49 protein-coding genes, 3 tRNA genes and 1 riboswitch (1 of these 53 cut by a window edge) are annotated in these 57,187 nt (G+C 68.2%); of the genes, 22 read left to right on the top strand and 30 right to left on the bottom strand.

The features are described from left to right. The 3 genes in view from IEW85_RS07855 to nirB are tightly spaced (each overlapping or abutting the next) and all read right to left on the bottom strand, a layout consistent with a single transcriptional unit that may run on beyond the window. Window positions 1–50 carry the 5' portion of a uroporphyrinogen-III synthase gene (locus IEW85_RS07855; protein WP_188684418.1) on the bottom strand. The gene continues 1,129 nt to the left of window position 1, outside the view, so 50 of the gene's 1,179 nt are visible here — the first part of the coding sequence; it begins with the start codon at window positions 48–50; its stop codon lies beyond the left edge, outside the window. Beyond that, window positions 47–943, bottom strand: a complete 897-nt coding sequence (gene cobA / locus IEW85_RS07850; RefSeq protein WP_229658892.1) for a uroporphyrinogen-III C-methyltransferase — start codon at window positions 941–943, stop codon at window positions 47–49. The genes IEW85_RS07855 and cobA overlap by 4 nt, the downstream gene beginning before the upstream one ends. Further along, window positions 940–3,702, bottom strand: a complete 2,763-nt coding sequence (nirB, locus tag IEW85_RS07845) for a nitrite reductase large subunit NirB (protein ID WP_188684416.1) — start codon at window positions 3,700–3,702, stop codon at window positions 940–942. Before nirB ends, cobA begins: the two co-directional genes overlap by 4 nt. Window positions 3,703–3,862: 160 nt before the next feature. On the opposite strand from nirB, the gene nirD reads away from it, so the two are divergent. The 5 genes from nirD to glpK all read left to right on the top strand — a co-directional run bounded on the left by nirD (window position 3,863) and on the right by glpK (window position 8,696). Then, complete coding sequence (nirD, locus tag IEW85_RS07840) at window positions 3,863–4,210, top strand: nitrite reductase small subunit NirD (RefSeq protein ID WP_229658891.1); 348 nt, start codon at window positions 3,863–3,865, stop codon at window positions 4,208–4,210. After that, the gene (locus IEW85_RS07835; protein ID WP_188684412.1) at window positions 4,207–4,962 is read left to right on the top strand and encodes a sirohydrochlorin chelatase; all 756 of its coding nucleotides are present in this window, start codon (window positions 4,207–4,209) and stop codon (window positions 4,960–4,962) included. Before nirD ends, IEW85_RS07835 begins: the two co-directional genes overlap by 4 nt. A gap of 226 nt (window positions 4,963–5,188) precedes the next feature. Further along, on the top strand, window positions 5,189–6,403 hold the full coding sequence (gene fdhA, locus IEW85_RS07830; protein ID WP_188684410.1) for a formaldehyde dehydrogenase, glutathione-independent: 1,215 nt from the start codon (window positions 5,189–5,191) through the stop codon (window positions 6,401–6,403). Window positions 6,404–6,406: 3 nt separating this feature from the next. After that, window positions 6,407–7,138: an MIP/aquaporin family protein gene (locus IEW85_RS07825; RefSeq protein WP_188684408.1), complete on the top strand. Its 732-nt coding sequence runs from the start codon at window positions 6,407–6,409 to the stop codon at window positions 7,136–7,138. A 13-nt stretch (window positions 7,139–7,151) separates the two neighbouring features. Beyond that, window positions 7,152–8,696 carry a glycerol kinase GlpK gene (glpK, locus tag IEW85_RS07820; protein ID WP_188684406.1) on the top strand — a complete coding sequence of 515 codons (1,545 nt, stop codon included), beginning with the start codon at window positions 7,152–7,154 and terminating at the stop codon, window positions 8,694–8,696. Between the two features lie 248 nt (window positions 8,697–8,944). Here glpK and IEW85_RS07815 read toward each other — a convergent pair whose 3' ends face one another. The 3 genes from IEW85_RS07815 to IEW85_RS07805 are packed head-to-tail and all read right to left on the bottom strand — an operon-like array spanning window position 8,945 to window position 14,370. Then, window positions 8,945–10,585 (bottom strand): FAD-dependent oxidoreductase, encoded by a 1,641-nt coding sequence (locus tag IEW85_RS07815; protein ID WP_188684404.1) that lies wholly within the window; start codon window positions 10,583–10,585, stop codon window positions 8,945–8,947. Beyond that, entirely contained in the window at window positions 10,582–12,966 is a 2,385-nt protein-coding gene (locus tag IEW85_RS07810) for a molybdopterin oxidoreductase family protein (protein ID WP_188684402.1), read from the bottom strand. The genes IEW85_RS07815 and IEW85_RS07810 overlap by 4 nt, the downstream gene beginning before the upstream one ends. A gap of 9 nt (window positions 12,967–12,975) precedes the next feature. Further along, complete coding sequence (locus IEW85_RS07805) at window positions 12,976–14,370, bottom strand: MFS transporter (RefSeq protein WP_188684400.1); 1,395 nt, start codon at window positions 14,368–14,370, stop codon at window positions 12,976–12,978. A 364-nt stretch (window positions 14,371–14,734) separates the two neighbouring features. Between IEW85_RS07805 and IEW85_RS07800 the strand changes: the two genes are divergently transcribed. Further along, on the top strand, window positions 14,735–15,520 hold the full coding sequence (locus tag IEW85_RS07800) for a YwaF family protein (RefSeq protein ID WP_188684398.1): 786 nt from the start codon (window positions 14,735–14,737) through the stop codon (window positions 15,518–15,520). Window positions 15,521–15,548: 28 nt separating this feature from the next. Here IEW85_RS07800 and IEW85_RS07795 read toward each other — a convergent pair. The 6 genes from IEW85_RS07795 to IEW85_RS07770 all read right to left on the bottom strand — a co-directional run bounded on the left by IEW85_RS07795 (window position 15,549) and on the right by IEW85_RS07770 (window position 21,570). After that, a tRNA-Met gene (locus IEW85_RS07795) sits at window positions 15,549–15,622 on the bottom strand. An 89-nt stretch (window positions 15,623–15,711) separates the two neighbouring features. Beyond that, a tRNA-Thr gene (locus IEW85_RS07790) sits at window positions 15,712–15,783 on the bottom strand. A 94-nt stretch (window positions 15,784–15,877) separates the two neighbouring features. Further along, window positions 15,878–17,752 (bottom strand): DEAD/DEAH box helicase, encoded by a 1,875-nt coding sequence (locus IEW85_RS07785; RefSeq protein ID WP_229658890.1) that lies wholly within the window; start codon window positions 17,750–17,752, stop codon window positions 15,878–15,880. A 437-nt stretch (window positions 17,753–18,189) separates the two neighbouring features. Continuing rightward, entirely contained in the window at window positions 18,190–18,801 is a 612-nt protein-coding gene (locus tag IEW85_RS07780) for an MOSC domain-containing protein (protein ID WP_188684396.1), read from the bottom strand. Between the two features lie 52 nt (window positions 18,802–18,853). Beyond that, complete coding sequence (locus IEW85_RS07775; RefSeq protein ID WP_373286555.1) at window positions 18,854–20,017, bottom strand: cystathionine gamma-synthase; 1,164 nt, start codon at window positions 20,015–20,017, stop codon at window positions 18,854–18,856. After that, window positions 20,017–21,570, bottom strand: coding sequence for a pyridoxal-phosphate dependent enzyme (locus tag IEW85_RS07770; protein WP_188684394.1), 1,554 nt, complete (start codon window positions 21,568–21,570; stop codon window positions 20,017–20,019). The genes IEW85_RS07775 and IEW85_RS07770 overlap by 1 nt, the downstream gene beginning before the upstream one ends. Before the next feature lie 167 nt (window positions 21,571–21,737). Here IEW85_RS07770 and IEW85_RS07765 point away from each other — a divergent pair, with 167 nt between their 5' ends. Continuing rightward, complete coding sequence (locus IEW85_RS07765) at window positions 21,738–22,772, top strand: DNA-3-methyladenine glycosylase family protein (protein WP_188684392.1); 1,035 nt, start codon at window positions 21,738–21,740, stop codon at window positions 22,770–22,772. A gap of 30 nt (window positions 22,773–22,802) precedes the next feature. Here the strand turns inward: IEW85_RS07765 and trxA are convergent, their stop codons facing one another. Together trxA and IEW85_RS07755 are read right to left on the bottom strand one after the other, a co-directional pair. Next, entirely contained in the window at window positions 22,803–23,183 is a 381-nt protein-coding gene (trxA, locus tag IEW85_RS07760; RefSeq protein ID WP_188684390.1) for a thioredoxin, read from the bottom strand. A 223-nt stretch (window positions 23,184–23,406) separates the two neighbouring features. Further along, window positions 23,407–23,488: transfer RNA gene (locus IEW85_RS07755), tRNA-Tyr, on the bottom strand. A gap of 143 nt (window positions 23,489–23,631) precedes the next feature. On the opposite strand from IEW85_RS07755, the gene IEW85_RS07750 reads away from it, so the two are divergent. Continuing rightward, window positions 23,632–24,975 (top strand): GntR family transcriptional regulator, encoded by a 1,344-nt coding sequence (locus IEW85_RS07750; protein WP_188684388.1) that lies wholly within the window; start codon window positions 23,632–23,634, stop codon window positions 24,973–24,975. An 8-nt stretch (window positions 24,976–24,983) separates the two neighbouring features. On the opposite strand, the gene IEW85_RS07745 is transcribed toward IEW85_RS07750, so the two are convergent. Beyond that, a complete protein-coding gene (locus tag IEW85_RS07745) occupies window positions 24,984–25,226 on the bottom strand; it encodes a hypothetical protein (protein ID WP_188684386.1) in 243 nt (80 codons plus the stop codon). A 159-nt stretch (window positions 25,227–25,385) separates the two neighbouring features. On the opposite strand from IEW85_RS07745, the gene cysK reads away from it, so the two are divergent. Both cysK and IEW85_RS07735 read left to right on the top strand, forming a co-directional pair. Next, a complete protein-coding gene (cysK, locus tag IEW85_RS07740; protein WP_188684384.1) occupies window positions 25,386–26,348 on the top strand; it encodes a cysteine synthase A in 963 nt (320 codons plus the stop codon). A gap of 63 nt (window positions 26,349–26,411) precedes the next feature. Then, window positions 26,412–26,522: riboswitch (SAM riboswitch) on the top strand. A gap of 15 nt (window positions 26,523–26,537) precedes the next feature. After that, on the top strand, window positions 26,538–26,690 hold the full coding sequence (locus tag IEW85_RS07735) for a hypothetical protein (RefSeq protein WP_188684381.1): 153 nt from the start codon (window positions 26,538–26,540) through the stop codon (window positions 26,688–26,690). Between the two features lie 130 nt (window positions 26,691–26,820). Here the strand turns inward: IEW85_RS07735 and IEW85_RS07730 are convergent, their stop codons facing one another. Together IEW85_RS07730 and IEW85_RS07725 are read right to left on the bottom strand one after the other, a co-directional pair. Next, a complete protein-coding gene (locus tag IEW85_RS07730; protein WP_188684379.1) occupies window positions 26,821–28,047 on the bottom strand; it encodes a cobalamin-independent methionine synthase II family protein in 1,227 nt (408 codons plus the stop codon). Between the two features lie 224 nt (window positions 28,048–28,271). Continuing rightward, window positions 28,272–28,652 carry a hypothetical protein gene (locus tag IEW85_RS07725; protein ID WP_188684377.1) on the bottom strand — a complete coding sequence of 127 codons (381 nt, stop codon included), beginning with the start codon at window positions 28,650–28,652 and terminating at the stop codon, window positions 28,272–28,274. A gap of 274 nt (window positions 28,653–28,926) precedes the next feature. On the opposite strand from IEW85_RS07725, the gene IEW85_RS07720 reads away from it, so the two are divergent. Beyond that, the gene (locus IEW85_RS07720) at window positions 28,927–29,415 is read left to right on the top strand and encodes a YajQ family cyclic di-GMP-binding protein (protein ID WP_188684375.1); all 489 of its coding nucleotides are present in this window, start codon (window positions 28,927–28,929) and stop codon (window positions 29,413–29,415) included. Window positions 29,416–29,546: 131 nt separating this feature from the next. Here IEW85_RS07720 and IEW85_RS07715 read toward each other — a convergent pair whose 3' ends face one another. The 3 genes from IEW85_RS07715 to IEW85_RS07705 all read right to left on the bottom strand — a co-directional run bounded on the left by IEW85_RS07715 (window position 29,547) and on the right by IEW85_RS07705 (window position 32,647). Further along, complete coding sequence (locus IEW85_RS07715) at window positions 29,547–29,912, bottom strand: hypothetical protein (RefSeq protein WP_188684373.1); 366 nt, start codon at window positions 29,910–29,912, stop codon at window positions 29,547–29,549. After that, complete coding sequence (locus IEW85_RS07710) at window positions 29,909–31,216, bottom strand: Na/Pi cotransporter family protein (protein WP_229658889.1); 1,308 nt, start codon at window positions 31,214–31,216, stop codon at window positions 29,909–29,911. Before IEW85_RS07710 ends, IEW85_RS07715 begins: the two co-directional genes overlap by 4 nt. Before the next feature lie 189 nt (window positions 31,217–31,405). Further along, entirely contained in the window at window positions 31,406–32,647 is a 1,242-nt protein-coding gene (locus tag IEW85_RS07705; RefSeq protein ID WP_188684369.1) for a Na/Pi symporter, read from the bottom strand. Window positions 32,648–32,787: 140 nt separating this feature from the next. Here IEW85_RS07705 and IEW85_RS07700 point away from each other — a divergent pair, with 140 nt between their 5' ends. Beyond that, window positions 32,788–33,678 (top strand): M48 family metalloprotease, encoded by an 891-nt coding sequence (locus IEW85_RS07700; RefSeq protein WP_188684367.1) that lies wholly within the window; start codon window positions 32,788–32,790, stop codon window positions 33,676–33,678. A gap of 135 nt (window positions 33,679–33,813) precedes the next feature. Here IEW85_RS07700 and IEW85_RS07695 read toward each other — a convergent pair whose 3' ends face one another. Continuing rightward, the gene (locus IEW85_RS07695) at window positions 33,814–35,238 is read right to left on the bottom strand and encodes an FAD-dependent oxidoreductase (protein ID WP_188684365.1); all 1,425 of its coding nucleotides are present in this window, start codon (window positions 35,236–35,238) and stop codon (window positions 33,814–33,816) included. A gap of 127 nt (window positions 35,239–35,365) precedes the next feature. On the opposite strand from IEW85_RS07695, the gene IEW85_RS07690 reads away from it, so the two are divergent. Together IEW85_RS07690 and IEW85_RS07685 are read left to right on the top strand one after the other, a co-directional pair. After that, on the top strand, window positions 35,366–35,815 hold the full coding sequence (locus IEW85_RS07690) for a hypothetical protein (protein ID WP_188684363.1): 450 nt from the start codon (window positions 35,366–35,368) through the stop codon (window positions 35,813–35,815). Beyond that, entirely contained in the window at window positions 35,812–36,339 is a 528-nt protein-coding gene (locus tag IEW85_RS07685) for an HIT family protein (protein ID WP_188684361.1), read from the top strand. The genes IEW85_RS07690 and IEW85_RS07685 overlap by 4 nt, the downstream gene beginning before the upstream one ends. A 26-nt stretch (window positions 36,340–36,365) precedes the next feature. Here IEW85_RS07685 and IEW85_RS07680 read toward each other — a convergent pair whose 3' ends face one another. Together IEW85_RS07680 and IEW85_RS07675 are read right to left on the bottom strand one after the other, a co-directional pair. Then, a complete protein-coding gene (locus IEW85_RS07680) occupies window positions 36,366–37,421 on the bottom strand; it encodes a polyprenyl synthetase family protein (RefSeq protein WP_188684358.1) in 1,056 nt (351 codons plus the stop codon). A gap of 10 nt (window positions 37,422–37,431) precedes the next feature. Continuing rightward, the gene (locus IEW85_RS07675; RefSeq protein ID WP_188684356.1) at window positions 37,432–38,136 is read right to left on the bottom strand and encodes a demethylmenaquinone methyltransferase; all 705 of its coding nucleotides are present in this window, start codon (window positions 38,134–38,136) and stop codon (window positions 37,432–37,434) included. A gap of 119 nt (window positions 38,137–38,255) precedes the next feature. Here IEW85_RS07675 and IEW85_RS07670 point away from each other — a divergent pair, with 119 nt between their 5' ends. Further along, entirely contained in the window at window positions 38,256–39,596 is a 1,341-nt protein-coding gene (locus tag IEW85_RS07670) for an isochorismate synthase (RefSeq protein WP_188684354.1), read from the top strand. Between the two features lie 134 nt (window positions 39,597–39,730). Here the strand turns inward: IEW85_RS07670 and menD are convergent, their stop codons facing one another. Both menD and IEW85_RS07660 read right to left on the bottom strand, forming a co-directional pair. Further along, window positions 39,731–41,602 carry a 2-succinyl-5-enolpyruvyl-6-hydroxy-3-cyclohexene-1-carboxylic-acid synthase gene (menD, locus tag IEW85_RS07665; protein ID WP_188684352.1) on the bottom strand — a complete coding sequence of 624 codons (1,872 nt, stop codon included), beginning with the start codon at window positions 41,600–41,602 and terminating at the stop codon, window positions 39,731–39,733. Between the two features lie 10 nt (window positions 41,603–41,612). After that, window positions 41,613–42,719, bottom strand: a complete 1,107-nt coding sequence (locus tag IEW85_RS07660; protein ID WP_188684350.1) for an o-succinylbenzoate synthase — start codon at window positions 42,717–42,719, stop codon at window positions 41,613–41,615. Between the two features lie 106 nt (window positions 42,720–42,825). Here IEW85_RS07660 and IEW85_RS07655 point away from each other — a divergent pair, with 106 nt between their 5' ends. Further along, on the top strand, window positions 42,826–43,806 hold the full coding sequence (locus tag IEW85_RS07655) for a phosphatase PAP2 family protein (protein WP_188684348.1): 981 nt from the start codon (window positions 42,826–42,828) through the stop codon (window positions 43,804–43,806). A gap of 56 nt (window positions 43,807–43,862) precedes the next feature. Here the strand turns inward: IEW85_RS07655 and IEW85_RS07650 are convergent, their stop codons facing one another. Further along, a complete protein-coding gene (locus IEW85_RS07650; RefSeq protein ID WP_188684346.1) occupies window positions 43,863–44,636 on the bottom strand; it encodes an MBL fold metallo-hydrolase in 774 nt (257 codons plus the stop codon). Between the two features lie 179 nt (window positions 44,637–44,815). On the opposite strand from IEW85_RS07650, the gene IEW85_RS07645 reads away from it, so the two are divergent. Then, window positions 44,816–46,312, top strand: coding sequence for an alanine/glycine:cation symporter family protein (locus IEW85_RS07645; protein ID WP_188684344.1), 1,497 nt, complete (start codon window positions 44,816–44,818; stop codon window positions 46,310–46,312). 24 nt (window positions 46,313–46,336) lie between these two features. Beyond that, entirely contained in the window at window positions 46,337–47,386 is a 1,050-nt protein-coding gene (locus IEW85_RS07640; protein ID WP_188684342.1) for a phosphatase PAP2 family protein, read from the top strand. Here IEW85_RS07640 and IEW85_RS07635 read toward each other — a convergent pair. The 3 genes from IEW85_RS07635 to IEW85_RS07625 form a co-directional block, all read right to left on the bottom strand. Continuing rightward, window positions 47,351–48,070: a M50 family metallopeptidase gene (locus tag IEW85_RS07635; RefSeq protein ID WP_188684340.1), complete on the bottom strand. Its 720-nt coding sequence runs from the start codon at window positions 48,068–48,070 to the stop codon at window positions 47,351–47,353. The genes IEW85_RS07640 and IEW85_RS07635 overlap by 36 nt on opposite strands. Before the next feature lie 44 nt (window positions 48,071–48,114). Further along, window positions 48,115–49,254 carry a fatty acid desaturase family protein gene (locus IEW85_RS07630; protein ID WP_188684337.1) on the bottom strand — a complete coding sequence of 380 codons (1,140 nt, stop codon included), beginning with the start codon at window positions 49,252–49,254 and terminating at the stop codon, window positions 48,115–48,117. A gap of 170 nt (window positions 49,255–49,424) precedes the next feature. Beyond that, complete coding sequence (locus IEW85_RS07625) at window positions 49,425–51,278, bottom strand: sensor histidine kinase (protein WP_188684335.1); 1,854 nt, start codon at window positions 51,276–51,278, stop codon at window positions 49,425–49,427. Between the two features lie 36 nt (window positions 51,279–51,314). Here IEW85_RS07625 and IEW85_RS07620 point away from each other — a divergent pair, with 36 nt between their 5' ends. Beyond that, the gene (locus IEW85_RS07620) at window positions 51,315–52,013 is read left to right on the top strand and encodes a response regulator (RefSeq protein WP_268234662.1); all 699 of its coding nucleotides are present in this window, start codon (window positions 51,315–51,317) and stop codon (window positions 52,011–52,013) included. 74 nt (window positions 52,014–52,087) lie between these two features. Beyond that, window positions 52,088–54,343 carry a S9 family peptidase gene (locus tag IEW85_RS07615; protein WP_188684333.1) on the top strand — a complete coding sequence of 752 codons (2,256 nt, stop codon included), beginning with the start codon at window positions 52,088–52,090 and terminating at the stop codon, window positions 54,341–54,343. A 7-nt stretch (window positions 54,344–54,350) separates the two neighbouring features. Here the strand turns inward: IEW85_RS07615 and IEW85_RS07610 are convergent, their stop codons facing one another. Next, window positions 54,351–55,355, bottom strand: a complete 1,005-nt coding sequence (locus IEW85_RS07610) for a DUF2332 domain-containing protein (RefSeq protein ID WP_188684330.1) — start codon at window positions 55,353–55,355, stop codon at window positions 54,351–54,353. 46 nt (window positions 55,356–55,401) lie between these two features. Here IEW85_RS07610 and IEW85_RS07605 point away from each other — a divergent pair, with 46 nt between their 5' ends. After that, window positions 55,402–56,355, top strand: coding sequence for a 1,4-dihydroxy-2-naphthoyl-CoA synthase (locus IEW85_RS07605; protein WP_188684328.1), 954 nt, complete (start codon window positions 55,402–55,404; stop codon window positions 56,353–56,355). 468 nt (window positions 56,356–56,823) lie between these two features. Further along, window positions 56,824–57,187: transposase family protein (locus tag IEW85_RS07600; protein WP_188684326.1), on the top strand; the 364-nt coding region annotated here is incomplete at its 3' end.

Here is a 57,187-nt window from a genome sequence, read left to right as displayed (position 1 = left end):
GAGGCGCTGGGGGCGGCGGTGCTGGTGACGGACTGCTCGGCAGCGCTCATACGAGAGCCCCCGCCTGCAGCGCAGCCTCACGCACGACGCCGGCGGCGTCCTCCTCAGTCCGGGCCTCTCCGCGCCCGGGACCGTCGGCGGCCAGACGGACCACCTCGCCGATCACCAGCACGGCCGGGGAGCTGATCCGCTGAGCCGCAGTGGCCGAGAGAATCTCGTCCAACAGCCCCAGGCAGACCCGCTGCTCCGGGCTGTAGCCCTTCTCCACCACACCCACCGGAGTGTCGTCGGAGAGGCCGTGGCGGCGCAGACCCTCCACCGTGTGGCCCAGTGTGCCCACACCCATCAGGACCACCACCGTGCCGCCCAGGCTGGTCAGCCCGGCCAGCTCCTCCTCGGTGAGCGGGTCATGTCCGGAGATCACGGTGAAGGCGCGGTTGATGCCGCGGGCGGTCACCGGAATGCCGGCGGCTGCGGGCACGGCCACCGCAGAGGTCAGCCCGGGGACCACGGTCACTGGGATGCCGGCGTCGCGGCAGGCGGCGACCTCCTCACAGCCACGGCCGAAGACGAAGGGGTCCCCGCCTTTGAACCGGACCACATGCTGTCCGCGGCAGGCGGCGTCAATCATCATCGAGTGGATGTTCTCCTGTGTGACCCGGTGATGTCCAGGCCGCTTCCCCACATCGAAGAGCTGAGCCTGCGGAGCCCAGGCCCGCAGGTCATCGGTGGGGGCCAGCCGGTCATAGAGCACGACGTCGGCGGCCGCCAGCGTGTCCCGGGCGCGGACGGTCATCAGATCCGCGGCACCCGGGCCGCCGCCCACCAGGGTGATCCGGCCGGGCCGGGCTCCCGCAGCAGACTCGGCCGCCTCGCCGACGCCGGCGGCCGGCGTCGGGCTGTGGTTCTGTGCGGAGCTGCTGCGCGGTTCCTCTCGGCTCACGGGGCACCTGCCTTCCAGCCCTCGGCGGGGGCGCCGACCAGCTCGAGGTCCTCATCAATCATGGACTCGTCCTCGCCGTCCGGAGGATCGACGTCAGCGTCGGGGCGGACCGGGATGACCGGGCCCAGCAGCACCGGGCCCTCGCCCGCCTCGGCGGCCTGCTTCTCCTCCTCGAAGGCGGGCCGGACCTGGTCGCGCTCCACCACGTACTTCAGATCGGTGTCCGGGGCCTCCGGGGCGTTGATGAAGGAGCGGAAGCGGCGCAGCTTCTCCGGGTCCTTCAGAGTGGCGGCCCATTCATCCTCATAGCGGTCCACATGCTCGGCCATGGCGGCCTCGAGGTCCTCGGCGATGCCCAGAGTGTCCTTCACGACCACGTCATAGACATGATCCACTCCTCCGGGCAGCTCCTCCATCCAGCGGGCCGTGCGCTGCAGGCGGTCGGCGGTGCGGATGTAGTACATGAGGTAGCGGTCCATGTACTTGATCAGCGTCTCATCATCGAGATCCTTGGCCAGCAGCTGGGCATGGACCGGAGTGGCGCCGCCGTTGCCGCCGACGTAGAGGTTCCAACCCTCCGGGGTGGCGATCACACCGGCGTCCTTGCCGCGCGCCTCCGCGCATTCGCGGGCGCAGCCGGAGACGCCGAACTTCATCTTATGTGGCGAGCGCAGACCCTTATAGCGGTTCTCCAAGCGGATGCCCATAGCCACCGAGTCCTGCAGCCCGTAGCGGCACCAGGTGGTGCCCACACAGGACTTCACGTTGCGCAGCGCCTTGCCGTAGGCCTGACCCGATTCGAAGCCGGCGTCCACCAGACGCATCCAGATCTTGGGCAGCTGCTCCAGCCGGGCGCCGAAGAGGTCGATGCGCTGAGCCGCGGAGATCTTGGTGTAGAGACCGAACTCCTTGGCCACCTCGGCGATGACCGACAGCTTGTCCGGGGTGATCTCACCGGCCGGGATGCGCGGCATCACAGAGTAGGTGCCGTTGCGCTGCATATTGGCCAGCGCACGGTCGTTGGTGTCCTGCAGCGCACCACGGCCGCTGTCCAGGATGTACTCGTCATGCAGGGCCGCCAGCATGGAAGCCACAGCGGGCTTGCAGATGTCGCAGCCGAAGTTGACGCTGGAGTCCGCCGGAGAGCCGAAGCGGTCCACGATCTCGGTGAAGGAGGTCAGCTGGGTCGCCTGGACCACCTCGAAGAGCTCGGCGCGGGAGTGCTCGAAGTGCTCGCACATGGCCTTGGAGACCTCCATGCCCTGCATGAGCATCTCCTTCTCCATGGTCTTCTTGGCCAGCGGCACGCAGGAGCCGCACTGGGTGCCCACCGTGGTGCACTTCTTCAGCCCACCCATATCGGTGATCGGCTCACCCGTGGTCTCACCTTTCACCGCCTCACGGATGTGCCCGGCGCAGACGGCCTTGCAGGAGCAGACCTCAGCGTCGTCGGGCAGGTCCATGTCCACGTCGCCGCCGGAGGCCGAGAGGAAGGCCCCGGGCTCGGCGGGCAGCTCGCGGCCCAGCAGCGGGCGCAGCGAGGAGTACGGGGTGGCATCGCCCACGAAGACCCCGCCCAACAGGGTGGAGGCGTCATCGGTGACCACCAGCTTCTGGTAGATACCCCCGACGGCGTCGGCGTAGACCACTTCCAAGGCACCCTCGGTGTGCCCGAAGGTGTCGCCGAAGCTGGCCACATCCATACCGGCCAGCTTCAGCTTGGCGGCGGTGTCGAAACCGTCGAAGCTGGCCTCGCCGCCGAGCAGCCGGTCGGCCACCACTTCGGCCATAGCATTGGCCGGGGCCACCAGGCCCATGCAGATGCCCTCATAGTTGGCCACCTCGCCGATGGCCCAAACATTGGGCGCCGAGGTGGCACAGGTCTGATCGATGACGATGCCGCCGCGCGGGTCGGTCTCCAGGCCTGCGCTGCGTCCCAGCTCATCGCGGGCGGTGATCCCGATGGCGGCGACGATCAGGTCTGCCGAGACGTCGGAGGTCTCGCTGAAGTTCAGGGTGCAGCGGAAGGAGCCGGCACCGTTGACGGACAGTGCGGAGGGCCGCTCCCCCAGGTGGAGGTCATAGCCCTCCTTGGCCAGCAGCCGGTTCAGCGTGCGTCCGCCGCCCTCGTCCAGCTGGGCGTTCATCAGGTAGTCCCGGGAGTGGACGATGGTCACCGTGGCGCCGCGTCCCTTGAGCCCGCCGGCGGCCTCCAGTCCGAGCAGGCCGCCGCCGATGACGGCGCAGTGTGGGGTACGCCCGAGCTCCTCGCGCAGCTCCTCCACGCGCTGGGTCAGCCAGTCGACGTCGTCGAGGGTGCGGTAGACCGCGATCTCCTCGCTGCCCTCGATGGGCGGTGCAGGGGCGGTGGAGCCGGTGGCCAGCACGACTTCGTCGAAGCTGATCACAGTGGACTCGCCGCTTCCGCCCTGGTCCGCGGCCGGCGTCGTAGTGATGGTCTTGGCCTCAGGATCCAGAGCGGTCACCGGTGTGGCGGTGCGCAGGGTGACCTTGGGGCTCTCCCAAAGGACGGGGTCTCCCAGCAGGAGGTCGTCCTGCGGGTCCTCGAAGCGCTTGGACAGACCCACGCGGTCATAGGGAGGCAGCGCCTCCTCGGTGAAGAGGCTGATGCGGGTGTCAGCGGGTCCGCGGGAGATCAGCGCCTCGACCAACCGGTGCGCAGCAGGCCCTCCGCCGACGACGGCAATATGACGGACCCCTTCGAGGGCGATGGCATCACGGGTCTGGGTGGGAGACATATCCCCACGCTACGGAGAGGCGATTTCCCTGGCGTATCCCATGTGTAAAGCGAGTGTGACATGGTTTTCAGCCGTTCTGAGCCCCTGCCTGAGAGGCATTTTATGCCTGCTTCACACCCGCGCAGGCGGGCTGAAACTGCACTCGCCTACAGTGGGGACGGTGAGCACAGAACACGCGACTGACACTGCACGCTGGCACCACATCTGCCCGCTGGATGAGCTGGAACCGATGTGGGGCGAGGCCGCGCTGGTCGACGGCGCCCAGATCGCTCTGGTCCGGCTGTCCGATGAGCGGCTCTTCGCCCTGGACCACTGGGATCCGGTGGCCAAGGCCAATGTGATGGCCCGCGGGATCGTGGGATCCAAGGGTGAGACACCCACACTGGCCTCCCCTATCCACAAACAGGTCTACAGCCTGGTGACCGGCGAATGCCTCTCCGAGGAGGGTCCGGCGCTGCGCACCTATGAGGTCCGCGTGGAGGACGGCAACCTCGAGGTGAAGGCATGATGCCCCCGAGGCCGGCCGCGCTGGCGGCCATCTCCCACGGCACCTCCTCCCCTGCCGGACAGGCGGTGGTCCAGGCTCTGGCCGATGAGGTCCAGCGGCTGGCCGCCTCCGAGCATGAGGCCGGCCGTCCCGTGGGCACGGTGAAGCTGGGGCATGTGGATGTCCAGCAGCCCGATGTCGCCGCCACTCTGGACGCCCTGCCCGAGGGCGAGCCGGCGGTGCTGGTGCCGCTGCTGCTCTCTGCGGGGTTCCACGTGAATGTGGATATGAAGGAGGCGGTGGATGCCGCCGGGCGCCCCGCCGTGATCGCCGGAGCCCTGGGCCCGGACGAGCGGCTGGCCGCAGTGCTGCAGCGCCGCCTGGAGGAGGCCGGAGCCGAGCTCGGCCAAGACACGGTCATCCTGGCGGCGGCGGGCTCCTCGGACACCTCGGCGGTGCGCGATGTGGGTGAGACGGCGCGGCTGCTGAGCGAGCGCCTGGGCACCCCGGTGCAGGACGCCTACCTCTCCTTCGCGCAGCCTTCGGTCCCCGCCGCCGTCCGCGCCGCCCAGGAGCAGAACCCCTCCGGCCGTGTGGCCGTGGTGAGCTACCTCCTGGCCCCGGGCTACTTCCAGGACCTCCTGGAGTCCCGCGCCACCGAGGCCGGAGCCGCGGTCATCACCCAGCCTCTCCTCCACCTCCACGAGGACACTCCCCGAGTCCCCGCCGAACTCCCCCGCATCGTCCTGGACCGCTACGGCCTCGCCTCCTGAGCAGCGCATAGGGCGTCGGCAGAAGATAGGGCAGGAAGAACCTCCCCGAGCCCACTGCAATCGCCGCTCTGACCCCACACGAACGGCGCGGGCAGTCCCGGCACACCCCACTCGGACCCCATGCGCCACAACCTTCCCCACACAACACTGCTCCGGTATGGTCAAAGAGCGAATGTGACCCAGGCCACCTACCGCCTGGCATTCACCACCGACGAAGGAGTCAGTCATGGGCAGCAACCGCGTCGTCGTCTATAAGGGGCCTGGTGAGGTGGAGGTCGAGAGTATCGACTATCCCCGTTTGGAGGTCCCCAAGGAGGTGGCGGATCACTTCAGGATCACGCAGAAGGCTCCGCATGCTGCGATCCTGAAGGTCACCACTACGAACATCTGTGGTTCGGATCAGCATATGGTCCGCGGCCGCACCACTGCTCCGGTCGGCCAGACGCTCGGCCATGAGATCACCGGCGAGGTGGTGGAGGCCGGTGAGGATGTGCTGTTCGTCCGTGAGGGCGATATCTGCTCGGTCCCCTTCAACATCGCCTGCGGCCGCTGCCGGATGTGCGAGGAGGGCAAGACGGGCATCTGCCTGAATGTGAATCCGGCGCGTGCGGGTGCCGCATACGGCTATGTGGATATGGGCGGCTGGATCGGCGGGCAGGCCGAGTATGTGATGGTCCCCTATGCCGATTTCAACCTGCTGAAGTTCCCGGACCGGGATCAGGCGCTGGAGAAGATCCTGGACCTGACCATGCTCTCGGACATCTTCCCCACGGGGTATCACGGCGCCTATACGGCCGGGGTGACCACAGGCTCCACGGTCTATGTGGCAGGCGCCGGACCGGTGGGCCTGGCCGCCGCGCATTCGGCTCAGCTGCTGGGCGCCTCTGTGGTGATGGTGGGCGATATGAACGCCGACCGGCTGCGCCAGGCGGAGAGCTTCGGCTGTGTGGGCATCGATCTGACCACGGACGGGACCTTGGAGGAGAAGATCGCTGAGGTCACCGGTGATCCTGAGGTGGACGCCGCAGTGGATGCGGTGGGCTTCGAGGCCCGCGGACATGGGGCCGACGCCGATGAGGCACCGGCCACGGTGCTCAACGACTGTATGGGCGTAGCCCGAGCCGGAGCCGGCATCGGGATCCCCGGCCTATATGTGACCGGTGATCCGGGTGCGGTGGACGACGCCGCCAAAGAGGGAACCCTGGGTGTGCGGCTGGGCTTGGGGTGGGCGAAGTCGCATCACTTCATGACCGGTCAGTGCCCGGTGAAGCAGTACAACCGGAAGCTGATGAACCTGATCCTCCATGACAAGGCGGACATCGCGAAGGCGGTGCGCGCCACGAAGATCAGCTTGGATGAGGCGCCGCAGGGCTACCAGCAGTTCGACAGCGGGGCGGCCCAGAAGTTCGTGATCGATCCCCACGGCATGGCTGCGGTCTGATCCATGGAGACGATCCTTCTCTTCGAGATCATGGGCACCGCCACCCTGGTGCTGCTCGGCGTCGGGGTGGTGGCCAATGCCCTGCTTCCCGGGACCAAAGGCCATGGCGGGGGTTGGTTGCTGATCAACTTCGGCTGGGGCCTGGGCGTCTTCGCCGGCGTCTTCGTGGCCTGGGGCTCGGGCGCCCACATCAACCCTGCGATCACGGTCGGGCTCATGGCCTCCGGTGCTGAGGAGTACGCACCGGGGATCGCGGTGAACCTGGCCAATACACTCACCTATTTCGGCGCGCAGATCATCGGCGCCTTCCTGGGTGCGGTGCTGGCCTGGGTAGCCTATAAGAAGCACTACGACGAGGCCGAGGAGCCCGCCGCGATCCTGGGCACCTTCGCCACCGGCCCGGAGCGCCGCAGCTATGGCTGGAACACCGCCACCGAGGTCATCGGAACCTATGTGCTGGTGCTGGTGGTGCTCATGCTGGGCGAGACCCCGGCCGAGCTGGGGCCGCTGGCTGTGGCCATGCTGGTGGTCGGCATCGGCGCCAGCCTGGGCGGTCCCACCGGCTACGCGATCAACCCGGCTCGTGACCTGGGGCCGCGGCTGGCCCACGCCGTGCTGCCCATCCGGCATAAGGGAGACGGCGACTGGGCCTACTCCTGGGTGCCGATCGTGGGCCCGATCGCCGGTGCTGCGCTCGCCGGCCTGACCGTGATGACCTTCCCACTTGTGAGCTGATCTGAGGAGCCTGATGACACACCCCACCCCGGACACCAAACGTCCCACCGAGAAGCAGTACGTGATGGCCATCGACCAGGGCACCACCTCCACCCGCGCCGTGATCTTCGATCACTCCGGGACCCCGGTGGGTGCCGCCCAGCGCGAGCATGAGCAGATCTTCCCGCAGGCCGGCTGGGTGGAGCACGATGCCCTGGAGATCTGGCGCAACACCCGCGACATGATCAGCCTGGCCCTCTCCGAGGCCTCAGTGAACCGGCACTCCCTGGCCGGCGTAGGCATCACCAACCAGCGCGAGACCACGGTGGTCTGGGACCGCCACACCGGAAAACCCATCTATAACGCAGTGGTCTGGCAGGACACCCGCACCCAGGCCATCTGCGATGAGCTCGCCGGCGACGCCGGACCGGAACGGTTCAAGGACCGCACCGGACTCCCGCTGGCCACCTACTTCGCCGGTCCCAAGATCCGCTGGATCCTGGACAACGTCGACGGCGCCCGGGAGCGTGCCGAGAACGGGGACCTGCTCTTCGGGACGATGGACACCTGGGTGGTCTGGAACCTCACCGGAGGTCCCGACGGCGGCGTCCACATCACCGATGTCACCAACGCCTCCCGAACGCTGCTGATGAACATCGACACCCTGGATTGGAACGAGGAGATCTGTGCCGAGGTGGGCGTGCCGGTGAGCATGCTGCCCGAGATCCGAACCTCCTCCGAGATCTACGGCTACGGCAGCCGCGAGTCCCTGCTGATCGACACCCCCCTCTCCGGGGTGTTGGGTGATCAGCATGCCGCCACCTTCGGGCAGGCCTGCTACGAACCCGGACAGGGCAAGAACACCTACGGTACCGGCAACTTCATGCTGATGAACACCGGCGAGGACATCGTCCGCTCGGAGAACGGGCTGCTGACCACTGTGGCCTACCAGCTCGGTGGAAAGAAACCGATCTACGCGTTGGAAGGCTCCATCGCAGTGACCGGATCACTGATCCAATGGTTGCGCGACAACCTCGGGCTGATCTCCTCCGCCCAGGAGGTCGAATCCAAGGCCAAGAAGGTCGAAGACAACGGCGGAGCCTATATCGTCCCGGCCTTCTCCGGACTGTTCGCACCGCATTGGCGCCCTGATGCCCGTGGTGTGATCGTGGGGCTGACCCGGTATGTGAACCAGAACCACCTCTGCCGGGCGGCCCTGGAGTCGGTGGCCTACCAGTCGGCTGAAGTGGTCCAGTCTATGGGCGCTGATGCCTCTGATGAGCTCACAGAGCTCAAGGTCGATGGGGGCATGGTGGTCAATGAGACGCTGATGCAGTTCCAGGCCGATGTGCTCGGCGTGGATGTGGTCCGGCCCAAGGTCATCGAGACCACAGCGCTCGGCGCAGCATATGCGGCCGGGCTGGCGGTGGGCTTCTGGGAGTCCACCGAGGAGGTCGCAGCCAACTGGGCCGAGGACACCCGCTGGAGCCCACAGATCGACGCCGCGGCCCGGGAGCAGCTGTTGCACCAGTGGTCCAAAGCGGTGGAGAAGTCCTTCGACTGGGTTGAAGAGAGCTGAGGGTTCTTCTGTCCCTGGTTGTCCGTGGTGCTGCCGCTGCCGGCGTCGTGGTTGGCGGTCGAGGGCAGGGAGGTGTGATCAGATACGCGCGTTATGACCACCGAAACCGCCGTTATGACGGCCTGATCTGATCACACTGGGCAGGGCTTCAGAAGTTTCCGGTGTCTGACGGGCCGTCTTCGGGCTGTTGGGCACCGGATATCGCTGAAGCCTTGGGCTGAGCGCGGAGGTGGGACGTCTTCGCCCCATCAACTTGTGGTGGCGAGGATCTTTTCGATGGTCTTGTGGCAGGTGCCGCAGCCGGTTCCGGCGCGGGTCTCTGCGCTGATCTCATCCACCGTCCGGCAGCAGCTCTCGGCGGCCTCCTGCACCATCCCGGCCGTCGTGCCGGCACAGCGGCACAGCACATCCTCCGGTTCCAGCTCAGCCTCCTTGGTGGCATGCTCAGCCGCCAAGAGCGCCGTCCGGTCCGCCACCGGGATCGTGCCCCGCGAGGAGTGCATGGCCAGCTCCGCCGCCGAACGCGGCATCCCCACAGAGACGAAGCCCAGCAGCCGCTCCCCCGCGGCGTCGTCGCCTGCGCTCACCGGCTCGGTCACGATCCGCAGATACTGCCCATGTTTGGGATCTGACCAGGTGGACACCGTCGGCGCCACAGGATCCCACGGGTCGATGTCCCAGGGGTCCTGGGAGGTGTCGCCCGCGCAGGCCACGTTCAGCGTCTTCGACTTCATCAGCACCACGTCCAACCCGGCCGGCTCCTGCGCCGAGCCGGCACCGTTGCTGACGGCATCGGCGTGGAACTCCACCGGGGCACCTGAGGCGTCCAGCTCCACCTCCGGGAGCAGGCGCAGATCCTGCCGCAGCGAGGCGGCCGCCGCCTCAGCCTGCAGCCAGCCCGGGGCGATCAGCCCGGAGGGATCACGCCCATCCACGGCCGCGCAGTCCCCGACGGCGAAGACATCGGCATGGCCCGCTTGGGTCCCGGTGCTGCGGGCGTCGCCTCCGGTGACGATGCCCCACTTCACCGGCAGCCCGGCAGCCGAGGCCAGCTCGTCCCGGGGCTTCACACCGGTGCAGGTCACCAGCAGCGAGGCCGGCAGCTTCTCCCCCAGCGAGGTCCGCACCGCCGTGAGCTCACCGTCCTCGGAGACCACTGTCTTCACATCGCAGGCCGACCGGACATCCACGCCGGCGCGTATCAGCTCGCGGCGCAGCAGCATGCCGGCGTCGGTGTCGACCTGGCGTCCCATGGGCACATTGCCGCGGTGCAGCAGGGTCACCGGGATCCCCACCTCCGCCACGGCGAGCGCGGCCTCCACGCCGAGGACGCCGCCGCCGAGCACCACCACAGGTTCGCGCTTCTCCAGGGCACCGCGGATGCGCAGGGCATCCTGCATATCCCGCAGCGCGATGACGCCGTCCGGGCAGCCGGTGGGCTTGAGCTCGGAATCGATGCGGCCGCCGCGGCGCAGCTCCACCGACATGCGCGGCAGGATCGGCTCAGCACCGGTGGCCAACACCAGCTTGGTGTAGGTCAGCGTCCGCTCCGTCAGTGTCACTGTATGCGCAGCGGTGTCCACAGCGGTGACCTCAGCGCCCAGCAGGACCTCCACGCCGAAGGCCTCCAGGGAGGCGACCTCGTCCATCGCCAGATCCTCAGGCTCCACGCGTCCCACGGAGACATCGCCGATGCGGATGCGCTGATACGCCGCCCGGTCCTCCCCGCCGATCACCGACAGCCGCAGCGCCCCGGCCTGGATCTCCGGCATCAGCTCCTCGATCAGCCGGGAGGCCACGGGGCCGAAGCCGATGACCACCACATGCGGGATCCCGCCGGTCAGCGCGCCTGCACCCAGGCCCTCCGGGAGGCTCACACTCTGACTCACGCCTGCGCTCCTTCCTTCTGCCGCCGCTCCGGCGCCTGCTCAACTCGCGCCTCAACACCCGGAACCTCATTCTGAAGCGCCGGTCGGATCACCGCCGGGGTGTTCTTGAACTCGGGCATCGAGCTGTGCGGGTCGGTCAACCCGCGGGTCAGCAGATTCGCCGTCCCGCTGCCCGGATAGTGGAAGGGCGCGAAGATCGTATCGGCCCGGATCCCGTCGTCGAGCTCCACGAGGCCGACCATCGCACCCTGGGCGTTCTCCACCACGGCGTAGCCGCCCTCCTCCAACCCGTGCTGGGCTGCGGTGGCCGGGTGAACCTGCAGCATCACCTCGGGGTGGGTGTCCTGCAGCGCCTGGACCCGGCGAGTCTGAGTGCCCGACTGGTAGTGCTCCATGACGCGGCCGGTGGTGAAGGTCAGCTCACCAGCCTGCGGTGCGGCCTGCCGGCGAGGACGGATCGCGCTGAGCTTGGCCTTCCCATCGGCATGGGCGAAGCGCTCCTGGAACATCCGGGAGGTGCCCACCACCGGCTCGCCGGTCAGCGACTCCTCCACCGAGAGCGTGGAGGAGGGAACCGGCCAATAGGGGGCGTGGCCGGCGTCGATCAGGTCCCAGTCCAGCCCCGAATAGTCGGCGGCCGCCCCGCGGGTAGCCTCGCGGAGCTCCTCGAAGACCTCCCGCGGCTCCACCGGGAAGTTCGCCGGGCTGCCCAGCCGGCGGGCCAGCTCGGACCAGATCCACAGCTCCGAGCGCGGCCCGGTGTCCTCAGCATCAGCCCCGAATTCAGCTTCAGGTCCAGCGTCCACGCCCGACGGCGGCTCCACGGCTTTGCGACGCCGAAGCACCCGCCCCTCCAGGTTGGTCATGGTGCCGTCCTCCTCGGCCCACTGCAGCACCGGCAGCACGACGTCGGCCTCCTCGGCCGTCTCGGAGAGGAAGAAGTCGGCGACCACGAGCAGGTCCAGAGCGCGCAGGTTCTCGATGACCCGGCCGGCGTCGGGGGCTGATATCGCGATGTTCGAGCCGTGGACGAACAGGGCGCTCACGCCCTTGGGAACCCCCTGCTCATCCACGGTGCCCATGGTGTGGAGCAGCTGCGTGGCCGGCTTGCCCGGGCCGGGGATCGAGGATTCCTCCACACCCCAGACCTGCGCCATATGGGCCCGGTCCTCCGGCTTGGCCACCAGCCGCATACCCGGCAGCTGGTCCGACTTCTGCCCCATCTCTCGACCGCCCTGGCCGTTTCCCTGGCCGGTGAGCGTGCCGTAGCCGCCTCGCGGACGGCCCTCGGTGCTGGTCCCGGGAAGGCCCAGCAGCAGGGCCAGGCTGATCGCAGCCCGGGCGGTGTCGGTGCCGTCGCGGTGCTGCTCCACTCCGCGGCCGGTCAGGATGTAGACCGGATCCCCGCCGTGCCGTGCGGTGTGGGCGGCATGGCCAAGCTTCCGGGCCACGCTGCGGATCTGATCAGCCCCGACGCCGGTGGCCGCCTGGGCTCGCTCGGGCCACCAGTGCGAGATCGAACGGCGGAACTCATCCACTCCGGTGACCCGCTGGGCGAGATAGTCCTGATCGGCGAAGCCCTCCTCGAGGACCACATTGGCCACTGCGAGCAGCAGCACCAGGTCCCCTCCCGGGGCCGGGGCCACATGCAGTCCAGCTCCGTCGGCGGTCAGCTCGGCAGTGTTGGAGCGCCGCGGGTCAACCACGATCAGCCCGCCCTTCTCCCGGGCGCCCTCGAGGTGCTGGACGAAGGGCGGCATCGTATCGGCCACATTGGAGCCCAGCAGCAGAATGGTGCAGGCATCGTCCAGGTCGGTCAGCGGGAAGGGCATCCCCCGGTCCAGTCCGAAGGCAAGCGTGGAGGCCTTCGAGGCCGAGGACATGCAGAACCGGCCGTTGTAGTCGATCTGCGAGGTGCCCAGCCCCACGCGGGCGAACTTTCCGATGGCGTAGGTCTTCTCATTGGTCAGCCCGCCGGAGCCGAAGACGCCGACGGCGTCGGGGCCCCGCTCCTGCTGTATCTGCCTGACCCGCCGGGCGATATGGTCCAGTGCCTGGGACCAGGTGGTCTCCTCGAAGGCACGGGTGCGTTGACCGGCGGCATTGCGGCTGCGGATCAGCGGGGCGGTGATCCGGTCCCCGCGGTTCTTCAGCGGCTCGGCGGCCGTGTTGCCCTTGCGGCAGAGCCGGCCCCGGTTGGTGGGGAAGGAAGCCCCCTCCACCTCGAAGCCGGTGCCCTGCCCCGGGATCTTGCGGACCGTCAGGTTCATCGCACACTGCAGCGCGCAGTACGGGCAGTGGGTGGTGACCGTCCTGGTGCTCCCCTGCTGTGCATCGCTCTCCCCCTGTGCGGGGTGACCAGCGGCCGGCGTCGTCGTCATGGAGGTTCCTCAGACCTGCTCGCGGGCGAAGGCGGTTCCCGAGCGCATATAGACCGCCCAAGTCAGGAAGGCCAGTCCCAGGTAGGCCACGGCGAAGCTCCAGAAGGCGGTGTCGAAACTGCCGGTGGCCTCGTTGGAGGCGTTGAGCACCTGAGGGATGGCGAATCCACCGAAGCCGCCGATCGCTCCGATGAAGCCCAGCGCGGCGGAGGCCTTGCGCTCATGGCCCACCCGGCAGTCCGGGGAGACCGAGAGGCGGAAGACCAGCGGGATCATCCGGTAGCTGGCGCCGTTGGCCACACCGGTGAGGGTGAACAGCGCCAGGAACAGCACCAGATAGATCCAGAAGCTGCCCAGCGGCAGCGTCAGCACGACGGCGGCGGTCACGCCTGCCATGGCGATGAAGCTCAGCACAGTGATCCGGGCTCCGCCGCCGCGGTCGGCCAGCTTGCCGCCGTAGGGCCGAGCCAGGGAGCCGACCAGTGGACCCAGGAAGGCAAGTGAGAGGGCGGCGCCGAGGATCTGGAAGTCGGAGAACTCAGGGAACTCGCGGCTGATCAGCGTGGGGAAGACCGAGCCGAAGCCCATGAAGGAGCCGAAGGTGCCGATGTAGATCAGCGCGATGACCCACAGGTGCTTCTCCTTCAGCGCCGAGAGCGAACCCTTCACGTCGTTCTTGGCGTGGGAGAGGTTGTGCATGTACTTCCACGCGCCCCAGGAGGCCAGCAGGATCAGCGGGATCCACATCAGGCCGGCCACCGGCAGATTCGGGCTGAACTGCCCGAAGGCCAGAGCGGTGATCGCGATCGGCACGGTGAATTGGGCGACGGCCACGCCGAGGTTTCCTCCGGCGGCGTTCACGCCCAGGGCCGAACCCTTCTCCCGGGCCGGGTAGAAGAAGGTGATGTTGGCCATCGAGGAGGCGAAGTTGCCTCCGCCGAGGCCGGCCGCCGCGGCGATCAGAAAGAGCACCCACACCGGGGTCTCCGAGGAGGAGAGCGCCACCGTCATCGCGACGGTGGGTATCAGCAGCAGCAGCGCGGAGACCACAGTCCAGTTTCTGCCTCCGAACAGCGCCACGGTGAAACTGTAGGGGATGCGCATGGTGGCCCCGACCAGCGGCGGCAGGGAGACCAGCCAGAACTGCTGGGCGCTGGTCAGGTCGAAGCCGGCTGCGGGCAGGAAGACGACGGTGACCGACCAGACCTGCCAGACGGCGAAGCCGAGGAACTCGCAGAACACCGACCAGATGAGGTTGGTGCGCGCCGTCGGGCGGCCCGGACCCTCCCAGAAATCGCGGTTCTCTGGTTGCCAGTTGGTGATCCAGCGGCCCTTCTCCATGACCAGCCGGTCAGTGGGCGCCTCAGCGCTGCGGACGTCTGACTGCCGTACCTCTGTCTGCATAGCTCCACGGTCCCAACACGATGTTTCCACCACGACGTAGGAATGTTTCTTTCATGAAAAACGGGTCTCATCGGCCGCGTCCTTCTCTGTGATTTGTGGGGTGCTGCGACGCCCTGAAGCGCATCCGCTGGACCCGATCTCCCGACAGACTTCAGGCTCCTCCGCCCCCTCCCCTGATGAGGTGGGACCGGAGGAGCCTTTCTGTCTCCACGAGTTGCTTGGGCGCATATTCGCCGTCTCAGCGAGCTCTGGGCCCTGAGACGGCAGTTCTTCGCCCAAACAACTGGGAGAAGGCCCGACGCCGACGGGGCCATTTGGCCCGAGCTCCCCAGGCCAGCGCCAGACCTCCTTAGACTGGGGAAGTATGGGTTCAGCGTTCGCCGTGGCACATACCGGATGGGTCGAGAGCTCGGGGCCGTTCGGGGGCATCCATCTGTTCCTGCTCGGGCTCACCGCAGTGCTCGGCGTCGCCGTGGTGTGGGGACTGCGCCGGATCCGCGGAACCCGCGCTGAGACCCTCACACTGCAGCTGGCCGGCTGGACACTGCTGGGCGCCTCGATCTTCTACTCGGTCTGGTACAACCTGCCGGAGCGGTTCATCCTCGCCGAATCGCTGCCCCTGCACTACTCGGACCTGCTGCGCTACATCACCGCCATCGCGCTGATCACGCGGCGCTGGTGGGCTGTGGCCATCGTCTATTTCTGGGGGCTGACGCTCAACCTCCAGGCCATGCTCACCCCGCACCACACCATGCTGGACCACGCCTCAGTGGTCACGGTGCTCTACTGGGCGCTGCATATGGCGGTGCTGCTCGCCGCTCTGGGACTCCTCTGGGGATCGGGACACCGAGTGGACTGGCGGGGCTTCACACTGGCCTACGGCGCCGCTCTGGCGTGGGCTGCGGTGCTGCTCCCGGTGAACTCCGCACTGGGAACCAACTACGGCTTTGTCAACGAGCCCCCGCCGGGCACCTCGCTGATCGATCTGCTGGGCCCCTGGCCGATCTACGTGTTCTGGCTGGTGATCCTGGTGGGGACGGTCTGGGCGCTGATGACCTGGCCCTGGGTCCGCGGCGGCCGCTCCCGGAACCCCGACGGCGGCCGGGAGGGCAGGACCCCATCCCAGACGCAGAAGACCCCCGGTGCCTGAGGCATCCGGGGGTCTTCCTGAAAATCTGTAGCGGTGGCGGGGCTCGATCCCGCGACCTCACGATTATGAGTCGTGCGCTCTAACCAGCTGAGCTACACCGCCACGACCTGATGGTCAGAATGAGAACAGCCCGCGCCGCGCGGGGGAGCTTCCTCGTCGGAAGGCCTGCGCTGCGCGGGCTTCTCATTCGGAGCCCCAAGCGGGAATCGATCCCGCGACCTCAGTCTTACCAAGACTGCGCTCTACCACTGAGCTATTGGGGCAACGGCAGATAACTTTAGCACCCTTTCTGAGCGAGGCTCAAATCGTCATCTGCCTGCCTTCGCCACCCGGGTGGGTGACGGGACTGCGGACCGCTCAGCGGTCGCCGTCGAAGGACTTCTTCTTGAAGCCGCCACCCTTGTTGTGGGGCTTGCCGCCGCCGTATCCGCCGCCGCGCTTGCCACGGTCGCCGGCGCGGAATCCTCCGCCGCCGGGTGCGCCGTTGTCGCGCTCGATGCGGATCGCCCGGCCGCCGATCTGGGTCTTGCCCAGGGCGTCCCACTGCTCGCGGGAGAGCTTCTCCGGAAGCTCCACCAGGGAGAAGGACGGGCGGATGTCGATGGTGCCGATCTCACGGGAGGACATGCCTGCCTCGTTGGCGATGGCGCCGACGATGTGGCCCGGGTTCACGCCGTCCTTGCGGCCCACCTGGATCTTGTACATCGCGTTGCCGGCACCGGCCTGGCGAGGAGCGCGCTCCCGGCCGCCGCGGCCGCCGGCGTCGCGCCCACCGCGGTCATCCTTGGAGAAGTCGCGCTGGGACTCGCGGACCAGCTGGTCCTCACCCTTGTCCTCCAGCAGCAGCGGACGGCCCTCGTGGACCATGGCCACCAGTGCGGCGGCCACCTGCAGCGGGTCGGCACCGGGGTGGCCGGCGTCGTGCTTGCCGATGAACTCCTCGATCAGATCGCGGTACTGGCCCAGCTTCTGACCCTCGGAGCCCTCCTCCGCCAGAGTGCGGCTGATCCGCTCCGAGAAGCGGCCCAGACGCGCCTGGTTGACCTGCTCGATGCTCGGCATGGTCATCTTCTCCACCTTCTGGCGGGTGGCGCGCTCGATGTTCTTCAGCATCCGGTTCTCACGCGGCGTGACGAACAGAACTGCCTCTCCGGAACGCCCTGCACGGCCGGTGCGGCCGATGCGGTGGACGTAGGACTCGGTGTCCATGGGGATGTCGTAGTTGTAGACGTGGCTGATGCGTTCCACGTCCAGACCGCGGGCGGCCACATCGGTGGCCACCAGCACGTCGATCCGACCCTCGCGCAGGTTCTCCACGGTCTTCTCACGCAGGTTCTGCGGGATGTCGCCGTTGATCGCCGAGGCGCGCAGCCCCTGCTGGGTCAGCCGGGTGGCGACCTCCTCAGTGGCCGAGCGGGTGCGCACGAAGACGATGGCGGCGTCGTGCGGCTCGGTCTCCATGATGCGGGTCAGCGCCTCCAGCTTCACGGAGTGCTTGACCTGGACGAAGCGCTGGCGGATGTTGTCGCCGGTGCTGGTCTTGGTCTTCACCGAGACCTCAGCCGGGTTGTTCAGGTACTGGGCCGAGATGCGGCGGATGGCGCTGGGCATCGTGGCGGAGAACAGGGCGACCTGCTTCTGCTTGGGGGTCTCGGCGAGGATGCGGTCGACCTCCTCGGCGAAGCCCATGCGCAGCATCTCATCGGCCTCGTCCAGGACCAGGTGCTTGATGCCGGAGAGGTCCAGCGAGCCCTTGGCCATGTGGTCGATGACGCGGCCGGGAGTGCCCACCACCACGTTGGCGCCCTTGCGCAGGCCGTGCAGCTGGGGACCGTAGGGGGAACCTCCGTAGATCGGCAGCACGGAGATCTCGGGGATCTGCTGTGCGTAGGTGCTGAACGCCTCCGCCACCTGGATGGCCAGCTCACGGGTGGGAGCCAGCACCAGAGTCTGCGGAGTCGAACCCAGCTCACCGGCGTCGGCGGAGCGGGCCATGTGGGTGAGCGCGGGCAGGGCGAAGGCCGCGGTCTTGCCGGTGCCGGTCTGGGCGAGGCCGACGACGTCGCGACCCTCGGTCAGCAGGGGGATGGTCTCCGCCTGGATGTCGGAGGGGGTCTTGTACCCCATCTTCTCCACGGCGGCGAGGACACGGTGGTCCAGACCGAGGGTGTCGAACGCCGGGGCGGCGGTCTCGGTGCTCTGGTCTGCGTTCTCAGTGGTGGGTGCAGTCACGGGTGACTCCTTCTGCGGCCGGTGGGCCGCGGTCAGGGCCGAGCGCGGTGAAAGCTCGCAGACAGCGCAGGATGCCTCATCCACCAGGTGCTCGAACCGCACGCCCTCCTCGAGGGCGCCGGCGCATGGGCACGGCAGGATGCATCAGGTGATATCGCTGATCAGGATCAGACACAGGGACTCGGCCACTTTTCGGCTCCGGAGTCGACCCGTGGAAAACACACAAACCTCAACGAGCCACAGCTCGGAGTCAGCAAGAGGATAGACGGGAGTATCCGGAGAATGCTGTTCAAGTCTACGCCATCATCTCCGGATTCGGCGCATCAGGAGACCAAGGTCACGGCCGCCCGGCGTCCTGTTGTCGCGCAGGTGTCGGAATAGCCCGAAGCCGAGCTCTATTCCGACACCTGCGCGACAGGAGAACGGAGGACAGAGGGTCAGCTGTTGACCGCAGCGACCTCACGCATGCTGGGGCCCTCCCCGACGGCGATGATCTCGACGGCGTCGCCTGCCCTGACCTCGCCCGGAGTCACCACCCGAAAGTAGGTGCCCGGCCGGCCCGCCTGAAGGAATCGCTTCACCCAGCGATCCTGCTCCACCCAGCGCCCGAAGGTCGCACAAGGGATGCGCGGCCAGGTGACCTCCAGGACCACACGCTCACCGATGCGCCACCGCTCTCCCGCGGCGGCGCCGTCAACGTCGAAGTCGGCTCCCTGAGCCCCGGAGATCCGCAGGTTCTCCCCGAAATATCCGGGCTGGACATCACGCCCGAGCTGCCGGGCCCACCAGTCGGCGTCGGCGGCTGAGTAGGCATAGACCGCCTTCTCCTCGCCGCCGTGGTTCTTCCGGTCGGCCTGGACGTCTCCGTGCAGCCCGAGGGTTCGGACTCTGACCGGACCCTCCACGGGCCGCTTATCGATCGCCGTCACGCCCACGGTGCCTGGGTCATCCACGAGCTGGTGAACCACACAGACAGAATCGACGATGCCGATCATCCCGAGCCGCTGAGCGGCTGAGGCCATACACGCCGGGGAACTCTGAAGACTCATAGCATCACCCTAGAGCGATCCTGCGATGCCGACCATAGGTGCTGCGAGAGCCTCAGACCGCCCCGAGCGCACGCTCCACGTCATCGATCAGGTCCTCGGCGTCCTCGATGCCCACCGACAGGCGCAACAGGTTCTCCGGGACGGCCAGCTCAGTGCCGCGGACCGAGGCGTGGGTCATCTCATGCGGGTAGTTCATCAGGGACTCGATGCCACCCAGGGACTCGGCCAGGATGAACAGCTGCGTACCCTCGGCCACCTTGCGGGCGGCGGGCTCGCCACCGGCCAGCTGGATGGAGACCATGCCGCCGAAGCCGCTCATCTGGCGCTTGGCCAGGTCGTGGCCGGCGTGGTCCGGAAGCCCAGGGTAGAGCACCTTCTCCACGGCCGAGTGATCGGCGAAGTACTCGGCGATCTTCTGGGCGTTCTCGCAGTGGCGGTCCATCCGCACGCCCAGGGTCTTCAGCCCGCGGGTGGTCAGGTAGGCATCCAGCGGGCCGGAGACCGCACCCACGGCGAACTGCTGGAAGGCGACCTTCTCGGCCAGCTCCTCAGCGCCCTCGCCCAGGACCACGGCACCGCCGACGACGTCGGAGTGGCCGCCGATGTACTTGGTGGTGGAGTGGACCACCACGTCGGCACCCAACTCCAAGGGACGCTGCAGGTACGGGGTGGCGAAGGTGTTGTCCACCACCAGCAGGGCGCCGTTGTCATGGGCGATCGTCGCCAGGGCGGCGATGTCTGTCACAGCCATCAGCGGATTCGAGGGTGTCTCCACCCAGAGCAGCGTGGCGTCGGAAGCGTCCAGCTCGGCGGCCACACGGTCCAGATCGCTCAGGTCCAGCGGCGTGTTGGCGATGCCCCAGTCCCCGTGGATCCGGGAGATCAGCCGGTAGGAGCCGCCATAGGCGTCGTTGCCCATCACGATCCGTTGCCCCGGGCGCATCAGTCCGCGGATCACGGCGTCTTCGGCGGCCAGGCCGGACCCGAAGCTGAAGGCGTGGGCGCCGTCCTCCAGCGCCGCCAGCTGCTCCTGCAGGGCGGTGCGGGTGGGGTTGCCGGCGCGGCCGTAGTCATAGCCGTTGCGCAGGTTGCCGATGCCGTCGGGAGCATAGGTGGTGGAGAGATGGAGGGGCGGGACCACTGCGCCATAGACCTCATCCACCTCCTGGCCGGTGTGGATGGCGTGAGTGGAGAAGCCGTGGTTCTTCTGGGACATCAGTTCTCTTCCTTCTCTGCACCGGACAGGTGGGCCAGCAGGTCGTTGCGGGTCAGCACACCGACGATGTCGCCGTCGCGCGCCACCAGCAGGGTGGGGTTCTTCCGCAGCTTCTCCAGGATCTGCGGCACGGTCTCGGTGATCCCGGCCAGCGGCAGCTCAGCGCTGAGGTGGTCGGAGACCGGCTCCTCCGGGTGGACCTTCCCCACGATGATCGCGTCGGAAAGACCCTCGACGTCGACGATCCCGTAGACCTCGCCGATGCGCGCCACACGGCTGGGCTGGTCGATGACCGGGACGATGTCGATCCCGTAGCGGTTCATGACCGAGACGGCCTCACGCAGTGTGGTGGTGCGCGGGATGGAGATGACCTCGGGCAGCGCGCCGCCGAACTCGGAGTCGTTGAAGAGGTCCTTCTTGGCACCCAGAAGGTCCGCCGCCGTCGTGGTCTCCGGGCTCTGTGGGCCGGTGCCCGGAGCCTGCGGCTGGGCCTCAGCCTCGGCGGCGATGACGCCGTCGCGCACTGCCGAGGAGACCTCGTCGGTGGTCTTCACACTGATCTCGGTGCCGGTGGAGGTGGAGACGACCTCGCCGAAGCCATGGTCGATCATCCACTGGTCGTTGAAGATCTTGGCCAGGTAGCCGCGGCCGGAGTCAGGCAGCACGGCGACGACGACGTCGTCGGGACCCAGCCCCTCGGCCACCTTCAGCGCCGCGGCCACGGCGGTGCCGGAGGAGCCGCCCACCAGCAGGCCCTCCTCAGTGGCCAGGCGGCGGGCCATGGCGAAGGATTCTGCGTCGGTGATGGTGTGGTGCTCATCGGGGACCTTGGGGTCATAGTTCTTGACCCACACGTCCTCGCCCACACCCTCGACGAAGTAGGGGCGGCCCTCGCCGCCGGAGTAGATGGAGCCGTCCGGGTCGGCCACGACCACGCGCACCGGGCCTGACTCGCGCTGCGCGGAGACCTCCTTGAGGTAGCGGCCCGTGCCGGTGACGGTGCCGCCGGTGCCTGCACCGACCACCAGGTGGGTGATCTTCTCTTCGGTGTCCTCCCAGATCTCCGGGCCGGTGGTCTCGTAGTGGGAGGCGGGGGCGCCGGGGTTGGAGAACTGATCGGGCTTGAAGCCGCCCGCGATCTGTTCGGCCAGCTGATCGGAGATCCCGTAGTAGCTCAGGGGCGAGTCCGCGGGCACACCGGTGGGGCCCACGACGACGTCGGCGCCGTAGGCGCGCAGCACGTCTCGCTTCTCCTGGGCCACCTTGGGCACGGTGATGAACACGCTGCGGTAGCCCTTCTGCTGGGCCACCAGGGCCAGGCCCACGCCGGTGTTGCCGGAGGTGGGCTCCACGACCACGCCGCCGGGCTTGAGCTTGCCGGCCTTCTCCGCGTCTTCGATCATCTTCAGCGCGATGCGGTCCTTGATGGAGCCGCCCGGGTTCAGATACTCGAGTTTGACCAGGACAGTGGCTTCGATACCTTCGGTCACCCGGTTCAGCTTCACCAGCGGGGTGCGGCCGATCAGGTCGACGACGGAGTGGGCGTATTTCATGGCCCCCAGGCTACCGCCGCGTGATGAACCCGCCGAGGTTTCGCGTCTTCTGGAGAAACATCATTGCTCTGGTTGTCGCGCAGGTGTCGGAATACGTGTGCGGAAGGCCTCATTCCGACACCTGCGCGACGACTGAACGGGCCGGGGGCCGGAGTAGGGTGGGTTCGATGCATCTGGCGCAGACTGTGGTGGACCTGGGCACGGCCTTCGACCTGCCGCGCAGCCTGGGCATCCTGCAGCGCGGCCACGGAGATCCGGCCATGCGCGTGGACCCCGGCGAGCACCGCGGCGGCCCGGGCGGGACCCCGGGTGCCGGGGCGTGGATGTGCTTCCGGATCTATGACGGCGCCGGACAGCAGAGTTCCGGGCAGATCGGTTCTGTCACGCTGCGCCTGGACCAGCTCAGCGCGAGGCAGGTGCGGGTCCGCGCGCTGGGGCCCTCGGAGCAGGCCGCCTCAGCCGCACTGGACCGGGCGCCACAGCTGCTGGGCACCGAGGATGACTGGTCCGACTTCGAATTCCTGCTGGATGCGCTGGAGGACGATGCCTCGCTCGCGCTGGCGAGGGTTCGGCGTCGCCATCCTGGGCTGCGACTGCCGGCCACCGGGCAGCTCTTCGATCAGCTCATCACAGTGATCCTGGAGCAGAAGGTCACCCATGACCAGGCGCGGCACAGCTGGCGGAACCTGCTGACGAGATACGGGGACCAGCCGCCGTCCTCAGATGATCTGCAGGCGCCCCAGTGGATGCGCCTGCCGCTGACGGCTGAACAGCTGCGTGCCGTGCCATCCTGGGCCTGGCATCAGCTCTGGGTTCAGCCGCCGCTCTCGGCCACCGTCCAACGGGTGGCTGGCCGCGCTTCGGCAGTCCACCGCCTGGCGGAGACGCCGGTGGAGCGGGACGCCGTGGCAGAGCTGGCCGCGCAGCTGACCTCGATCCCGGGGATCGGCGAGTGGACGGCCGCGGAGGCGCTGCAGCGCTCCCACGGCGCGGCGGATCTGCCTGCCGTCGGGGACTGGCATCTGCCCCATCTGGTGGGCGAGGCCCTCTCAGGGCGCAGAACCGACGACGCCGGCATGCTGCGTCTGCTGGAGCCCTACCGTCCGCACCGGCACCGGGTGATCCGGCTGCTGCGGGTCAGCGGATACCGCCAGCAGCGGTTCGGCCCGATGCTGGCCCCGGAGGACCACCGGCGCCGCTGAGGCCGAGCCCCCGGCTGGAGCGTGAGGGGCTCAGGACTCCTGGGAGTCGCCCTGGTCCTGCTCAGCGACCTGCTTATGGACCTCTCCCATGTCCAGGCCCTTCACCGCGGTGATGACCTCGTTGAGCTGGTCGGCGTTGAGTGCACCGGGCTGGGAGAAGACGAGCACTTTCTCGCGGAAGGCCATCAGCGTGGGGATGGAGGAGATGTTCGCCGCAGCGGCCAGCTCCTGCTCTGCCTCAGTGTCCACCTTGGCGAAGGTCACTTCGGGGTGCTGCTCCGAGACCTCTTCGTAGATGGGGGCGAACTGCTTGCAGGGACCGCACCAATCAGCCCAGAAGTCGATGAGCAGAATGTCGTTGTCCTCCAGCGTCTGCTGGAACTCTGCTGTGGTCAGGTCTTTGGTAGCCATGGCCGCCACGATACGCGAGAGAGATTTCGGCGCACTTCACACATCCTGAATACGCCCCCGGCGAAAGGCGGAATAGGCGCGATCAGCGCCCGACGCCGGCCACGGAACCTGAGCGGATCACCCCACGATATTCCGCTGATCAGGCGCTTCTCCCCGATGTATGGGGACAGCCCCAGACAGCAAGAAGGGCGGCCCCATATCGGAGCCGCCCTTCTTCTCTCGGTGGCGGATGAGGGATTCGAACCCCCGTAGGCAATGCCAGCTGATTTACAGTCAGCCCCCTTTGGCCGCTCGGGTAATCCGCCGAGTTCCAGCACCTCACCGCGGCGAGGCACCCCACAACTTTAGCGAAGTCATAGAAAATCGTCGAATCGGCGTGGTTGCGGGAAACCAGTAGGCTGACAGACACTACTGCCATCTTCGCCCGCCCAGATTTTGGAGTCCTCCCGTGGCTGATATCGAGGCCGAAGCGCTCGCCCAGCAGCTCAGCGAGCGCTCCCCCACTGGCATCGCCGACCAGATCCGACGGATGGTCGCCTCAGGTGACCTCACCACAGGTATGCGCCTGCCCACTGTCCGCGACGTCGCTCAGGAGATCGGGGTCAGCGTGGGAACCATCGCCCAGGCCTGGGGCATCCTCCGCGAGGAGAACGTGGTGGAGACCCGCCGCCGCGGCGGCACCCGCATCCTGGATGCGGACCAGCGCAGACTGCGCAGCTTCGGCGGCTGGACCTCGGTGGATCTGCTGATGCACAGCCCCGACGCCGCACTCTTGCCTCCACTGTCCGATGCGGTGGCCAAGGCGCTGAACCATCAGGACTTCAACCGCTGGGGCCGCGAGTACATCACCACCGACCTCCAGACGGTCGCCCAGCAGCACTGGCCCTCTGAGCCGGAGGCATGGACCGCGGCCGGCGGCGGCGCCGAGGGCCTGTGGATGGCAGTTCATGCCGCCGTATCCCCCGGCGACTCCATCGCCGTGGAGGTCCCCGCGGCTCCCGGTGTGGTGGATACGCTGCGCGACGCCGGCCTGACCCCGCTGGGTGTGGGCACCGATGAGTCCGGCCCGCTTCCTGGTGATCTGCAGACCGCACTCGACGCCGGGGCGCGCGCCTTCCTGCACTGGCCCGACGGCGCCTTCGCCGAACGGCACACCCTCACCGATGAGCGCGCGGAGGAGCTGCATGCAGTGCTCTCCCCCACCTCCGCTGTGGTGATCGAGGATGACCCGCTGGGCCCGCTCTCCGCGGTGGAGCCGGCGTCGTTGGCCGCACTGCTGCCGGAGCGCTCGCTGCGGGTGAGCGCCTTCTGCCGCGCCTTCGGCGTGGATATGCGCACTGCGGTGATCGGAGGCGGCCGGGATCTGGTGGAGGCGGCCGAGCACAGCCGCACCGGCGGACTGGGCTCCAACAGCCGCCTGCTGCAGCAGACCATCGTCGCTGCGATGAAGGACTTCCGCACTCCGCGCCGCCTGGAGCTGGCCCGCGAGCACTACACCTTCCGGCGCCAGCTGGCCTTGGACCGCTTCGCCGCGGCCGGGCTGACCGCCCGCAGCGCCGAGGGCAGCTGGTCCCTCTGGGTGGAGGTCCGCGAGGAGCAGACCGCGGCTCTGGCCCTGAGCAGCCGCGGGGTGATCGTCGGCGTCGGGTCCGCCGCCTTCACCGACACTCCGGCCACCGGGCTGCTGCGGCTCTCCACCGCACAGCTGCCCGAGGACGCGAAGAAGCTCGACGAGCTGGCTCAGCTCATCGCTCTGGCCGCGGACGGTTCGCTGCGGACCTCCCCGGTCTAGGACTTCTCTCACGCGCGCAGCCGCTCCCCCTGGAAGCGGACGATCTGCTGCGCCGCGGGGACGCGGCCGGCCTCTGCACCGGCGTCGGGCTCAGCACCGTCGGTCGCCTCAGCCCCTGAGGGAACCTCGCAGACGGCGAAGTCGACGGCCGCGCCGGCGAAGGGCTCCTCGAAGGAAGGGATCCACTCGGGGTTGTCGTGGATGACGCAGGCCGCCGGCCCCTGGGCGACGGGAAGAGTGGCAGCGGACAACGGACTCCTCCTCTGGTGTGCCGCACGGATCGGGACAGGTGCCATTGTTCCGCTCCGGATGCCCCGCGGATCAAGCGATGCGTCACATGAGTTCATCATTGTGACCACCTGTATGACGCAACCCTGGGAAGCTCCGGGCGGATGTAGGAAGATTGGGGCATGGCCCGTATCTACTCAAACCCCACCGAACTGGTCGGCAACACTCCGCTGCTCGACGTCACCGCCGCTGTCCCGGGAGCCCGGGCGACGGTGCTGGCCAAGCTTGAGTTCTACAACCCCGCCTCCAACGTGAAGGACCGCACGGCGCTGTCCATCGTGCAGACGGCGATCGCTGAGGGGAAGCTGCCCCCGGGCGGCACCATCGTGGAGGCATCCAGCGGCAACACCGGCATCGCACTGGCCTGGGTAGGTGCCGCCCTGGGGTACACGGTCATCATCGCCATGCCCGACGACGCCTCCGTGGAGCGCCGCTCCCTGCTCGAGGCCCTGGGTGCGGAAGTGGTGCTCACCCCGGGCAAGGACGCGATGGCCGGAGCCAACCAGCGCGCCGGGCAGATCGTGGAGGAGACTCCCGGAGCCTTCCTGGCCGGACAGGGCGGCAATCCCGCCAACCCGAAGATCCACCGCGAGACCACTGGTCCGGAGATCTGGCGCGACACCGACGGCCAGCTGGACTTCTTCGTGGCCACCACCGGAACCGGCGGCACGATGACCGGTGCCGGCGAGTACCTGAAGTCGCAGAATCCCGAGGTGCAGGTGGTCGCTGTCGAGCCCGCCGAGGCTCCGGTGCTGCGCAACGGGGGCGAGGGCTTCAACCCGCATCTGATCCAGGGGATCATCGGCGGCAACGGCATCCCGCCGGTGCTGGACCTGGAGCTGGCCGACGACGTCCTGGACGTCCCCGGCGCCGAGGCCTACCGCGTGGCCCGCGAGCTCGCCGGCTCCATGGGACTGCTGGTGGGCATCTCCTCCGGTGCTGCGCTGCACGCCGCAGGTCAGCTGGCGGTGCGCCCGGAGAACGAGGGCAAGACCATCGTGACCGTCTTCGCCGACAGCGGTGAGCGCTACCTCTCCACCGGCCTGTACAGCGGGAAGATCCCGGCCGCGGGTGAAGCAGTGTGACGCTGGTGGTTCCGCCGGGCGCCTGCGCGAGGTAGCCTGGAGAGGCGCTGAGATCAGCGCATGCACCCATCCAGAGCGGCTGAGAGATCTGGCTCGACGACGCCGCAGCAACCCGGGGACTCTGTTCTGCCGGGTGCTACCGCCAGAGGGTCCGAGAGGATCCGACGATGGAAAGGACTCCTCATGTCAATGACTGACTCTCTCGCCTCTCAGATCGTCTCTGAGGCTGACACCTTCCTGGCTCTGGCGGCCTCTGCGCTGCCGCCGGTCCCCGGCGCGCGCCTGGAGCGCCGCACCGGGGAGGAGCTGCAGGACGCGGAGTGTCGAATGCTCGCCGCGTGAGCGCTGACTGGTCGCCTAAGAACGGCCTCCCCTCTTTCGAGATTCCGAAGAGGGGAGGCCGTTCTTCTGTGTGGGCGCCGGGCCTGATCAGTCCCCGCCTGTTCAGTCCTGGCAGCTCAGCCCGGTCGGCTCACCCGAGCAGGCGCTCCGAGGCCAGGGCCGCGCCCTTGCCCAGAGACTCCAGCTTGGCGAAGGCGATGTCCGGGTGGAGGCGTCCGCCCAGTCCGCAGTCGGTGCCGGCCTGGACGTTCTCCGCGCCCACGCGCTCGGCGAAGCGGGTCAGGCGCTGAGCGACCAGCTCAGGGTGCTCCACCACGTTGGTGGCGTGAGAGACCACACCGGGGACGATGACCTTGCCCTCGGGCAGCTTCAGGTCGTCCCAGACGGTGTACTCGTGCTCGTGGCGGACGTTGCCGGCCTCGAAGGTGAAGTACTTGGCGTCTGCGCCCAGGCACAGGTCTGCGATGTGTTTGAACTCCAGGTCTGTGGTGTGCGGGCCGTGCCAGGAGCCCCAGCAGATGTGCAGGCGGACCTGCTCGGGGTCGATGTCACGCAGCGCGTAGTTCAGTGCCTCGATCCGCAGCTGGGTGAACTTCCGGTAGTCCTCCACCGAGGGCTCGGGGGTGATCTGGTCCCAGTTCTCGGCCAGGCAGGGGTCGTCGAGCTGCAGGATCAGGCCGGCGTCGGTGATGGCCTTGTACTCGTTGCGCAGCACCTCAGCCCAGGCGTAGAGGTGCTGCTCCTCGCTCGCGTAGTGCGAGTTGGGCACGCGTGCTCCGGAGCCCGGCGCGATGGAGGTCAGGAAGCCCTGCTCCAGGCCAGCCGCCTCCAGGCCCTTCTTGAGGTTGGCGATGTCGGCCTCCACCGCCTCCTGGCCGCGCCAGGTCAGCTCACCGGTGGTGGCCGGGAAGGGGACGGCGTGCTCGCCGGTGGGCGAAGTCTCGGTGTAGAAGTCCTTGAACTTCGCCCAGTCGCGACGGTTGAGCATATTGGTCAGCTTCAGGTCGCCCGGGGAGGACTCCTGGTGGGGCCAGTTGAAGAGGCTCTCACCGGTGACTTCCAGGCCGCCCACCCGCTGGAAGACGTAGGACCACCAGGCGCCGTAGTCCACTGCCGAAGACATGGCCTTGCCGTATTCGCCGTCGCCGGGGAGCGTGACACCCAGCTCGGCCTGGCGCTTGACCAGGTTCACCACAGCTTCGGAGAGCAGGGCGTCGAACTCGGGGGTCTTCTTCAGGGTGAAGCCGTCGTCCTCGAGCTCGCGTGCTGCGTTGGCGGCGATGAGCTCAGGGGTCCGGGGCAGGGAGCCCGCGGTGCTGACGAGGATCTGCTCCTCAGGATTCAGAGACTGCGGCATGCGCACTTCTTCCTTTCAGGTGCACGGCGGAGATCATCCGTGAAGCCTAAGGAGGAGGACGACGCCGACGCCGCCCCGCTCCAGGCCGCGGACAGTCCCCACCGACGAGCGAGGGTCAAAGTCCGCAGCGGTGCCCATGACAGGCGCGAGGCTTCGCATGCTCGCTGCGATTCTGAGACTACGTAATCGGCGTCGATATGTTCAACTGCACAGCTGAGGATCCACTATGTGAACGGTTCAGGATTCGTCTTCGCCTTCGCCGACAGGGAAGGGTACTGTTCCCGGCGCTCCTCACGCTGCTGCTCCCTGCGCTCTTCAAAATCCTCCTGGACTGTCGGGTGATCGGAGCATCGCGTGTGGTACAGAATCCGCATCCCTTCTTCAGCCCCAGTGGCCGTCGCGACGAATTGACGGCCTTCCTCCTGACCCGCCGACCAGATGACATTGGTGCCCTCAGCATCCACACTGTTGCCCTCTGCCGGTGTCAGCGCGAGGTCTTCTGCGAACTCCTCGGAACGCTCAAGGATCTCCTCTTCCTCCAGGTGGTCAGTCACGAAACCGACGCGGTACTGGTACGCGCCCACCGCGCATTCCCGCGGTGCCATCTCTTCTCGGTAACACTCCACCGTCCAGGGTCCCCCATCCCACGTCAGGGCCTGTTCCGCAGCCGGTCATGAGGAGCACCGCGGCGGCCAGACCAGTTGCACGCCCTGACCGGCTTCCCTGCTGGCCTTCCACCAGTTCTCCTCTGTTCGTCCTCACCATGTCTCCGCTCATCCTAGGTCCGCATGATCGGCTCATCACCCCGCCTCCACCCACCGAACCCTCAGAACCTGAACAGAGACGAAGCGCCCTTCCCCACCCCTTTAGACTGAACACATGGCTAAGGAATCAAGCTTCGACATCGTGTCCACAGTGGATAAGCAGGAGGTCTCCAACGCGCTGAACCAGGCGCAGAAGGAGATCTCCCAGCGCTACGACTTCCGCGGCACCGGCGCTGAGGTCGACTACTCCGGGGAGAACATCCTGATCAAGGCGAACTCCGAGGAGCGCGCCAAGGCGGTCAAGGACGTCTTCGGCTCCAAGCTGGTCAAGCGGGGCATCTCCCTGAAGTCCTTCGACGCCGGCGAGCCCTACGCCTCCGGCAAGGAGTACCGGATCGAAGGCGCCATCAAGGAGGGCATCGACCAGCCCACCGCCAAGAAGATCTCCAAGATCATCCGCGATGAGGGCCCCAAGTCGGTGAAGGCTCAGATCCAGGGAGATGAGCTGCGCGTGACCTCCAAGTCCCGCGACGACCTCCAGGAGGCCATCGCCCTGCTCAAGGACTTCGAGGACGCCGCCCTGCAGTTCGTGAACATGCGCTGAGCTCTCAGCCGATCACACAGCTCAGCCGGTCACACAGCGGCACGAGCTCAGGCGGCTTTCACCCGCGCACAGGAAGAAGGGCCGAGGACGGATACTTCCGCCCTCGGCCCTTCTTCGTGTCAGTAGGCCGCTCAGGAGGCGGGGCGTGCTGCTCCCTCGTCCGGGCCCTCTGCGGATCCCTCAGCCGCTCCGTCAGCACCGGAGGCGCCGGCGTCGGAAGCTCCTGCCGCTCCGTTCGCCTCAGCGGCATCCTGCTCCCCCGCAGAGAGCTCACTGCGGACCTCGTCCAACAGGACCCGCATATCGCGCCAGCGAACCTCGGTCTGAGCCAGGTATTCGGGGAGCCGCTCGATCTGCTCGCGCTGACGGCGCAGCTGGCGGTGCTGGGCCAGCTCCTCACGGATCTTGGCGACGGTGACCTCAGCGTCCTGGAGGATGAGCTCGAGCTCGACCTCCATGTCGCGGAGCTCTTCCTGGTCCTTCCGTTCAGCAGTCACAGCATCACGCTCACAGAGATCAGGCTCAGCGGAAGGACGACGAAGACGCCGAGGGTCCACACGGCGGCGTAGATCTTCCGCTCCGCAGAGAGGTCGGCCAGGGTCTGGGCCGCCATCGGCGGCAGGTTGCGCAGGCCCGGAATGCAGAAGATCAGGACCAGTGCACTGAGGCTGAAGAACAGGTGGATCAGTGCCGCCTGCAGGGCCAGCTGACCCTCGGCACCGGTGAAGGCGAAGGCTGCGATCAGGGCGGTCATCGTGGTGCCGATGTTCGCACCCACGGTGAACGGGTAGAGCTGCTTGAGCCCGAAGTGGCCGGATCCTGCCAGCGGGACGGTGAGCGCCGTCGTCGTGGAGGAGGACTGGACCATCACGGTCATCAGCGCGCCGGAGGTCACGCCGGAGACCGGGCCGCGGCCGATGGCGTTGTGCAGGACCTTCTGCGCCTGGCCCACCATCAGCACCTTGAGCATCTTGCCGATGAAGTTGATGACCAGCATGATCAGCGCGATGCCCACCACGATCAGGGCGATGCCCTGCCACAGCTCGGGCAGTAAGCTGGTGCCGAAGACGATGGCATCCGCACCCGGATCCTTCACGAACCCGATGCCGTCGCCCACCGCCTCAAATCCTGAGGCCAGCCAGCTGCCGTCGGCCGAGGCCATCGGAGCGGTGACCGCCTCGGAGGCCCGGCGCAGGAAGCCGGTCATCAGCTCCAGGGGCAGGATGATGAACACGGCCAGCAGGTTGAAGAAGTCGTGGACGGTGGCCACGGCGAAGCCGCGGCGGAAGGCGTCCTTGTCCCGGATCATGCCCAGGCTGACCAGCGTGTTGGTCATGGTGGTGCCGAGGTTGGCACCCATCAGGATCGGGATGGCGATGTGCAGCGGCAGGCCGCCGGCCACCATGCCGACTGTGATGGAGGTGGTGGTGGAGGAGGACTGGGTCAGCGCCGTGCCGGCCAGACCGATCATCAGCGCGATCAGCGGGTTGGAGGCGAAGTCGAAGAGGTTCTCCGCCTCGCCGCCGGTGGCCAGGCCGAATCCGTCGCCGATCACCGAGACCGCGGTGATGAGCACCCAGATGCCGGCCACCACGGAGAGCCAGTTGGCCACGTCCAGCGCCCGGCCGCGCAGACCGACGTCCTCGAAGACGCTGATGAGCCGCTTCCGAGCGTCCTGCTCCGTGACCTCCTCAGCGAGCTGGGAGGCACGCTCCGCCTGGACTGCCGCATCCTGCTGATCCTCGAGGCGGTCGCGCAGCGCCGTGCTGTCCTCAGCACGATCGCGAGCAGACGGGTCCACAGTCATGATTCTTCCCCTCATGGCTTCCAGAGGCAGGGCGCCGCTCAGCACCCTCCTCGACAGTCACCCCCAGTGTGGGGAAGAGACATGGCTCGGAGGGAAACCGAAGGTTAACAGCACGTGGAGTCGGTGAAGAGATTCCCGACGCCGGCATCAGTCCTGGTCAGGCCCGGCCGGTTCAGCAGGAGTTCAGAGGGAGGTCACCAGGATCAGGGCCAGCGGGACGGCCACGAAGACGCCCAGGACCCAGATGGCCGCGTAGATCTTCTTCTCCGCAGCCAGGGCGGCCAGCCAGGTGGCGCCGCGCGGGGGCAGGTTTCGCAGGAACGGCAGCCCGTAGATCAGGGTCACGGCCAGCACGTTGAACAGCAGGTGCACATAGGCTGCGGTCAGGGCGATGGTCGCCTCAGGGCCTGTGAAGGCGAAGGCGGAGATCAGCGCGGTGACCGTGGTGCCGATATTGGTGCCCAGGGTGTAGGGGTAGATCTGCTTCAGGGTGAAGGCGCCGGATCCTGCCAGCGGCACCGCCAGGGCGGTGGAGGTGGAGGAGGACTGCACCATCACGGTGACAGCAGTGCCGGAGGCGATGCCCGTGAGGGGGTTGCGCCCGATGGCGGCGTGGAGGACCTGCTTGGCCCGTCCGACCATCAGCACTTTGAGCAGGCGGCCGATGAAGTTGATGACCATCAGGATCAGCGCCACAGCCACCACGATCATCGCGATGCCCTGCCACATGCCGGGCACCCAGCCCAGGCCGGCCTCGATGCCATCGGCCAGCGGCTCGGTGATCACCTCGACCACAGTGCCGATGCCGCCGAAGATGCTGGCGACGAAGCCGCCGTCGGTGCCGGAGCTGACGCTGGCCAGCGAGGTGGACAGGCGCTCCAGCAGGCCGAAGGCCATCTCCAGGGTCAGGAAGATCGCCACGGCGATCAGGTTGAAGAAGTCGTGGACGGTGGCCGCTGCGAAGCCGCGGCGGAAGGCGTCCTTGTCCTTGACCATGCCCAGGCTGACCAGAGTGTTGGTCAGGGTGGTGCCGATGTTGGCGCCCATGATGATCGGGATCGCCACGGTCAGCGGCAGACCGCCGGCCACCAGGCCCACCGTCACCGAGGTGGTGGTGGAGGAGGACTGGGTCAAGGCGGTGGCCACCACACCGATCATCAGCCCGATGATGGGGTTGGTCGCGAATTCGAAGAGCGTCTCGGCCTGATCGCCTGTCGCGATCTTGAAGCCCGAACCGATGACACCGACAGCGGTGATCAGCACGTAGACAGCGGCCACGACGGCCAGCCAATTGACGATCTGCAGAGCGCGGCCGGTCAATCCGAACCGCTCGAAGGGACTGGAGAGATGCGCCACCTCTTCCGAGGTCGCGTGCTCTTCGCGGGAAGGGCTCTTCCGCTCATCGGCCAGCGGCGATGTGGTCATGTCATGAACAGTGACACCACAAGGTGAACGAAAGGTGAACATGAGGTCGCTCACCGGCGACCCGAAGCTGGGAAGTCTCGCAGATACGATGGTGTTGATCACTATCAGGTCTCTCAACGCCGATTCAGCGGAGGTTCCCTATGCATCACCACCACGGACGGCTGCGCACGGCGGGCCTGCTGGCCTTCCTCTTCGCGCTGCTGCTGGCAGTCGGCGCAGTGGTCGCCTACAGTTCCGGGACCCCTGCGTTCCTGTTCATCTTTGCCGGCATCGGGCTGGTCTCCGTCGCCTATTCCTACTGGAACTCCGACAAGATCGCCCTGCGCGCCATGAAGGCCCGCCCGGTGTCCAAGGAGGAGTCCCCTCAGCTGCATCGGATGGTGGAGGAGCTGGCCCATCGCGCCCAGCAGCCGATGCCGCGCATCTACATCGCACCCACTCCCACGCCGAACGCCTTCGCCACCGGGCGGAACCCGCAGAACGGCGTCGTCTGCTTCACCGAAGGCATCCTGAACCTGCTCAACGAACGTGAGCTGCGCGGGGTCACCGGCCATGAGCTGATGCACGTCTACAACCGAGACATCCTGATCTCCTCGGTGGCGGCCGCCGTCGCCGGCTTCCTGACCACCATCGCGCAGTTCTTCCTGCTCTTCGGCGGCGGACGCGGCAATCAGCAGGGCGGCAACCCGCTCATGCTCATCGGCTCCATCCTGGCGGTCTTCCTGATGCCGGTGGCCGCCAGCCTGATCCAGATGGCGATCAGCAGAACCCGTGAGTTCGACGCCGACGCCGACGGCGCCCAGCTCAGCGGCGACCCGCTCGCCCTGGCCTCCGCACTGGACAAGCTGGACCGCGGCATCTCGCGGTACCCCATGAAGGAGGACCCCAAGCACGACGCGCACGCCCATATGATGATCGCCAACCCGTTCGGGCCGCGCGCCAAGCAGATGTTCTCCACCCACCCGCCGATGGATCAGCGGATCGCCCGGCTGGAGGAGATGGCCGGCCACCGAGGCAGCTCCGGAAGCTGAGGCGCCGGCATCGGCGTCGGGCCCACGTGCATCGACACCCTCGTTTTACCAAGCTGAATTCAGATTACCGGCCCGCATACGCAGGGTAATCCGAGAATCGCTTGGTAAAACGAGGGTGTCGGCGTGAGGAGTGGGTCAGCTCTCGCGGGAGATGCGGACCATCTCCTCGCGCTGGACCACCTTCACCCGTTCACGGAGGGTGCCGTCGGGCAGCTCGCCGTAGGCCTCTCCCAGCCCGGCCTCGTGCTCATCGAGCTTCAACCAGCCCTCCCAGGTGGTGAACTCCACGCCGCGGGACTCCAGCAGGTCGATGACCGCCTGCTCATCCGGGTTCTCCGCCACGGGCAGCTGGTGGACGTCCTCCAACAGGCAGCCGATGGTCTCCAGGGCGTCGCCCTTGGTGTGGCCGATCAGACCCACGGGGCCGCGCTTGATCCAGCCGGTGGCATAGGTGCCGGGGATGTGTTCGCCGGACTCGTCCAGCACACGGCCGGCCTCGTTGAGGATGACACCCTTCTTCTCGTCGAAGGGGATGCCGCTGATCTCGGATCCGAAGTAGCCCACCGCGCGGTAGACGGCTTCCACTTCGTAGTCCACGAATTCGCCGGTGCCCTTGGCGCTGCCGGTGCCGTCGAGCTCCATACGCTCGAAACGGATGCCGGCCACCTTGCCGGTGCCGTTGCCCTCGGCGTCGCGCCCCTCGAGGATCTCCACCGGCTGGTGCAGGAAGTGCATGTGGAACTTCCGGGAGGCCTCCTCGGTGCGCTCCTCCTGCTCCACCAGCCAGTTGGCCAGCGTGTTGACCATGGTCTTGACCTGGTTGTTGGTGCGGATCTCCTCATCGGAGGCCTCGTCGAACTCGAAGTCCTCCTCATAGAGGACGATGTCGACGTCGCGGCTGTGGGAGAGCTCGCGCAGCTCCAGCGGGGTGAACTTCACCTGCGCCGGGCCGCGGCGGCCGAAGACGTGGACGTCGGAGACCGAGGACTTCTGCAGCTCGGTGTAGACGTTCTCCGGGATCTCCGTGCTCAGCAGGTCCTCGGCGTGCTTGGAGAGCACCCGTGCCACGTCCAGGGCCACGTTGCCGTTGCCGATGACCGCGACCTTCTCTGCCCCCAGAGGCCACTCGCGCGGGTAGTCGGGGTGGCCGTCGTACCACGAGACGAAGTCGGCGGCGCCGTAGGATCCCTCCAGCTCGATGCCGGGGATGTTCAGCGCAGCGTCCTTGATGGCACCGGTGGAGAAGATGACGGCGTCGTAGTGGGCGCGCAGATCTTCCAGGGTGAGGTCGGTGCCGATGTCCACATTGCCCAGCAGGCGGATGTCCCCGCGGTCCATGACCTTGTGCAGAGCCTTGATGATGCCCTTGATGCGCGGGTGATCCGGCGCGACGCCGTAGCGGATCAATCCGAAGGGGGCCGGGTAGCGGTCGAAGAGGTCGATGCTGAACTCGACGTCGTTCTTCTTGTGCGCCTTGGCCAGGATGTCCGAGGCGTAGACACCGGCGGGGCCAGCGCCGACGACGGCGACTCGGACAGGGCGATTCTGCGGGTTGGACACGGAGAGGATTCCTTCTGCTCGATTACCTCAGAACAGTATGCCGTAAAGCACGGCATAAGAGGGAACGTACCTGGCCCGCCGCTTCTTCCCGACGCCGACCCGCTACCCCGACCGATAGACTGCCGGCATGGCTTCCACGAGCGCAGAGACGGACATGTTCCTCGAGAAGTTCAAGGCCCTGGTGCCGAAGTACCTCGACGACCAATGGACCGCTGAGGAGGGGTTCACCGCTGAGGAGCTGCAGGAGCTGCTGGCGGACTCCGAGCTTCCGGCCACGCTGCGGCTGCCGCTGGTGCTCGAGGAGTTCTACCGGGCGCTGGGCAGCTGCGAAGAGATCATGGAGGCGTACCACTTCTTCTTCGATCCCGATGAGCTGGTGATCGAGGACGGCTGCCTGATCTTCCTCGAGGACGAGGAGGAGCGCTGGGTCTGGGGCGTAGACACCTCTGATCTCCAGGTGCCGGATCCGCTGATCCTGCGGCGGAACAATGACAAGGACGAGTGGTCCGAGGAGGCCGCCACCGTCAGCGAGTTCGTCTTCGATCTGCTGGAGTTCTCCTTCGAGGAGGAGGAGTGACGCTTCCGGCACCGCTCTGGCAGTCCCATGCCCCGCAGGGGTATGTCTGCCCCTTCTGTGGGCTGGCCGCTGGAGACGTCTCCGATCCGGGGAACCGCTGCGAGCTCAGCGATGTGGTCCACCAGGACGATGAGCTGCTGGTCTTCATGGCCTGCGACGGATTCGGGCCCCATGAGGGCCATGCCATGATCGTCCCAGTCCGGCACTATGAGGCGCTCTACGATCTCAGCGACGACCTGCTGGGGAAGATCGGGGCCATGTCCCGCGATGTGGCCGTGGCGATGAAGCTGGCTTGGAACCCGGAGGGGACCTCAGTGCGTCAGCATAATGAGCCCGCCGGCAACCAGCATGTGTGGCATTACCACCTGCACGTCTTCCCGCGGTACCGCGACGACATGCTCTACCGACAGATCCGCCATCCCGTGGACGTGGAGGTCCGGGCGCAGAAGGCTCAGGAGCTCAGCGCGGCGCTGAAGCAGGTGCTGGCAGACCGTCGACCACCGGGCACAGGCCAGGGGCGCTGACCAGCGGTGCTGACCAGGGGCGCGTATCAGCCGTCGCGCTCGACCACGGCGTCGGCGAAAGAGTTCAGCGCCGTCTTCACCGTGGACTCCGGCAGCGGAGCGATCGCAGCCTTGGCCTTCTCCGCCCAGCCGTGAGCGGCCTGCCAGGCCTCCTCCATCACCGGATGGGCGACGACGGCGGCCACAGCCTCCGCCAGGGCCTCATCGGAGCTGAGGTCACCCTCCACCAGGTCCAGCACGCGCTGGGCCTCAGCGGTCTGATCACCCTGCTGGGCGACCTTCTCGCGCAGCAGCAGCACCGGCAGCGTGGGGACACCCTCGCGCAGATCCGTGCCCGGAGTCTTGCCGGAGGCCTCGCCGTCGGCGCTGAGGTCGATCACGTCATCGGCCAGCTGGAAGGCCACGCCCACAGCCTCGCCGTACTCCTCCAGCCTCCGGGTGACCTCTGGCGAGCAGCCGCCGAAGTGGGCGCCCAGCCAGGAGGCCGAGGCGACCAGCGAGCCGGTCTTATCGGCGATGACGCTCAGGTAGTGCTCCTTGGGATCAGCCCCCTCAGAGACGCCGACCGCCTCATGCAGCTGCCCCATCACCAGGCGCTCGAAGGTCCGCGCCTGGATGCGCGTGCCCTGCTCGCCCAGCTCAGACATCATCTGGGAGGCGCGGGCAAGGATCAGGTCGCCGGCCAGAATGGCTACCGAGTTGCCCCACACCTCATGGGCGGAGGGGGCGCCGCGGCGCACCGGGGCGGAGTCCATGACGTCGTCGTGGTACAGCGTGGCCAGATGTGTCATCTCCATGACCACGGCGGCCTGCAGCACCTCGTGGCCGGCCCCCTCCCCCAGCATGGAGGTCAGCACCGTCAGCAGCGGGCGGACCCGCTTCCCGCCGGCCTCGGCCAGGTACCGAGCTGAGGAGTCGGCGGTCTGGTCCGGGGAGGACAGTGCCTGAAGCAGGCGCTCCTCGACGTCGTTGAGCGCGTGATAGACCTCCACCGCGAGGTCTTCGTCAGCAGTGAGCACCTCAAAGCCGGCGGGCAGCTTCACGGCCTGCTCCGCGGAGGTCTCAGGGGAGGAATCAGTCATCGCGTCCAGCCTACCGAGATTCCGCCGGCTTCACGGCGTGATGGATGGCCACGATCCCGCCGGTCAGGTTCCGGTACAGGACACCGGACCAGCCGGCGTCGGCGATGATGCCGCCGAGCTCGTTCTGATCCGGCCAGGCGCGGATGGACTCGGCCAGGTACACATAGGCCCCCGGGTTGGAGGAGACGGCGCGGGCCACCGGGGGCAGCGCCTTCATCAGGTACTCGTTGTAGACCGTGTTGAACGCCGGATGCGTGGGGTCGGAGAACTCCATGACCGCCAGCCGGCCGCCGGGCTTGGTCACCCGCAGCATCTCGCGCAGGCCGACCTCCGGCTCCACGATGTTGCGCAGCCCGAAGGAGATGGTGACGGCATCGAAGGTGTCATCGGCGAAGGGGAGGTTCATCCCATCCCCAGCCACGAAGGTCATATCAGGACGACGCCGCTTGCCCACCTGGAGCATGCCCAGGGAGAAGTCGCAGGCGATCGCCTCCGCGCCGCCGTCGTGAAAGGGCTCAGTGGAGCTGCCGGTGCCGGCCGCGAGGTCCAGAACCCGCTCGCCGGGCTGAACCGCCAGCGCCTGGACCAGCTTCTTGCGCCAGCGTTTTGTCTGACCGAAGGAGAGCACATCGTTGGTCAGGTCATACCGTGCGGCCACCTCGTCGAACATGGAGGCGACGTCCGAGGGCTTCTTGGCAAGACTGGCGCGATTCACCCCAGCATTCTCGCACAGCCTGGGGTGCTGGGGTGTCCCCGCGGGCGCCCGGTCCGGCGCAGTCGGCCAGATCGCTGGGGCCGCGAGCAGGGCTGAAGGAAAGGATAGAGTGGTGGGTTGTGAGTGATGCGTCCGGTCCTATGCGTTTCTGCTGTGTGGCAGTGGACCGCATCCACGGTGGGCTCGTGGAGCTGCTGGCCGCGGCCCAGCCCAGCGGCGCGTGGATCCGCCAGGAGCAGGGGCGGCTCGGGCTGGGTGTGGCCGCGCAGACCTCCGCCTCCGGTGCGGACCGGTTCGCCGATCTGGCCCACTGGTGGGACAGCCTCAGCTGGCAGGGCCCCAGCCTGGACGGCCTGCCCGCAGGTGCGGGGCCCACGGCCTTCTCCTCCATCACCTACTCCTCCGACTCCTCCTCCGCATCCCGGCTGATCCTGCCCGAGCTGATCCTTGCGGTGACCGAGCAGGGGACCTGGCTGACCGGCGTCGTCGTCTCTGAGCCTGAGAGCGGGTCGGCTGAGAAACCGGCTGCTGAAGGTTTCCCGCTGGATCAGCTGCTGCAGAAGCACGGTCTGCGGCTGGATGACGGAGCCCTCTCTGCACTCTCTGCCTCCCCCGCGGCCGTCCCGCAGGCGCAGCTGCACGCGGGCACGCATCCCGAGCAGCACTATATGGACGCGGTGGAGGCCGGAGTGGCCGCCATCGGCGAGCGCCGGCTGGAGAAGCTGGTGCTGGCCCGCGACGCCGTCGCCGCCGCCGAGGCCCCGCTGCCGCCCGGTCCACTGCTGGCCCGGCTGACCCGCGACTACTCCGACTGCTGGACCTACCGCGCCGGCGACGTCCTGGGCGCCACCCCGGAGATGCTGGTCCAGGTCCGCGGCGAGGAGCTCTTCGCCCGCGTGCTGGCCGGGACAGTGGACCGCTCCCTCGGCGAGCAGGGCGCCCGCGTGCAGCTGGTGGAGAACCCCAAGCAGCGCAATGAGCACACTCTGGCCGTGGAGTCGCTTCTGGAGCAGCTGGCCCCGGTCAGCGCACAGCTGCGCGCCCAGACCCCGCCCGCTGTGCTCGAGCTGCCCAACGTCTACCACCTCTCCACCGATGTGACCGGCCGGCTCAGCACCGCCGAGGAGGGCGCCGAACCCATCTCCCCGCTGCTGGTGGCCGAGCGGGCCCACCCGACGGCGGCGATCTGCGGAACCCCGACGGCGACGGCGGCCGGGCTGATCGGCGCGCTGGAGGACATCGACCGCGGCCCCTTCTCCGGTCCGGTGGGCTGGGTGGACACCCGCGGCAACGCCGATGTGGGCATCGCCCTGCGCGGCGGCGTCCTGGAGAATGAGGACCGGCAGCTGCGGCTCTACGCCGGCTGCGGGATCGTGGCAGGCTCCGAGCCTGCCTCCGAGCTGGCCGAGACCTGGGCGAAGATGCGCCCCATGCTCGGAGCCCTGGGCCTGAAGCGCTGACCCCTCAGCGGAGCGCACCCCCAGCCACTGACCGTTGTGTGGGCAGTTCGAGGTGATCTGACGGCGTCGGGAAGCCTCAGAACGTGTGGAAGTGCCCACACAAGTGGTGGGGCGTGGGCTCAGCCGCAGCGGCCCTAGAGCTCCGCGGCGCGGGCGGTGAGCTCTGCGTGGAAGTCGCGCAGCGGGGCGCGGTCGGTGCGGACCTCGATCACCCGGACCCCCACCCGGTCATCGGGTCCGGCGAGTGCGGCCTCGAGGTCCTGGACTGTCTCAGCCCGCCGGTGCTCATGCCCGAACCCGATGACCAGCTGCTCGATCTCCACCGACTGCGGCGTCCCGAAGAACCGCTCCACCACCTGCTGGTTCCCGCGGCGCCGGCCGACCTCACCATGCTCGAGCTGGTCGAAGATCGCCCCGCCGCCGTCGTTGATCACCACGATGTCCAGGTGCGGCCGCTCCTCGGTGGAGGGGACCAACAGCGTGTTCAGATCGTGCAGGAAGGTCAGGTCCCCCACCAGCGCTGTCACCCGCCGCTGACGGTGCAGCGCGACGCCGGCCGCTGCGGAGAGATTGCCGTCGATCCCGGAGACGCCGCGCAGCGCATAGATCCGGCGATCCTCCGCGCCGCGGTCGGCGGCGGCACCCACAGCACCCCCGACGCCGGTTGCACCTACCCCAGCACCCGGCTCGGCCGCCGGGCGGGTCAGCGCAGCGGCCAGGTCCACGTCGCGGATCACGGAGGAGGAGCCCAGCAGCAGCGGAGTGCGCACAGTCTCGGCCACGAACTGGGCGGCCCGCACTGAGCTCAGCTGTTCCTGCTCTCCCAGGGCGGCGTCGATCATCCGCTGAGCGGCGATGCCCTTCTCCTGCCAGGCCTCCTGCCAGCCCGCCGGGGCTCGGCCGGCGAACTCTGCCAGCTCGTCCAGCTCGCGCAGGCTCCGGCGCGGCAGCCGCTCATCGGACCAGGCCAGCCGCCGCGGGGCGTACTGCACCGCCTGGACGTCCCGGCGCCGGATCAGCTGCTGCACCGGCCGGGTCAGCGTGGGGCGCCCGACCACCACCACCCGCTGCACCTGCTCGCGCAGCTCGGCGGCCGCGGAGCCCTCGGGTGCTTGGAGCAGCAGCCGGTATCCCTGGACGGCACCGGTGTCGGACCAGCGGGCGCCGCTGCTGGGTTCGGCGAGGATCGGGTGGCCCAGCTGCTGGGCCAGGCCCACTGCCACGGCGGGGGCGTCATGGCCGAAGACGAAGGCGGTGCGGAAGGTGCCGAGGTCGGCGTCGTCGATCCTCTGCTGCGGGGCTGCGGTCTCACGGTCCTCTGCGGGGAGGAAGGGTTTGCGGGCCCAGCGCTGCAGCGCCTGCTGGGTGGAGGAGATCCCGGTGGGGACCAGCGGGTCGCGGAAGCCGATGTTCAGGTGCACCGGTCCGGGCACCGAGGTGGCGGAGGAGGCGGTGGCCTGGCGCATGAGCAGCCCCACCTGGGTCTCCACAGCCATGAGGTCGTCGCGGGAGGCGGGTTCCAGGCGCAGGTGGCCCTCGAGGATGTCGGACTGCTCCAGGTGGACCTCGTCGCGGACGCGTCCGGCGAACATCCCCTGCTGCCAGGTGGTCTGGTTGGCGCCGGTGCCGTGCAGCTCTTCGGGACGGTCGGCGGTGATGACCGCCAGCGGGACGCCGGAGAGCTCGGCCTCCATCACGGCGGGCAGCAGGTTGCCCGCGGCGGTGCCGGAGGTGGTGACCACGCCGGTGGGGCGGCCGGTGGCCATGGCCAGGCCCAGGGCTGTGAAGGCGGCGGAGCGCTCATCGATCCGGATGTGGACGGTGATGGCGCCCAGCTCCTCGGCCTCACGCAGCGCATAGGCCAGCGGGGCGGAGCGGGATCCGGGGGCCACCACGATGTGCTGCATGGACATGGTCAGGCCGCGGACCACCCGGCGGGCCATGCGCAGAGACTCGGCGTCGTAGGAGTCGTCGAACTCGCGGAACGGCCGCCGGGAAGAAGTCATGCCCCCAATCCTAGATCCGAGCGGCCCCGGTCAGCGCATGATGGGCCTCACGGAGGCGGGACCTCCACCAGGCCTCGCGGTCAGCCGGGAGCCTGTGGGCCTCCAGCAGAGACGACGACGGCGACGGCGCGGTCATCCGCGCAGCCTCAGCCTGCCCCGCCTCAGCCTCACCAGCCCTGGTCGCCCCCGGCACCGGGAGCACTCCCCCGGCCGGGATCAGCGGCTGCTCCACCACGTCCTGTTCGAAGAGCGCCGCAGTGCCCAGTCCACAGGCGTAGGGCAGCTTCGGCAGTCGGGCGGCGAGAGCCAGCCCGGCGCTCAGCCCCACGGAGGTGTCCAGGGCAGAGGAGGCCACGGCGTCCAGCCCGGACTCCTCCACGATCCGCAGCGCCCTGGTGACTCCGCCCAGCGGCGGGACCTTCACCACGATCAGATCGGCCGCGCCCAGCCGGGCCACCCGCAGCGGGTCCTCCGCCTTGCGCACGGCCTCATCGGCGGCGATCCGCAGCGGGTTGCCCGCTATGCCCACACCGCGACGGGCCAGCTCCTCGCGCAGCTGCGCCAGCGTGTCCACCCCGGCCACCGGCTGCTCCGCGTATTCGAAGCTCTCACCGGCCACCTCGGCCAGGGCGTCCAGCGCGCGCAGAGCCTGCTCCTGGGTCCATCCGCCGTTGGCATCCACGCGCAGCCCGGCCTGGGGCACCAGCCGGCGCACCTCACGCACACGGACCAGGTCCTTTGCCAGGGATTCCTCGAAGCTCCCGACGCCGGGCTCGGCCACTTTGATCTTCACCGCGGGGATGGCCTCCAGCTCGCCGAAGCGGCGCAGCACCTGCTCCACCTGCTCCGGTCCCACGGCCGGCATGGTCGCGTTGACGGGGATCTCGCGGCGCAGCGGCTCTCCCAGTCCGGACCAGGCGGCCTCGAGCCCGGCCTCCAGCCAGGCGGCCGACTCCTCAGCGCCGTACTCGGGGAAGGGGGCGAACTCGCCCCAGCCGGCAGGACCCTGGATGAGCATCGCCTCGCGCAGAGTCACCCCGCGGAACCGGGTGCGCATCGGCAGGCCCACAGTCCATGCCCTCTGGAGGATCTCGTCCGGATCAGCCTGCTGCCACATGCCTTCAGTCTAGGTCTGCGGACCAGCACTCAGCCCAGCTGCGGACCACCCGCCGGCCGCACTGCCCACCCGGCCGCAGCCGCGGTGTGATGCCATACTTGGAGACATGTCCGAAGCACCAGCCTCGCCTCTTCGCCGTCCGGCTCAGCGCACTCACCTCTGGGTGATCGCCGTGGGAGCCTGTGCCCTGCTGGTGCTGGTCATCTTCGAGTTCTTCGTCCGGTCCTATGTGGGCCAGCGGATCGAGCATGCGATGTTCCACGCGGCCGAGCATCAGCGGGCCGCCTTCGAGGAGGGCGGGTTCGTCCCGCATTGGCTGCTGAATCTGAGCATCGCCATCCCGGCGCTGTTCTTCGTGATCATCACGCTGGTGCGTCAGCGCTTCATCGCCGCGGGCATCGCGGTGGCCACCTTCGTGGCGGCGAACATCACCACCCAGCTGCTGAAGAACACCTTCCTGGAGCGCCCGGACCTCTCGTCGGAGAACGGGGTGCCGTGGCTGGTGAACTCCATGCCTTCGGGGCACACCACGCTGGCGGCAGGGGCCGCCGTCGCGGTGTTCCTGGTCAGCGCGCCGCGTCAGCGTCCGCTGCTGGGCTTCCTGGTGGCCTTCTTCGCCACTGCGGTGGGGGCCATCACCTTCATCGAGACCTGGCACCGCCCCTCGGACATCATCTCTGCCTACCTGGTGGTGGGCGCCTGGGGTCTGATCGGCGGCTGGCTGATCATGCGCGCCGAGGAGCGATGGAACACGGTGACCTTGGAGAACGACACCTCCCCCGGCGGCGCGGCCGGCCTGGCCTGGTTCCTGGGTGTGATCCTCACCGGTGCGTCGGCGCTGTGCTTCCTCTTCGCCGGAGGCGCCGACGGCGTCCTGGCGGTCACCGACGAGCGCCACACCACCAGCGCCTGGCACTGGGTGGCCGGCATCCTGCTCTCGGTGGGACCCGGCTTCCTGATCGCCGGTGCGGGCATCAACTTCTTCGATTCGGAGATCGGCCGCCGGATGCGCGGTCACCCTCTCCCGACGCCGCAGAAGCTCACGTACCCGGTGCCCCCTCAGTTCGCCCACCTCTACGAGGTGTGAGCGGCCCGGCGCCGGTGACCAGCCCCAGCGCCTGAGCAGAGATCAGCTGCAGAGCCTCAGGAGTCGTCGCCGCGCAGGCGGGTGATCAGCTCACGCGACTCATCCGGGCCGTAGGGCAGGATCGGGATGGCCTTGGTGGCATCGTTGACCGAGTCGCGGATGGCCTGGGAGGAGACGTTGTGGCCCTGCTGCATGCGCCGGCGCATGGAGGCCACGAACTCGGCGTCCACCGGACGGCCGTGGCCCGGCACGAACTTTGCATAAGTGCCTGACATGGACCAGATCCGGCCCAGCGTCCGCACCCACTCCTTGGGGTAGGAGTCGCGGAAGCGTGGGTCGGTGCCCTCTCGCACCAGATCGCCGCAGAAGAGGATGCCCCGGCCCTGACGGTCCTCGCGCTGGACCCCGACCACCAGGTCGCCTTCGGTGTGCCCACGGCCCAGATGCTCAAGCACCACGCTGAGCCCCTGACCGAGCTCCAGGGTGACCGGCTCCTCCTCCACCAGATCGGTGGCGGTCCCGACGCCGGCGTCGCAGTGTGCCCACACGGCTGCGGCACCGTGGGCGCGCAGGTAGGCGTTGGCTCCGATGTGATCGGCGTGACCGTGGGTGCTGACCACCACCAGCTCGGCGTCGGTGAGCTCGCGGACCCGCTCCAGCAGGTTCGCGTAGACGGCGTCCTCGGCGTCGGTCGGGCCCGGGTCCACCAACACGGCCCGATCGGGGCCGATCACCAGCCCGATGTTCAGCGGCGTGTCCTCGCTGGCCACACGACTGAGCCAGACATCTTCGCTGAGACGGGTGAACGGTTCGACTGCTGGGGCACCCACTGACACCACTGCCTTCCTTGGGATGAGGTGGTCCGTATCGGTCCCACCATTGTCCCTCAGCAGTCATGAGAGACCAGTGAGACCCGCTGGACGGCGGGTAAGACGCTCAGGTGATCCAGGTGAGGCCCAGGTAACCCCCAGTTCACGCAGAGGGCCTCCTGCGAGTAGGCTCCACCCCTGTGAATACTGACACCCTTCTCGAGTACCTCGGGATCTTCGAAGACTTCGCCTGGGAGTTCTTCGGCATCCCGGTGATCATCGCCGCCGGCTTCTATCTGACGGTCCGGACCGGACTCGTCCAGATCCGCCACCTGCCGGATATGTTCCGGTCCATCACGGACAGGGCCACCAAGGATGAGAACGGCCGCACCCGGTCCCTCTCCGCCTTCCAGGCCTTCACCGTGACCGCCTCAGCCCGCGTGGGCACCGGCAACATCGCCGGTGTGGCGGGCGCGATCGCCATCGGGGGCCCGGGTGCCGTCTTCTGGATGTGGGCGATGGCCGTGCTGAACTCGGCGGCCTCCTTCGTGGAGTCCACACTGGCCCAGCTGTACAAGACCCGGCGCTTCGACACCTATAAGGGCGGCCCGGCGTACTACATCCAGCGCGGGCTGGGCTCACGCACCGGCGGCATCGTCTTCGCCGTGATCTTCATCTTCTGCTTCGCGCTGAGCTTCACCTCCCTGCAGGCCAACACCATCGTCGACGCCGTCACCGGCGCAGCAGGCGAGATGGGCATGGAGGACACCGGGGCCCTGACCTGGATCCTGGCCGTCCTGCTGGCCGCAGGCACCGGCATCATCGTGATCTTCGGTCTGCGCAGCGTGGCCCGGGTGGCCCAGAACGTGGTCCCGGCCATGGCCATGCTCTACATCGTGCTGGGCCTGGTGGTCGTGGCCTTCAACATCGACCAGCTGCCCAACGTCATCGCGCTGATCTTCGGCGAGGCCTTCGACTTCAGCGCCATCGCCGGCGGTGCCTTCGGCGCGATGATCATGGCCGGCATCCAGCGCGGCATGTTCTCCAATGAGGCCGGTATGGGTTCGGTCCCCAATGTGGCCGCCACCGCCGATGTCTCCCACCCGGCCAAGCAGGGCCTGGTCCAGACCCTGGGTGTCTACCTGGACACCCTGATCATCTGCTCGGTCACCGCCTTCATCATCCTGGTCACCTTCCCGGATGTGCAGGAGACCGCCGACGCCAACCCGGGCGCGGAGCTGACGCAGATGGCCCTGGTGAACAACTTCGGCACCATCGGCGCAGTCGCCCTGGCGGTGATCATCACCCTGGTGGCCTTCACCTCCGTGCTGGGCAACTACTCCTACGGCGAGGCCAACGTCCTGTTCATCTCCGACTCGGAGACTCTGCGCAAGGTCTACGCCGTGGCCCTGACCGGCATCGTCTTCCTGGGCTCGGTCATCTCGGTGGACCTGGCCTGGGCCATCGCCGGGGTGACCATGGTGATCATCGCGATGTTCAACCTGCTGGTCATCATGGAGCTGGGCGGCACTGCGGTGAAGCTGCTCAAGCACTATCAGAGGCAGAAGCGTCAGGGCCTCGATCCGGTCTTCCTGGCCTCCGACATGCCGGAGCTGACCAATGTGGAGTGCTGGGCCGAGGAGGATATGGCCGAACATCTCTCCCGACGACAGAGATCCGCATCACAGCGCAGCTGACCTGGGGCTGAGAGCATGGACCCCATGCCTACCACCAGAGCCCCGGCGCCCCAGCTTCTGCGGTGGAGCGCCGGGGCTCTGCTGTGGGCGGGGGCCGCCTGGCTGATCTGGCTGACCTCAGTGCACACCGCCTCCGGCCAACTGCTGGACACGATGATGCGCGTCACCGCCTACGGCACCAGCCACGCCCTGCCGGAGCTGGACCCGGAGAACCGCTGGATCGCCGTATGGATCCTGCTGCCGCCCGGCGTCGTCGTGCTGGGTCTGCTCCTGGCCCGGCCGCGCCAGGTCCGCGGAGCCGTCCTGGCCCCGGTGGCCCTGCTGATGGCCGGGGCCAATCTGACCACCCAGATCTTCAAGACCCTCTGGAACGAGCGCCCGGCCCTGGTGGTGGACCTCGCACCGGCGTGGAGTGCGAACTCGCTGCCCAGCGGCCACACCACGATGGCCGCCAGCGCCGCGGCCGCAGTCTTCCTGGCCGCCATGCCGCGCGGGCGCCCCTTCTGGGCGATGCTCGGTGCCCTCTGGGCCGGCGGCTGGGGCGGCTATATCTTCGCAGAAGGCTGGCACAGGCCCAGCGATATGATCGCCGCCTATCTGGTGGTCGCCGCCTGGACCGCGCTGGCCGGCTGCCTGCTGCTGCAGGCCGAGCGCCGCGCCCGGGTCAGCGCGGCCATGGAGATCGCCTCCTACCCCGACGCCGGCCGGCACGGTCCGGAGTTCGATGAGCCCGACGACGACGCCCGTCAGCCCACTCCTGCTGAACGACTCAGTGCAGCCCTCTCCCCTCCCCTGCGGGACGGGCGACGCCGCGGCGGACGCAGCGCCGGGCTCTGCCTGACGCTGGGGCTGGCCGGCTGTGTGCTGGCCGCAGTGTTCCTGCTGGGGCCCATCGTGGAGGCTGAGGGGAGCTTCGCCGATCGGCTGGCCCAGTCGGCGTCGGGCCCTACGCCCTGGCTGTTCCTGGCCGGTGCGGCACTGTCCTCGGCACCGGCACTCTTCCCCGCCGCGGCAGGGATTCTGAGCTTCTCCTCCGCCTCAGCCGGCAAACATCCATACGACGCCGACCGCTGACCCTGCCGAGACCAGCAGGAAGAAGCCCAGCCACATGAAGGGCGGCAGCGGCAGCGCGCGCCAGGAGCGGGCGGCCAGGGATGCGTCGGTGGAGGCAGACTCGGGGCGGCGTCGGGTATGGATCCGGATGACGTCGAAGGTGCCCCGCACCCCGGCCAGCGCGTAGAAGACCGCCAGGACCACCACCGTGTAGGTGACGATGAGCGGGTCGTTCTGCCACCAGATCAGGCCGGTGGCGGCCAGCGAGAGCAGGCAGGAGAAGATCCCGACGGCGTTGCGGGAGAGCAGCAGCGCCAGCAGCACCACTGCCTGGTAGAGGGTCAGGGCGGCTCCGGCGTGGCCGGCGGTCAGCAGCGCGGCCATGCCCAGAGCCAGCAGACCCGGGGCGGGATAGCCGCCCAGGGCGGTGAGCAGCATGCCGATGCCCTGGCGCCTGCCCACTGAGACGGTCACCCCGGAGGTGTCCGAATGCAGACGGATCCCGGAGACCCGGCGCCCGGAGGCCCAGGCGGCGAGCACATGGCCCATCTCGTGGATGATGGTGGAGGCCTGGCGCAGCACCCGCCACAGCCGGTGCACCGACATGACCACCACGACGGCGCCGGCCAGGATCAGGACAGTGGTGGTGTCAGGCTCGGCGGCGGTGGACCACCGCTCGGTCAGCACATCGAAGAACGCGTTCACAACAGCTCAGCGTACGCGGCACCGGTGAGAGACCGGTGAGAGCTTCAGCGGGGGCGGTACTGGGCGATGATCGGGCACTCCATCGGATCGGAGTAGCCCAGGCCCACGCGGTTCAGGTACCGGGTGACGATCACATAGGACTCCACCAGTCCGGCCTCGGTGTAGGGGATCTCACGCTCGGCGCAGAACTCCTCCACGATCGGCTTGACCTTATGCAGGTTGGGGCTGGGCATGCGAGGGAAGATGTGGTGCTCCACCTGGAAGTTCAGTCCGCCCATGCCCCAGTCGATGAGCCGGCCGCCGCGGATGTTCCGGGAGGTCAGCACCTGGCGCTGGAGGAAGTCCACCTTGGTGTCCTTGGGGATGATCGGCATGCCCTTGTGGTTGGGGGCGAAGCTGGCACCCATGTAGACGCCGAAGACCGCCAGCTGCACAGCAAGGAAGCCCAGGCCCATCCAGAGCCCGGCCGCCCAGATCACCAGGGCGGGGAACGCGATCAGGCGCACTGCCAGCAGCGCGGCCTCAGCCTTGCGCTGCTTGACCTTCTTCGCCCGAGCCACGGCGTCGATGGCGTGGACATGCAGGCTGAGGCCGAAGAACAGCAGCAGCGGGAAGAGCATCCAGCCCTGACGGCGGACGAACCAACCGGCCAGGCCGTTGCGCTGCTGGGCGTCGTCCGGGACGAAGGCGATGATGCCCGGTTCGATGTCCCCGTCCTTGCCGATGGTGTTCGGGTTGGCATGGTGTTTGCCGTGCTTCTTCGCCCACCAGGCGTAGGAGAGTCCGACCACGCCGTTGCCGACCAGCCGAGCCAGCCATTCGTTGCGCCGGCCGTTGGCGAAGACCTGCTGATGAGCGGCGTCATGGGAGAGGAACGCGGCCTGGGTGAACAGAACGCCGAAGAGCGCGGCCACCAGCAGCTGCCAGGGGCTGCTGCCCAGCAGGGCCAGCAGCGTGCCGGCACCGGCGAAGGCCAGGGTCAGCACGATGGCCCGGGGGATGTAGCTCTTCGCGCCGCGCTCCAGGAGCCCGGCCTCCTTGACCCGCCGGTTCAGCTCGAAGAAGTCGTTGACCTGATGCTGACGTGCGGATCCGTCCGGCTGAGCCGAGGCTCCCACCGCGGCGGTGTCAGCGCGCTCAGCAGTGGGCTCAGCGGCGGTCCCGGTGGAGGAAGTGATCGTCATAGTGCTCAACATAGAGAACCGACGACGCCGTCCGCGTCACCCGGCGGAGCCAACTTCACCCCCTACTGGAGTAGGGGTGCGGCGTCGACGGCCCGTCGATCGTCACAGATGAGTCGTCAGAGCGCCGCCGACCCCACCCAGATGTGCCAATCGATGGAGACGGAAGGGCCCTACAGCGGGAGCCGGGCGCGCATGGCGAAGCCGCCCTCCGGCGTCGGGCTCAGATCCACCGTTCCACCCACGGCACCGATGCGTTCTCTGATCCCGGAGAGCCCCAATCCGGCGCCGGGAGCCGATTCCTTGGGCGGACGCGGTGGGGCCTCATTGACCACCTCCACGCGCAGCCGGTGGTCCTCCTCCAGGGCCAGGTCCACGTCCACGGCAGCCCCGGGGGCATGGCGCAGAGCGTTGCTCAGCGCCTCCTGCACCGCACGATAGGCGGCCAGCCCGGCGGCGGGGTTGGCTCCGGGGACGGCGTCCTTCAGCCCGCTATAGCGGATGGCGGTGCCGGAGGCGCGGGTGGTCTCCACCAGGGCGTCGATCTGGTCCAGGCCCGGCTCAGGGGCGGTGGGGGCGTCGTCCTCGGCGCGCAGCACGCTGAGCAGCATGCGCATCTCGCTCAGCGCCTCCCGGGAGGAACCGGCGATCTCCTCGAACTCGCGCTGGGCGGCAGCATCGATCCCGGGGTTGCGGTACCGGGCGGTGGCTGCCTGCACGCTGATCACCGACATCGAATGGGCCACCACGTCATGGAGCTCCCGGGCAATCCGGTTGCGCTCCTCCAGCTCCTTGCGGCGGCGGTCCTGTTCCGCGCTGGTGCGTTCGGCGGCCTCCAACCGTCCGGCGTTGAGGATCCACATCCGAGCCAACGCCCCGACGACCACCACTGCCGCGCTGACCGTGCCGGCCACGATCCCGGTGGCCAGGGCGGCGTCGGGCATCTCCGGCAGGCTCAGCAGCAGGGCGACCAGGGTCAGCAGCACCCCGGCGCACCAGCCCGAGGCCGCGCAGTACCAGGGGCGGGTCAGGGCGGCCACCACCAGCACCGCGCACTGGGTGACGAGCGCTGTGACCGGCCAAGGCCACACCGGCACGCCCGATTCGGCCGTCAGAAGCATGATGCCGGCAGAGGCACCCAGAGAGAGCCCCAGACCCGGCCACACCCAATGCAGGGTGAGCACGACGGCGGCGCTGTGACCGATGACCAGCACCATCGCCAGGGCCACCGGCACCGAGTACAGCACCGCAGTCAGCGGCCAGCCCACGGCCAGCAGCACCACGGCGGCGAAGACGCTGCCGATCCAGGCCCAGGCTCGCCCGCTGAAGGAGGCGGTGGAGGGGTCCCCCTCGGCGTCGGGGGCTGTGGCGGTGAAGGAGGCCGGGCGGGTGAGCCGATGGCCGAAGAGCTCACCGCGGCCGCCGTCGCCCAGCAGCGCGGTGGTGAGCAGAGCATCCAGCCCCGCCGCGGCGCGCAGCACCGCCGGCAGGCTGAGGATCAGGGCCACGCCCAACAGGAAGTGGGCGCCGGCGTCGATCAGGTACTGGGCGGCGGGGCTCTGCGGGACCAGGTCCGGATCCGCCAGGTGCAGCAGCTGCATGACGCTGCGCTCATCGGGCAGGAACAGGGACCAGGAGAAGTAGGTCAGTCCCGCGGCGGCGCCCACGGTCCAGACCAGGGTGACCAGGAAGGTGACCAGGCGCAGCGGGAAGGCGATGAGTGTCTCGAAGACCAGATCCAGCCAGCGCCGCGGGTCCAGCAGCAGGCGCAGCAGGCCCAGCGGTCCGGGGCCCGAGGGCCGGTAGCTGACCGGTTCCACGGCCGCGCCCCAGAGACGCAGCCGGTTGCGGGAGAGCTCGGCGAATCCGGAGGCCACCAGCAGGGTGATGGGCATCAGCAGCGCACCCAGCCAGATCACCGAGGTAGCGATGGAGGCCGCGGTCAGGCTCAGCAGCAGGCTCAGGCTGAACAGGGCGATGGGCAGGCCCGGGAGGATATAGGCATAGTGCCGTGCCAGCTGCCTCATGCGCAGGCTCCCGCCGCGCTGAGGTAGCTTTGAGCTGTGTCTGCCACCGATGCTTCCTCCTCTGCCGCAGCTGATGCGGTGCGTGTGCTGATCGTCGATGATCAGTCGATGATCCGTGCCGGATTCGCCGCCCTGCTGGATGCCCAGGAGGGCATCGAGGTGGTCGGCACCGCGGAGGACGGCGCGGGGGCCACCGATGTGGTGCGTCAGACCCGGCCGGATGTGGTCCTGATGGATATCCGCATGCCGAAGGTCAACGGCCTCGATGCCACCCGTGCTGTGCTCAGTATGCCGGGTCAACCGCCCAGAATCCTCATGCTGACCACCTTCGACGCCGACGAGTACGTCTTCGCAGCGCTGCGGGCAGGTGCCAGCGGCTTCCTGCTCAAGGACGCCGCCCCAGAGGAGCTGGTCCATGCCGTGCGCGTAGTCGCCTCCGGGGAGGCGCTGCTCTCACCGAAGGTCACCCGGACGCTGATCGCCGACTATGCGGCCCGTCCGGCAGCCCCGACCTCCGAGGCCACGCTGCTGAACGGCCTCACCGAGCGGGAGATCGATGTGGTGCGTCTGGTGGCGCGCGGGCGCACCAACTCGGAGATCGCCGAGGAGCTGGTGCTGGCCGAGCAGACGGTCAAGACCCATGTCTCCCGGGTCCTGGGGAAGCTGGACCTGCGGGACCGCACCCAGATCGTGGTGGCGGCCTACGAGTCGGGACTGGTCCGCGCCGGAGAGTGAGGAGCGCCGCCGCCTGAGATCGGCCGACCCCGCGAGGCCCGGACGCCGCCCCTGTCTCTGATTGAATGAGAGCTATGACTGCTCAGAGCTCCGCACCCACTCCTCCGCAGGCCAAGCAGGTCCCCGCCCAGCGCACGCATCATGGGGACACCGTCACCGACCACTATGAGTGGCTGCGGGAGAAGGACTCACAGGAGGTCCTGGACCACCTGCATGCGGAGAACGCGTACACCGAGGCTGTCACCGCCGATCATCAGCCGCTGCGAGACGCGATCTTCGGCGAGATCAAGCACCGTACGGTGGAGACCGACCTCTCGGTGCCTTCGCGCCGCGGCGACTGGTGGTACTTCACCCGCACCATCGAGGGCGAGCAGCACCCCATCTACTGCCGCGTCCCCGCGGCGGGCGACGCCAAGGATCCCGCAGCCTGGACTCCGCCCCAGATCCAGCCCGGTGTGCCGCTGGAGGGTGAGGTCACCTATTTCGACACCAACGCGGAGGCCGAGCCCCATGCCTTCTTCCAGCTGGGCGGGATGGCCCGCGCCGACTCCGGCCGCCTGCTGGCCTACTGCGAGGACACCACCGGAGATGAGCACTACACACTGCGCTTCCGGGACCTGAGCACCGGAGAGAACCTGCCGGAGTCGGTGGAGAACGTCCACGGCGGCCCGGTCATGGAGCCCTCCGGCGAGCGCGCCTACTACATGGTGGCCGACTCCACCTGGCGGCCCTACCGGCTCTACATGCACACCCTAGGGACCCCTGCCGAGGAGGACCGGCTGCTGCTGGAGATCACCGACAGCGAGCTGTGGACCGGAATCGGGCTCTCTGCGGATAAGAAGCAGCTGCTGATCCTCTCCGGGAACTCCGAGTACAACGAGACCCGGATCCTGGATGTCACCGACCCTGAGGCAGAGCCCCAGCTGCTCATCGGCGCCGAGCAGCGCCTGCTGCACACTGTGGACCCCATCGACCTCGACGCCGGAACCCCCGACGACGGCGACGCCGAGCGCCTGCTGCTGATCACCCACAACCAGTCCGGGCCCAACAACGCGCTGTCGGTGACCACCCAGGAGGCGCTGCTCGCGCAGTCGCCGGGCAGCTCCTCGGCCGAGCCGGTGGACCTGGGCACCGAAGTGATCCCGCATGAGGAGACGGTGAAGTTCGAAGGCGTGGCCGTCACCTCCTCGCAGGTGCTGGTCAGCGCCCGCCGGGACACCGTGGAGTCGGTCTACCTGCTCTCTCTGGAGGCGCTGCGAGCCGTGCGCGCAGGTGGGGACCCTGTGCCGGCGTCGTCGCTTCCCGGCCCGGCCTTCGAAGAAGGGGCCTACACCTGCGCCATCGTCTCAGCCCAGTACGAGGCCCCGATCTTCCGCGTGCTCTACACCTCCTGGGTGACCCCGCCACGGATCTATGACATCCCGCACGATGCAGGCTCCGGCGCCGCGGAGCCGGTGTTGCGGCGCCAGACCCCGGTCAACGACGTCGCCCTCTCCGCCTACCGCTCCACACGTCTCTGGGCACCCACCGGGGAGACCGCGGAGGACGGCAGCGAGGTGCAGGTACCGATCACCGTGCTGCACCACCGGGACGTCTCCCCGACGGCGGGCGGACACCCGACCGTAGTCTTCGGCTACGGCTCCTACGAGATCAGCATGGACCCCTACTTCTCAGTCTCGCGGCTCTCGCTGCTGGACCGGGGCATCGTCTTCGCCGTGGCCCATGTGCGCGGCGGCGGCGAGCTGGGGCGCCGCTGGTACGAGGACGGCAAGAAGCTGAAGAAGGTCAACACCTTCACCGACTTCCTCACCGCCACCGACCTGCTGGTGGAGACCGGCTGGGCGGACCCCGCACGGACCGCGGCCTACGGCGGATCTGCCGGCGGACTGCTGATGGGCGCCATCCTGAACATGGCCCCGGAGAAGTACGCAGCCGTGGTGGCCGATGTGCCGTTCGTGGACAACCTGACCTCCATCCTGGACCCGGAGCTGCCGCTCTCAGCCTTGGAGTGGGAGGAGTGGGGCAACCCCATCACCGACCCCGAGGTCTACCGGTACATGAAGTCCTACTCCCCCTATGAGAACGTCCGGGACGTGGAGTATCCACCCGTGGCTGCGGTGACGTCCCTGCATGACACTCGCGTGCTCTATGTGGAGCCGGCCAAATGGGTGCAGGTGCTGCGCGAGCATCAGCAGGGCGAGGCCCCGGTGGTGCTCAAGATCGAGATGGACGGCGGCCACGGCGGTGCGTCGGGACGCTATGAAGCATGGAAGGAGACGGCCTGGATCTTCGCCTTCCTGAGCCATCACCTGGGGGTCCGCAGCGGCTGAGACGAACTCAGCGCGGCAGTGCGCGGGCCGACTGCCCGTGCGGACCGGTGCGCGCCAGCGGCTCCCCGTCCAGGGCCAGCACGAAGCCCTGCCGCTCCACCTCATCCTGAGGCAGCCGCTGCTGGATCCCCGGGAAGACAGTGGGCCCTTCATTGCTGACCCAGCGTGCGCCGGAGGCTCGCAGCTGCGCGAGGAAGCGGGCGCGCTCCTCACGCGGAAGGTAGACCAGCACCGCCGAGTGGAAGACCACCGGCACAGCCCCAGCAGGGACCTGAGCCAGCAGCCCGGCCAGCTGCTCGTTCAGATCCCCGACCACCAGGTGCGGAGGCTGCTGAGCCACCAGCTGCGCCCCGGCGTCCAGCCGCTCCAGGCGGTGCTCCATGCCGGGCCAGACCAGGGCGCGCAGCCAGTCGGCGTCGTCGGGTCGCGTGAGGTCCAGAGGGTTCAGATCGACTCCGGCGCGCCAGGCCACCTCCGGCAAGCTCGACGGCGGCTCCACCCCCTCCAGCGTGCAGTTCAGCTCCACTCCTGAATGCAGCGGGCCTCTCGGACTCAACAGCTGGTCGCCGGGCTGATATCGAAGCGGCCAGGCATCGGGGTAGAGGCACAGTCCCGCAGAGGCACCCACTTCGATCAGCGCCAACGGTCTGCCCACCTCCTCCGCGATCCGTGAGAGGACGAGGTTGAGCACCGCCAGCCGGCCTGGTTCGTTCGTCTGGGTCCGTCGTGCGCGGAGAGTTGCGGCGATGGCTTCCCAGCGCTGGATCACCTGCTGCCGCGCGTGGGACCAGGATCGGAGCTCCACACCGTGGATCCGCGCAGCGGCGAAGAGCAGATTGGGCTGACGCTTGGACGCCGGCACCTCGGCCAGCAGGCGCAGAACCTCGTCACCCGCAGCGGCCGAAGCCGCCCATTCGGCATAGAGCGGTGACACCTCGGCCGCCTCCACCGCAGCGAAGTGCCGGTAGTACTCACGCAGCTGAGCGGCGTCGTCGTCGGGAAGCTCGCGCATGGCCTCACCGTAATGCGCGCAGCGGGCCGATGGATAGACTGGCGGGGTGACCAACACCGATTTTCCTGAGCAGGTATCCGATCTCTTCGACCCACGGCAGTGGCGCTCGGTGGAGGGCTTCGATTTCGAGGACATCACCTACCACCGGCGCGTGGAGCGCGACGCCGACGGCGCGATCCTCCGCGATCTGCCGGCTGTGCGGATCGCCTTCGACCGCCCAGAGGTGCGCAACGCCTTCCGCCCCAGGACCGTGGACGAGCTCTACCGGGCTCTGGACCATGCACGGATGACCCCCGACGTCGGCGCCGTGCTGCTCACCGGCAACGGGCCGTCGCCGAAGGACGGCGGGCACTCCTTCTGCTCCGGAGGCGATCAGCGCATCCGCGGTCGGGACGGCTACCGGTATGCGGGGGGTGAGACTGCCGAGACCGTGGATCCGGCACGCGCCGGGCGCCTGCACATTCTGGAGGCGCAGCGGCTGATCCGCACGATGCCGAAGGTGGTCATCGCCGTGGTGAACGGCTGGGCCGCCGGCGGCGGGCACTCCCTGCATGTGGTGGCGGATCTGACCATCGCCTCCAGGCAGCACGGGAGGTTCAAGCAGACCGACGCCACCGTGGGATCCTTCGACGCCGGCTACGGCTCAGCCCTGCTGGCCCGGCAGGTGGGGCAGAAGAAGGCCCGGGAGATCTTCTTCCTGGCGCGGGAGCACTCGGCTGAGGACATGGTGGCCGCCGGCGCGGTGAACGAGGCCGTGGACCACGAGCGGCTCGAAGAGGTCGCGCTGGAGTATGCGGCCGACATCGCGCGTCAGTCCCCACAGGCGGTGCGGATGCTGAAGTTCGCCTTCAACGCCGCCGACGACGGCCTCGCGGGCCAGCAGGTCTTCGCCGGCGAGGCCACCCGCATGGGCTACATGACCGATGAGGCCGTGGAAGGCCGCGACGCCTTCCTGCAGAAGCGCGACCCCGACTGGAGCGCGCACCCGTACTACTATTAGATAGCAGCAAAACCCCAGGTCAGCGCATTTTCTGCTCGTCGCCGGGCGCACACCGGGCGCAACTTTTCCCGCTGGGCGCAGGAGCAGCACCCACAACGGCGATCCCACGGGCGGACACCTCCACACCGCAGTCTCCACATCCCTGCAGGTCGCAGACCCAGCGCTGCTGCTCTGGCACTGGCGGCTCCACTTTCCTGCCGCACGCCCCTCCGACCAGCCTGCCTGCCTTTGCGCGGAGGGCCAGCCTGTCTCCATGGACGCCCAGCCGACCGGGGGCTCACAAATCTCAGGGAGAAGGTGCACATGTGAAGCAATGGGGGTTGTTCGTTGCGGAAGTGCGGAACTGCGGAAGTTATCTGGCTCTTCGTGTTTGAGGGTGTAGTGGCTGGTGGCGTGGCGATGAGCGGATAGAGGTCGAGGCCTTTCGATGATTGGAGTTACCACACTGCCAATCAGAAAGACCTCGACGTGGCTAAGCCTACTTTCACTGCCCCTGATCTTGATAGCTTCTGCCTGCTTGACCAGCTGGGACTGACCGCGGTCGGTCAGCGCCTCGAGCCCGACCAGGCGGTGTTGGAGTGCCGGGTCATTGATGCGGACCCGTGGTGCCGAGAGTGCGGAGCCGAAGGCCTGGCGCGGGACACTGTGATCAGGAAGCTGGCCCATGTGCCGCTGGGGTGGCGGCCTACCACTCTGTGGGTCCGAGTTCGGCGTTACCGCTGTCCTGGTTGCGCCCGAGTGTGGCGCCAAGACACCTCCACCGCGGCCGCGCCGAGGACGAAGCTGACCCGACATGCGGTGCTGTGGGCACTGAAGAGTCTGGTGATCGACA

It is taken from the genome of Nesterenkonia cremea, assembly GCF_014642675.1.
In the GTDB taxonomy this organism is placed as follows: domain Bacteria; phylum Actinomycetota; class Actinomycetes; order Actinomycetales; family Micrococcaceae; genus Nesterenkonia; species Nesterenkonia cremea.
The sequence above is the reverse complement of the archived record's forward strand: the minus strand, read 5'-3'. Positions and strand labels throughout refer to the sequence as shown.

Bases quoted from the DNA above. Each gene is read 5' to 3' on its own strand.
- IEW85_RS07700 (WP_188684367.1), top strand. From the start codon at position 32,788: ATGCATCACCACCACGGACGGCTGCGCACGGCGGGCCTGCTGGCCTTC.
- IEW85_RS07765 (WP_188684392.1), top strand. From the start codon at position 21,738: ATGCATCTGGCGCAGACTGTGGTGGACCTGGGCACGGCCTTCGACCTG.
- menD (WP_188684352.1), bottom strand. From the start codon at position 41,602: ATGACTTCTTCCCGGCGGCCGTTCCGCGAGTTCGACGACTCCTACGAC.
- IEW85_RS07735 (WP_188684381.1), top strand. From the start codon at position 26,538: ATGACTGACTCTCTCGCCTCTCAGATCGTCTCTGAGGCTGACACCTTC.
- IEW85_RS07690 (WP_188684363.1), top strand. From the start codon at position 35,366: ATGGCTTCCACGAGCGCAGAGACGGACATGTTCCTCGAGAAGTTCAAG.
- IEW85_RS07720 (WP_188684375.1), top strand. From the start codon at position 28,927: ATGGCTAAGGAATCAAGCTTCGACATCGTGTCCACAGTGGATAAGCAG.
- fdhA (WP_188684410.1), top strand. From the start codon at position 5,189: ATGGGCAGCAACCGCGTCGTCGTCTATAAGGGGCCTGGTGAGGTGGAG.
- IEW85_RS07660 (WP_188684350.1), bottom strand. From the start codon at position 42,719: ATGTGGCAGCAGGCTGATCCGGACGAGATCCTCCAGAGGGCATGGACT.
- IEW85_RS07625 (WP_188684335.1), bottom strand. From the start codon at position 51,278: ATGAGGCAGCTGGCACGGCACTATGCCTATATCCTCCCGGGCCTGCCC.
- IEW85_RS07770 (WP_188684394.1), bottom strand. From the start codon at position 21,570: ATGAAATACGCCCACTCCGTCGTCGACCTGATCGGCCGCACCCCGCTG.
- IEW85_RS07730 (WP_188684379.1), bottom strand. From the start codon at position 28,047: ATGCCGCAGTCTCTGAATCCTGAGGAGCAGATCCTCGTCAGCACCGCG.
- IEW85_RS07705 (WP_188684369.1), bottom strand. From the start codon at position 32,647: ATGACCACATCGCCGCTGGCCGATGAGCGGAAGAGCCCTTCCCGCGAA.
- glpK (WP_188684406.1), top strand. From the start codon at position 7,152: ATGACACACCCCACCCCGGACACCAAACGTCCCACCGAGAAGCAGTAC.
- IEW85_RS07825 (WP_188684408.1), top strand. From the start codon at position 6,407: ATGGAGACGATCCTTCTCTTCGAGATCATGGGCACCGCCACCCTGGTG.
- IEW85_RS07775 (WP_373286555.1), bottom strand. From the start codon at position 20,017: ATGTCCCAGAAGAACCACGGCTTCTCCACTCACGCCATCCACACCGGC.
- nirB (WP_188684416.1), bottom strand. From the start codon at position 3,702: ATGTCTCCCACCCAGACCCGTGATGCCATCGCCCTCGAAGGGGTCCGT.
- IEW85_RS07805 (WP_188684400.1), bottom strand. From the start codon at position 14,370: ATGCAGACAGAGGTACGGCAGTCAGACGTCCGCAGCGCTGAGGCGCCC.
- IEW85_RS07655 (WP_188684348.1), top strand. From the start codon at position 42,826: ATGTCCGAAGCACCAGCCTCGCCTCTTCGCCGTCCGGCTCAGCGCACT.
- IEW85_RS07780 (WP_188684396.1), bottom strand. From the start codon at position 18,801: ATGAGTCTTCAGAGTTCCCCGGCGTGTATGGCCTCAGCCGCTCAGCGG.
- IEW85_RS07610 (WP_188684330.1), bottom strand. From the start codon at position 55,355: ATGCGCGAGCTTCCCGACGACGACGCCGCTCAGCTGCGTGAGTACTAC.
- IEW85_RS07680 (WP_188684358.1), bottom strand. From the start codon at position 37,421: ATGACTGATTCCTCCCCTGAGACCTCCGCGGAGCAGGCCGTGAAGCTG.
- IEW85_RS07800 (WP_188684398.1), top strand. From the start codon at position 14,735: ATGGGTTCAGCGTTCGCCGTGGCACATACCGGATGGGTCGAGAGCTCG.
- IEW85_RS07725 (WP_188684377.1), bottom strand. From the start codon at position 28,652: ATGGCACCGCGGGAATGCGCGGTGGGCGCGTACCAGTACCGCGTCGGT.
- IEW85_RS07835 (WP_188684412.1), top strand. From the start codon at position 4,207: ATGATGCCCCCGAGGCCGGCCGCGCTGGCGGCCATCTCCCACGGCACC.
- IEW85_RS07615 (WP_188684333.1), top strand. From the start codon at position 52,088: ATGACTGCTCAGAGCTCCGCACCCACTCCTCCGCAGGCCAAGCAGGTC.
- cysK (WP_188684384.1), top strand. From the start codon at position 25,386: ATGGCCCGTATCTACTCAAACCCCACCGAACTGGTCGGCAACACTCCG.
- IEW85_RS07630 (WP_188684337.1), bottom strand. From the start codon at position 49,254: ATGACGATCACTTCCTCCACCGGGACCGCCGCTGAGCCCACTGCTGAG.
- trxA (WP_188684390.1), bottom strand. From the start codon at position 23,183: ATGGCTACCAAAGACCTGACCACAGCAGAGTTCCAGCAGACGCTGGAG.
- IEW85_RS07640 (WP_188684342.1), top strand. From the start codon at position 46,337: ATGCCTACCACCAGAGCCCCGGCGCCCCAGCTTCTGCGGTGGAGCGCC.
- IEW85_RS07810 (WP_188684402.1), bottom strand. From the start codon at position 12,966: ATGACGACGACGCCGGCCGCTGGTCACCCCGCACAGGGGGAGAGCGAT.